The sequence below is a fragment of the Embleya sp. AB8 genome (assembly GCF_049739465.1).
Lineage (GTDB): Bacteria > Actinomycetota > Actinomycetes > Streptomycetales > Streptomycetaceae > Embleya.
Genome location: NZ_JBMHHY010000002.1, coordinates 111356 through 167699 on the forward strand (window position 1 = coordinate 111356; position 56344 = coordinate 167699).

55 protein-coding genes, 1 tRNA gene and 1 pseudogene (1 of these 57 only partly in view) are annotated in these 56344 nt (G+C 68.4%); 23 read left to right on the forward strand and 34 right to left on the reverse strand.

The features are described from left to right. Positions 1-137: 137 nt before the first annotated feature. Entirely contained in the window at positions 138-335 is a 198-nt protein-coding gene (locus ABIA38_RS03450; protein WP_424636876.1) for a DUF397 domain-containing protein, read from the reverse strand. Then, entirely contained in the window at positions 332-1150 is an 819-nt protein-coding gene (locus tag ABIA38_RS03455; RefSeq protein ID WP_424636877.1) for a helix-turn-helix domain-containing protein, read from the reverse strand. The genes ABIA38_RS03450 and ABIA38_RS03455 overlap by 4 nt, the downstream gene beginning before the upstream one ends. 111 nt (positions 1151-1261) lie before the next feature. On the opposite strand from ABIA38_RS03455, the gene ABIA38_RS03460 reads away from it, so the two are divergent. From ABIA38_RS03460 to ABIA38_RS03475, 4 genes are all read left to right on the forward strand, one after another. Next, on the forward strand, positions 1262-1516 hold the full coding sequence (locus ABIA38_RS03460; protein ID WP_424636878.1) for a hypothetical protein: 255 nt from the start codon (positions 1262-1264) through the stop codon (positions 1514-1516). Between the two features lie 455 nt (positions 1517-1971). Beyond that, entirely contained in the window at positions 1972-2292 is a 321-nt protein-coding gene (locus ABIA38_RS03465; RefSeq protein ID WP_424636879.1) for a hypothetical protein, read from the forward strand. A 94-nt stretch (positions 2293-2386) separates the two neighbouring features. After that, positions 2387-3004, forward strand: a complete 618-nt coding sequence (locus ABIA38_RS03470) for a hypothetical protein (protein ID WP_424636880.1) — start codon at positions 2387-2389, stop codon at positions 3002-3004. A 281-nt stretch (positions 3005-3285) separates the two neighbouring features. After that, on the forward strand, positions 3286-3645 hold the full coding sequence (locus ABIA38_RS03475) for a hypothetical protein (protein ID WP_424636881.1): 360 nt from the start codon (positions 3286-3288) through the stop codon (positions 3643-3645). 116 nt (positions 3646-3761) lie between these two features. Here ABIA38_RS03475 and ABIA38_RS03480 read toward each other — a convergent pair whose 3' ends face one another. The 5 genes from ABIA38_RS03480 to fxlM all read right to left on the reverse strand — a co-directional run bounded on the left by ABIA38_RS03480 (position 3762) and on the right by fxlM (position 11655). After that, positions 3762-5783 carry a thiopeptide-type bacteriocin biosynthesis protein gene (locus ABIA38_RS03480; protein ID WP_424636882.1) on the reverse strand — a complete coding sequence of 674 codons (2022 nt, stop codon included), beginning with the start codon at positions 5781-5783 and terminating at the stop codon, positions 3762-3764. Then, a complete protein-coding gene (locus tag ABIA38_RS03485) occupies positions 5765-6997 on the reverse strand; it encodes a lanthionine synthetase C family protein (RefSeq protein ID WP_424636883.1) in 1233 nt (410 codons plus the stop codon). The genes ABIA38_RS03480 and ABIA38_RS03485 overlap by 19 nt, the downstream gene beginning before the upstream one ends. 11 nt (positions 6998-7008) lie before the next feature. Further along, the gene (locus ABIA38_RS03490; protein WP_424636884.1) at positions 7009-9966 is read right to left on the reverse strand and encodes a lantibiotic dehydratase; all 2958 of its coding nucleotides are present in this window, start codon (positions 9964-9966) and stop codon (positions 7009-7011) included. 160 nt (positions 9967-10126) lie between these two features. Continuing rightward, the gene (locus tag ABIA38_RS03495; RefSeq protein WP_424636885.1) at positions 10127-10363 is read right to left on the reverse strand and encodes an FxLD family lanthipeptide; all 237 of its coding nucleotides are present in this window, start codon (positions 10361-10363) and stop codon (positions 10127-10129) included. Further along, complete coding sequence (gene fxlM, locus ABIA38_RS03500) at positions 10363-11655, reverse strand: methyltransferase, FxLD system (RefSeq protein WP_424636886.1); 1293 nt, start codon at positions 11653-11655, stop codon at positions 10363-10365. Before fxlM ends, ABIA38_RS03495 begins: the two co-directional genes overlap by 1 nt. Positions 11656-11999: 344 nt before the next feature. Between fxlM and ABIA38_RS03505 the strand changes: the two genes are divergently transcribed. Further along, a complete protein-coding gene (locus ABIA38_RS03505) occupies positions 12000-12803 on the forward strand; it encodes a DUF6879 family protein (protein ID WP_424636887.1) in 804 nt (267 codons plus the stop codon). Here the strand turns inward: ABIA38_RS03505 and ABIA38_RS03510 are convergent. Together ABIA38_RS03510 and ABIA38_RS03515 are read right to left on the reverse strand one after the other, a co-directional pair. Next, the gene (locus ABIA38_RS03510; protein WP_424636888.1) at positions 12788-13678 is read right to left on the reverse strand and encodes a Scr1 family TA system antitoxin-like transcriptional regulator; all 891 of its coding nucleotides are present in this window, start codon (positions 13676-13678) and stop codon (positions 12788-12790) included. The genes ABIA38_RS03505 and ABIA38_RS03510 overlap by 16 nt on opposite strands. A gap of 439 nt (positions 13679-14117) precedes the next feature. Beyond that, the gene (locus tag ABIA38_RS03515; RefSeq protein ID WP_424636889.1) at positions 14118-14468 is read right to left on the reverse strand and encodes a hypothetical protein; all 351 of its coding nucleotides are present in this window, start codon (positions 14466-14468) and stop codon (positions 14118-14120) included. Positions 14469-14616: 148 nt separating this feature from the next. Between ABIA38_RS03515 and ABIA38_RS03520 the strand changes: the two genes are divergently transcribed. Beyond that, the gene (locus ABIA38_RS03520; RefSeq protein ID WP_424636890.1) at positions 14617-14979 is read left to right on the forward strand and encodes a cupin domain-containing protein; all 363 of its coding nucleotides are present in this window, start codon (positions 14617-14619) and stop codon (positions 14977-14979) included. A gap of 92 nt (positions 14980-15071) precedes the next feature. Here the strand turns inward: ABIA38_RS03520 and ABIA38_RS03525 are convergent, their stop codons facing one another. From ABIA38_RS03525 to ABIA38_RS03540, 4 genes are all read right to left on the reverse strand, one after another. Further along, the gene (locus tag ABIA38_RS03525) at positions 15072-16010 is read right to left on the reverse strand and encodes a hypothetical protein (RefSeq protein ID WP_424636891.1); all 939 of its coding nucleotides are present in this window, start codon (positions 16008-16010) and stop codon (positions 15072-15074) included. A gap of 1 nt (position 16011) precedes the next feature. After that, on the reverse strand, positions 16012-16860 hold the full coding sequence (locus ABIA38_RS03530) for a hypothetical protein (protein WP_424636892.1): 849 nt from the start codon (positions 16858-16860) through the stop codon (positions 16012-16014). Between the two features lie 67 nt (positions 16861-16927). Next, positions 16928-17914: a hypothetical protein gene (locus tag ABIA38_RS03535; protein ID WP_424636893.1), complete on the reverse strand. Its 987-nt coding sequence runs from the start codon at positions 17912-17914 to the stop codon at positions 16928-16930. Continuing rightward, a complete protein-coding gene (locus ABIA38_RS03540; protein ID WP_424636894.1) occupies positions 17911-19077 on the reverse strand; it encodes a hypothetical protein in 1167 nt (388 codons plus the stop codon). The genes ABIA38_RS03535 and ABIA38_RS03540 overlap by 4 nt, the downstream gene beginning before the upstream one ends. Positions 19078-19433: 356 nt before the next feature. On the opposite strand from ABIA38_RS03540, the gene dnaK reads away from it, so the two are divergent. The 5 genes from dnaK to ABIA38_RS03565 all read left to right on the forward strand — a co-directional run bounded on the left by dnaK (position 19434) and on the right by ABIA38_RS03565 (position 25624). Beyond that, positions 19434-21287 (forward strand): molecular chaperone DnaK, encoded by a 1854-nt coding sequence (gene dnaK / locus ABIA38_RS03545; protein ID WP_424636895.1) that lies wholly within the window; start codon positions 19434-19436, stop codon positions 21285-21287. Next, positions 21284-21877 (forward strand): nucleotide exchange factor GrpE, encoded by a 594-nt coding sequence (gene grpE / locus ABIA38_RS03550; protein WP_424636896.1) that lies wholly within the window; start codon positions 21284-21286, stop codon positions 21875-21877. The genes dnaK and grpE overlap by 4 nt, the downstream gene beginning before the upstream one ends. A gap of 121 nt (positions 21878-21998) precedes the next feature. Then, on the forward strand, positions 21999-23174 hold the full coding sequence (dnaJ, locus tag ABIA38_RS03555; RefSeq protein WP_424636897.1) for a molecular chaperone DnaJ: 1176 nt from the start codon (positions 21999-22001) through the stop codon (positions 23172-23174). Between the two features lies 1 nt (position 23175). Then, positions 23176-23664, forward strand: coding sequence for a heat shock protein transcriptional repressor HspR (locus ABIA38_RS03560; RefSeq protein WP_424636898.1), 489 nt, complete (start codon positions 23176-23178; stop codon positions 23662-23664). Between the two features lie 121 nt (positions 23665-23785). Beyond that, positions 23786-25624 carry a TIGR03767 family metallophosphoesterase gene (locus tag ABIA38_RS03565; RefSeq protein ID WP_424636899.1) on the forward strand — a complete coding sequence of 613 codons (1839 nt, stop codon included), beginning with the start codon at positions 23786-23788 and terminating at the stop codon, positions 25622-25624. 100 nt (positions 25625-25724) lie between these two features. Here ABIA38_RS03565 and ABIA38_RS03570 read toward each other — a convergent pair whose 3' ends face one another. Further along, on the reverse strand, positions 25725-26390 hold the full coding sequence (locus tag ABIA38_RS03570; RefSeq protein ID WP_424636900.1) for a nucleoside/nucleotide kinase family protein: 666 nt from the start codon (positions 26388-26390) through the stop codon (positions 25725-25727). Positions 26391-26555: 165 nt separating this feature from the next. On the opposite strand from ABIA38_RS03570, the gene clpB reads away from it, so the two are divergent. From clpB to ABIA38_RS03590, 4 genes are all read left to right on the forward strand, one after another. After that, positions 26556-29174: an ATP-dependent chaperone ClpB gene (gene clpB / locus ABIA38_RS03575; RefSeq protein ID WP_424636901.1), complete on the forward strand. Its 2619-nt coding sequence runs from the start codon at positions 26556-26558 to the stop codon at positions 29172-29174. A 356-nt stretch (positions 29175-29530) separates the two neighbouring features. Further along, positions 29531-31759: a (Fe-S)-binding protein gene (locus ABIA38_RS03580; protein ID WP_424636902.1), complete on the forward strand. Its 2229-nt coding sequence runs from the start codon at positions 29531-29533 to the stop codon at positions 31757-31759. Between the two features lie 193 nt (positions 31760-31952). Next, entirely contained in the window at positions 31953-32933 is a 981-nt protein-coding gene (locus ABIA38_RS03585; protein WP_424636903.1) for a Yip1 family protein, read from the forward strand. A 306-nt stretch (positions 32934-33239) separates the two neighbouring features. Continuing rightward, positions 33240-33842, forward strand: coding sequence for a bifunctional DNA primase/polymerase (locus ABIA38_RS03590; protein WP_424636904.1), 603 nt, complete (start codon positions 33240-33242; stop codon positions 33840-33842). A 69-nt stretch (positions 33843-33911) separates the two neighbouring features. Here ABIA38_RS03590 and ABIA38_RS03595 read toward each other — a convergent pair whose 3' ends face one another. Both ABIA38_RS03595 and dcd read right to left on the reverse strand, forming a co-directional pair. Next, on the reverse strand, positions 33912-34409 hold the full coding sequence (locus tag ABIA38_RS03595; protein ID WP_424636905.1) for a phosphoribosyltransferase: 498 nt from the start codon (positions 34407-34409) through the stop codon (positions 33912-33914). A 92-nt stretch (positions 34410-34501) separates the two neighbouring features. Next, on the reverse strand, positions 34502-35083 hold the full coding sequence (dcd, locus tag ABIA38_RS03600) for a dCTP deaminase (protein WP_424636906.1): 582 nt from the start codon (positions 35081-35083) through the stop codon (positions 34502-34504). A 128-nt stretch (positions 35084-35211) separates the two neighbouring features. Between dcd and ABIA38_RS03605 the strand changes: the two genes are divergently transcribed. After that, a tRNA-Gly gene (locus ABIA38_RS03605) sits at positions 35212-35282 on the forward strand. 895 nt (positions 35283-36177) lie between these two features. Here ABIA38_RS03605 and ABIA38_RS03610 read toward each other — a convergent pair. The 4 genes and pseudogenes from ABIA38_RS03610 to ABIA38_RS03625 form a co-directional block, all read right to left on the reverse strand. Further along, positions 36178-36375: pseudogene (locus tag ABIA38_RS03610) on the reverse strand (helix-turn-helix domain-containing protein); the annotation flags it as partial. Between the two features lie 213 nt (positions 36376-36588). Further along, positions 36589-36894, reverse strand: a complete 306-nt coding sequence (locus ABIA38_RS03615; RefSeq protein ID WP_424636907.1) for a hypothetical protein — start codon at positions 36892-36894, stop codon at positions 36589-36591. Positions 36895-36909: 15 nt separating this feature from the next. After that, complete coding sequence (locus ABIA38_RS03620; protein WP_424636908.1) at positions 36910-37152, reverse strand: hypothetical protein; 243 nt, start codon at positions 37150-37152, stop codon at positions 36910-36912. Then, positions 37145-37681, reverse strand: a complete 537-nt coding sequence (locus ABIA38_RS03625; protein WP_424636909.1) for a hypothetical protein — start codon at positions 37679-37681, stop codon at positions 37145-37147. Before ABIA38_RS03625 ends, ABIA38_RS03620 begins: the two co-directional genes overlap by 8 nt. A 168-nt stretch (positions 37682-37849) precedes the next feature. On the opposite strand from ABIA38_RS03625, the gene ABIA38_RS03630 reads away from it, so the two are divergent. Continuing rightward, the gene (locus ABIA38_RS03630; RefSeq protein WP_424636910.1) at positions 37850-39229 is read left to right on the forward strand and encodes a hypothetical protein; all 1380 of its coding nucleotides are present in this window, start codon (positions 37850-37852) and stop codon (positions 39227-39229) included. A 7-nt stretch (positions 39230-39236) separates the two neighbouring features. On the opposite strand, the gene ABIA38_RS03635 is transcribed toward ABIA38_RS03630, so the two are convergent. The 6 genes from ABIA38_RS03635 to ABIA38_RS03660 form a co-directional block, all read right to left on the reverse strand. After that, positions 39237-40154, reverse strand: a complete 918-nt coding sequence (locus ABIA38_RS03635; protein ID WP_424636911.1) for a phosphotransferase — start codon at positions 40152-40154, stop codon at positions 39237-39239. A gap of 216 nt (positions 40155-40370) precedes the next feature. Then, positions 40371-41090, reverse strand: a complete 720-nt coding sequence (locus ABIA38_RS03640; RefSeq protein WP_424636912.1) for an MAE_28990/MAE_18760 family HEPN-like nuclease — start codon at positions 41088-41090, stop codon at positions 40371-40373. Further along, entirely contained in the window at positions 41087-42226 is a 1140-nt protein-coding gene (locus tag ABIA38_RS03645) for a DUF262 domain-containing protein (protein ID WP_424636913.1), read from the reverse strand. The genes ABIA38_RS03640 and ABIA38_RS03645 overlap by 4 nt, the downstream gene beginning before the upstream one ends. Beyond that, complete coding sequence (locus tag ABIA38_RS03650) at positions 42219-43460, reverse strand: DNA methyltransferase (protein WP_424636914.1); 1242 nt, start codon at positions 43458-43460, stop codon at positions 42219-42221. Before ABIA38_RS03650 ends, ABIA38_RS03645 begins: the two co-directional genes overlap by 8 nt. Before the next feature lie 1155 nt (positions 43461-44615). Then, positions 44616-45134 (reverse strand): helix-turn-helix domain-containing protein, encoded by a 519-nt coding sequence (locus ABIA38_RS03655; protein ID WP_424636915.1) that lies wholly within the window; start codon positions 45132-45134, stop codon positions 44616-44618. Between the two features lie 69 nt (positions 45135-45203). Next, positions 45204-45581, reverse strand: a complete 378-nt coding sequence (locus ABIA38_RS03660; protein WP_424636916.1) for a type II toxin-antitoxin system RelE/ParE family toxin — start codon at positions 45579-45581, stop codon at positions 45204-45206. Between the two features lie 292 nt (positions 45582-45873). On the opposite strand from ABIA38_RS03660, the gene ABIA38_RS03665 reads away from it, so the two are divergent. Further along, positions 45874-46860 (forward strand): zinc-binding dehydrogenase, encoded by a 987-nt coding sequence (locus ABIA38_RS03665; RefSeq protein ID WP_424636917.1) that lies wholly within the window; start codon positions 45874-45876, stop codon positions 46858-46860. A gap of 150 nt (positions 46861-47010) precedes the next feature. Here ABIA38_RS03665 and ABIA38_RS03670 read toward each other — a convergent pair whose 3' ends face one another. Then, positions 47011-48015, reverse strand: a complete 1005-nt coding sequence (locus ABIA38_RS03670; RefSeq protein ID WP_424636918.1) for a nitrilase family protein — start codon at positions 48013-48015, stop codon at positions 47011-47013. A 180-nt stretch (positions 48016-48195) separates the two neighbouring features. Between ABIA38_RS03670 and ABIA38_RS03675 the strand changes: the two genes are divergently transcribed. Continuing rightward, on the forward strand, positions 48196-48792 hold the full coding sequence (locus tag ABIA38_RS03675; RefSeq protein ID WP_424636919.1) for a LysR substrate-binding domain-containing protein: 597 nt from the start codon (positions 48196-48198) through the stop codon (positions 48790-48792). On the opposite strand, the gene ABIA38_RS03680 is transcribed toward ABIA38_RS03675, so the two are convergent. The 4 genes from ABIA38_RS03680 to ABIA38_RS03695 all read right to left on the reverse strand — a co-directional run bounded on the left by ABIA38_RS03680 (position 48722) and on the right by ABIA38_RS03695 (position 52400). After that, complete coding sequence (locus ABIA38_RS03680) at positions 48722-49201, reverse strand: RrF2 family transcriptional regulator (RefSeq protein WP_424636920.1); 480 nt, start codon at positions 49199-49201, stop codon at positions 48722-48724. The two genes, ABIA38_RS03675 and ABIA38_RS03680, sit on opposite strands and share 71 nt — an antisense overlap. A gap of 38 nt (positions 49202-49239) precedes the next feature. Further along, positions 49240-50070, reverse strand: a complete 831-nt coding sequence (locus ABIA38_RS03685; protein ID WP_424636921.1) for a hypothetical protein — start codon at positions 50068-50070, stop codon at positions 49240-49242. A 392-nt stretch (positions 50071-50462) separates the two neighbouring features. Continuing rightward, on the reverse strand, positions 50463-51806 hold the full coding sequence (locus ABIA38_RS03690) for a hypothetical protein (RefSeq protein WP_424636922.1): 1344 nt from the start codon (positions 51804-51806) through the stop codon (positions 50463-50465). 78 nt (positions 51807-51884) lie between these two features. After that, positions 51885-52400: a SigE family RNA polymerase sigma factor gene (locus tag ABIA38_RS03695; RefSeq protein ID WP_424636923.1), complete on the reverse strand. Its 516-nt coding sequence runs from the start codon at positions 52398-52400 to the stop codon at positions 51885-51887. 164 nt (positions 52401-52564) lie between these two features. Between ABIA38_RS03695 and cspE the strand changes: the two genes are divergently transcribed. Continuing rightward, positions 52565-52774, forward strand: a complete 210-nt coding sequence (gene cspE / locus ABIA38_RS03700; RefSeq protein WP_424636924.1) for a transcription antiterminator/RNA stability regulator CspE — start codon at positions 52565-52567, stop codon at positions 52772-52774. 98 nt (positions 52775-52872) lie between these two features. On the opposite strand, the gene ABIA38_RS03705 is transcribed toward cspE, so the two are convergent. Then, positions 52873-53163, reverse strand: a complete 291-nt coding sequence (locus ABIA38_RS03705; protein WP_078976209.1) for an MTH1187 family thiamine-binding protein — start codon at positions 53161-53163, stop codon at positions 52873-52875. A gap of 105 nt (positions 53164-53268) precedes the next feature. Continuing rightward, positions 53269-54198: an alpha/beta hydrolase gene (locus ABIA38_RS03710; RefSeq protein WP_424636925.1), complete on the reverse strand. Its 930-nt coding sequence runs from the start codon at positions 54196-54198 to the stop codon at positions 53269-53271. 171 nt (positions 54199-54369) lie between these two features. Here ABIA38_RS03710 and ABIA38_RS03715 point away from each other — a divergent pair, with 171 nt between their 5' ends. After that, positions 54370-54720: a hypothetical protein gene (locus tag ABIA38_RS03715; RefSeq protein WP_424636926.1), complete on the forward strand. Its 351-nt coding sequence runs from the start codon at positions 54370-54372 to the stop codon at positions 54718-54720. An 88-nt stretch (positions 54721-54808) separates the two neighbouring features. Here the strand turns inward: ABIA38_RS03715 and ABIA38_RS03720 are convergent, their stop codons facing one another. Beyond that, entirely contained in the window at positions 54809-55330 is a 522-nt protein-coding gene (locus tag ABIA38_RS03720) for a PadR family transcriptional regulator (protein WP_424636927.1), read from the reverse strand. Between the two features lie 97 nt (positions 55331-55427). Between ABIA38_RS03720 and ABIA38_RS03725 the strand changes: the two genes are divergently transcribed. Both ABIA38_RS03725 and ABIA38_RS03730 read left to right on the forward strand, forming a co-directional pair. Next, positions 55428-55973 (forward strand): hypothetical protein, encoded by a 546-nt coding sequence (locus ABIA38_RS03725; protein ID WP_424636928.1) that lies wholly within the window; start codon positions 55428-55430, stop codon positions 55971-55973. 47 nt (positions 55974-56020) lie between these two features. Continuing rightward, positions 56021-56344: the 5' end (the start) of a carotenoid oxygenase family protein gene (locus tag ABIA38_RS03730; RefSeq protein ID WP_424636929.1), read on the forward strand. The gene runs 963 nt beyond the window's last position; only the first 324 of its 1287 coding nucleotides appear in the window; the start codon lies at positions 56021-56023; the stop codon falls past the right edge of the window.

A 56344-nucleotide genomic window follows, 5' to 3' on the forward strand; every position in this document is an offset into this window, starting at 1 on the left:
GATTCACCAGCGGCCGGGGACAGGATGGGACACATCAGGACACAGGCGGTTCGCCGCGCACGCCCAGGACGGACAACCTCGACAGCACTACGCCCCGCAGCCCTCCGGACAGGGCACACGGGGCGTTTGGTGGCGCGTCAGGCGTTCAGGGACGCCGTGAGGGCGGCCCAGGAAGCCGCCGGCACGAGGAGGTGACCAACACGCAAGTCCTTGCTGTCTCGGACAGGGACAACACCCGGGACGCCGTTGGCTACCTCCACGCAGTTCGCATCACCCCCGTTGCTGTAGCTGCTCTTGCGCCAGGTCGCGGCGCTCAGGGTGGGGCGTTGGTTCATGATGTGCTTTCCTCCATGACCTGCTCGATGAAGCTCACAGACTCGTTCGGAGAGAGCGCCGAGTCTCGTACTCGATCGTAGGACAATCGGTGTTGCGCGACCTCGGTCGGATCTTCAATAACGGCACCTGACTTGCTGCCTTCGAGGTAGGCAACAGCGGTTCCGTCCGGCATCCACAACAGCGACAGAGAGCCGCCCATCAAGTCGTGTGACCCGGCTGCGAAGGGGAGCAACTGAACAACGATGTTCGGGCTTTGCGCGGCCTCGACGATGTGCCCCAGTTGTGCCCGCCACACCTTCACGTCCGCGACCGGTCGCCTGATTGCCGCCTCGTCCAAGATGACCCGCACACTCGGCGGGGGATCGCGATGCAGCAGGTCTTGCCTGGCCAGGCGCTCCGCGACCTGCGTCTCCAACTCGTCCACAGTCGCCATCGGTTGGGATGACAGGACGGTCCTGGCGTACGCCTCCGTCTGTATCAGGCCGGGAATCGCCACCATGTACTTGTGCATGATCGCGGCTTGGGCTTCCCACGCCATGAACTCCTTGTAGCGCTCCCTGGATGCCTCCTTCCGGGCGCGCTTCCACAGCCACACCAGCAGCCCGCCCGTCTTGTACACGTCGTCCAGCGCCTTCATGACCGGTCGCTCGGACAGGCGTTCCCCGGTTTCGAGACGGTGTAGGTACGAGCGGTCGTATCTGGTGTCCTCCGCCAACTGGGCAAGTGACTTGCCGCTCGCGTCACGCAGTCGGCTTAGCTGACTTGCCAGCACATCACGGGCGGAATCGTCGTCTGCAACGTCGCGCTCGACCATGCCAAGTCCCCTTGTTGTCTGGCGCTGGGGCCACAGCGCCCGTCTGTTGATCGTAGTCCGGCGGCGTCACGCTTAGAACACGGAAAGCAACAACCTGTGAGAGGTACGGCCATGCCCCCCAACGCCACACCGAAGACGTATCCCACCGACCCGATCGACTGGACCAAGGCCGACGTGACCCGCTTCTGGGCCGACCACGCCAACAAACAGGTTCGTGATCGATTGTCCGGCCGCGTAGGCAAGTTCGTGGACGTAATCGGCTCTCAGGGCTATGTCAAGCTAACGAACGGCCTTGAGTTCCAGACCCGTTGCGGCTTCCTCGAAGTGTTGGACGACGAGGCTGACTTCGCCACCCACACGAAGTGACCACCTACCACGAGGGTGACTGGGTAGAGCCGGTGGACGAGGCGCATCGCGCGGTGCGGCACCCCGGCCGAGTCCTCATGGCCCAGCCCATGCCGACCGGTCAGCGGCTCACGGTCCAGCCGTTCGATGGTGGCGAGATGTGGGTCATGCCGTCGGACAGGGTGCGCCCGGCCGTGCCCTCGGCGGACCGGCCTGCCTGCTGTCCTTCCGTACTGCCGTGGGTCGTTGGCCGCTGTCAGCGGTGCGCGGCGCCAACGTCCCTGGCATGCCCGGTCGGGTGCAGATCACGAATCAGGCGGGCAGCCCGGCGAAGCACCGGCACCGGCGTCGTGCCGGTCGAACCGCTCGCCAACTGAGCCCTGTTCGAACCGCCGGGACGCGTGGAGCGGCTCCCTCGCGCGTCCCGGCCGCCTACGCCAATTGATATCGATGCCCGGGAAGGCATGTACATGGACATGGATACGAATGACGACGACCTCTTCGTCGTAGGGCAATGGGTCGCCCGCGCCCGAATGGTGAACCCCTGCTACGGACACGTCGCGGCGATCGACCACACGCCCGACGTCGACGGCCGACCGCACCGCGAGGGGCCGCTGATCACGGTGTCGACCAGGTCCGAGCCGTACACCGTGCGCGCGATCCGCCTGCGGCACCTGGACGGCGAGGAGCAGCGCAGGGTGGAGCGGTCGATCGCCCATCACGAGGAAGCGGCCCGTCTTCGGGCGGCGGCGGTGGAGGCCGAGGCGGGGTCGCAGCGTGCTGACGTACAGCAATGACCGATGGCCCAGGATCGGGTTCCGGAACCGGTCCCGGTTCGCGGGCGGGGCCATCTCCTGGCGGTCCACCGGATCGGCTCCCGTCGCGGTCACCATGGTGACGCTCCCCCTCCCCGACAGGCACACGGTGATCGACCCGGCGTACGCCCGCTCCCTCGCCTACACCACCTTCGTGGCGGAAACGGACACCGACGTCCTCCCCCTGATCCGGGGAGCGGACTGGCTGCTGAGCTCCGCCCGATGGCACCTGGCCGGGCTCGGCTGGCATGCGTACCTGGAGGATCACGCCCGGCTCCTCCCGGTCGCATCGCGCGGACCCGCCGAGTGGCCGGCGTCGGAGAGCCTGACGGGCGCGGAGTCCGTGGCGAGAGCATGGCCCGACCGGCACACCACCTCCCCGCTCGACTGGCGCGGGGTGGACGTGGCAGTCGACCCGCAGCAGGTAGGGGGAACATGGGGCGGGACGGCGGAGGCGAATGGCCTCGTCCTGCCTCCGCTACGAACGGCCACCCGGCACGGCCGCCGGGCCACCACCCCACTCACGCGCGCGGCCACAGCCTCGATCTCGCAAGCACTCGGAGCCGCATTGATCGGCGCCGCCGCACTCGGCCAAATCACCTGGGAGCCACCGCTACACCTGGCGGAACTGCTGCGGGTGATGGTCGGCGGTGCGACCACCTTTCCCCTGATCGCATTCGAGGGCACCGGGTAGCCGGTCCGCCACAAGCCGCAGGCCGCAGGCTGGCACCACCTCACCTCGGCGTCGGGGCCTGCCCGGCAACGACCATACCGCCGTGGGTCGTTGGTCGAGACCGGCGGTACGTCGTCGCAGTCCCCTCTCCGTCCTCCTATGGTCCGGTCGGCAGAGAGGCGATTCGGCACATCGGCGTGCCGAACAGGGCGGCTACCCTCCGGCACCGGTAGCCGCCCACCCCCATCGCACTGGCCGGCCCCGGCCACCCACCGACCGACCGGACGAAAGGACGGAAAGGCATGGCCGACTACGCCGAGTGGAAGACGTTCCACCCCCGAAACGCCGCGACACCACCCCCCAGAGCAGCGGCAGTAGCCGTACGCGACTTCGAGCCGTCGGCCGACGAGGAGCCCGAAGTCCGGTTCAGACGCGGGCAATACGTGACCGGGCGCCACCGGTCGGTGCGCACTGTCACGGCGGAGGACGGGCCGATCCACCAACACGTACCCCGCTGCCTCGTCGTGCAAGTGATCGAGCACCCATCCGGCGTCTACTACCGAGTGCGCGGTTGGTGGGTAGTCCCGTTCGACTACCTCGTGCCCGGCGATCAGCTCAGGTTGCACACGAATCAGGCGAAGAGGGTTGAGGCGTGTTGGTGAGCATCGGCGGGGTTGGGCGTCGGTCAGGCACGCGAAAAAGGACATGCGGCGCGGGTGTCCGCCCGAGGCATTCGTGAGCGTGGACTCGCCGGCCGGCCGGGCCCGAGCTCGGTCGGTCAGGGTGGGGAGGTCCTCGAACAACCGCAGCCCGTCAAGACAGTAGCGGCGGTCTTCAGCGCGCCGGTCAGGGTGGCGAGGGCGTCCAGGATCCGGAGGGGTGGGCCACCGATCCCGGCCTGGTTGACCAGGTTGTCGAGTGCGGTGACGTGCTCTGGGTTGAGGGTCGCGCGGCAGGTGGGCACGGCGAGGGCTGCCTGTGCGGCATAGGCATCGGAGGTTTCGAGGATCTGGCGGGCGAGGTGCATCCACAGGTGGGCCATTCGGTTCGGCCCGGCTCCGAGGTCGTCCGCGATGTGGGCGAGGCGGACGCGGAGCAGCGTAGTTTCACCCTGCTCTTCGGCCGTACCGGCCGTGACGGCCGAGAGCCGGGCGACGAGATCGGTGAGTTCGGCGTGGTGCGGGCGCTCCGCTGCTGCGTTGACGATGGCGCGTAGCGCAGCGGCGACCGGTTCGTCGTGCTCGACGCGGTCGGTGTTGTCGAGAACCGAGAGGGCGCCGGTGTGGTCGCCTGCGGTGACGAGAGCAATGATCCGTGTCTGCCTTGCCGCGTGCAGGCGTTCGGGCGTGGGGTCATGGATGGCAGCGTGTGCGGCGGTGCGGGTCCAGTCCCCGGTGCCGGCCAGGGCTCGGGTGCCGTCTCGGAGCAGGACGGCCCGGTACCAGGAGCGGACCGGTTCGATGTCGTGCGGGGCGGTGAGTCCTCCCAGGGTGATCGTGGTGTCGTGGATCGCCCGGGCACCGTCGTGCTCCAGGGCGTGCTCGATGTCGGTGAGTACGCGATACATGACCTCGGGACGGTTGCCGCGTCCGTGGAGGCGCGCGAGGTTGATCAGTGGTTGAAGGGCTGCGATGGCGGCTCGCGCGGGCAACGGCCAGGCGGTCCACAGCAGTTCGAACTGTTGGCGGGACAGGTCTGCGGCCAGGCCGGGGAGGCCGCCGTCCGCGGCGATGAGGGCGGTGAGGTTCCAGGCGCTGCAGGCCCAGTCGATGCGTTCATCCGGGTCGTCGGATGTGGTGGCGGCGTGTGCGTAGTCGCGGACGGTTTGCATGCGCTCCGGCAGCGGTGGGCAGCTCGGGCGGGCGGGTGGCAGCAGGGGGAAGTGGCTTGTGGCGTGGTCGACGTCGATGTTCGAGGCCGGCCGTCGTGGTGGGCTCTTGCGCCGGGTGGGTGAGGATTCGGCCAGCGCCGGTGGGCCGAGGATGGTGTGCCGGGCGGCGTAGGCGAGGAGGATTTGTTGGCGGGTGGAGAGTCCGGCCCGGTTCCAGTGGAAGATCACGTGGTAAGCGAGGATCGATCTCAGTCCGCGTTGCAGACGGCCACTGCGGGCGAGGCGGGCCAAGGCTTCCCCACAGGCGTGGAATGCCTGGGCTTGGCTGCGAGCGGCGGCCAGGGGGCGCCGGTTGCCAAAGGCGTTGCCGTCGGGGGCGGGGTCGGTGCGCAGGATCGTTCGTACCGCCGCGATGACGGTATCGAGGCGTGCGGGCGCGGTGTCGGGGGGCAGTGGCCGGTCGTGGGTGACCTTGGCCCAGACGTCGCCAATCTCGTACGGCTCCAATCGGGCTCCGTGGAGGAGAGCGCCGCAGCACAGCATCGATAGCTCGCGTGGACCGAGCGGCAGGTCGGGGACGGGGCGCAGGATGGCCTGGCTGTCTGCGGCGAAGAGGGTGTGTGCGGCGGCCATGGCTTCGGGGCCGCCGAACGCCGTGGTCTCGGGTTCGTAGTGGCCGGTGGACCAACCGCGAAGGTTTCCCTCGTGGGTGAGGCCGTCGAGGGCTTGCGCCAGCCGGGTGTGCTGCCGGGCCTGGTCGTACCGTGCACCGAGTTGCAGCCGGACTCGCCAGTGGGGGTGTTTGCGAATGAACCACCATGTGCCGCCGGGAGTGGTCGCGGTCTCCAGCACGGGAAGCAGGCACGTCGCGGCGGTCGTCCTGGCCGATTCCCAGTCGGCGAAGTGGAGTTGGACCTGGAGCCAGTCGGGTGTGTCGGTGGGGTCGGCGTTCAGGTCAGGAGCAGGCATGCGTCCCATCCGGAGGCGGGTGGCCGGTCGGTGAGGTCCAGGGTCGTGGTGTGGAGGGCGAGGAGGGTTCCGGCGTCGCCCTCCAGGAAGCCTGGTCCGTGGTCGTGGGGTCGACTCGCGAGCCTGCGGAGTCGGTGGGCCGCCGCAGGGAGGAGGGCGGCGAGGTCGGGGTTGCGGGCGTCGCGGGCCGCGTGCCAGGCGGTTTGGTGGAGTCCGGCGGCGCCGTGGCACAGGCCGGCGTCGGTGACAAGGGCTTGTTGGGTGGGGTCGGCGAGGCAGGCGGCGAGGGCGTTCTCGTAGGTGCTTCGGGCGTGTGTGTCGGCGATGGCGATGGCGGCGAGTTGTCCGGCGCGGGCGATGCCGGGGGTGCCGTAGCACCAACTGGGCCGACCGGGCGCGGTCTGGGAAGGTCGCCCGGCGGTGAGTTCGGAACGGCCGATCCACTGTGGCCACCAGGCGCCGTTCGGTCCGTCCTGTCGCCAGGTGTCGAGGAATTCGAGGATGGTGGCGATGGCTTCGGCTTGGCCGTCGACCGCGATTCCGTTGCGGGCGGCGAGTGCGAGCAGGGCGAGCGGGCCGGTGATGCCGTGGGCCATGCCGAAGTTCGCGTGCCCGCCGGGGAATTGCGGCGACTGTAGGCGGTGCGGGTCGTGCCCCGTCCACCAGCCGGGCAGCGAGGGTTCGTCGATTCGGCTGGGGCGGGTGAGAGCGACGACCACGGTGAGGACATGTTCCATGGCGCCGCCGTGGGGATCCAGACGTAGCAGCAGCGCGCCGATCCCGGTGAGGCCGAAGAAGACGTCGTACTCGCGGAAGGCGGTCGGTCGGCCGGCGGCGATCCGGGCCTGGGCGGCCTGGGCACGCCCGTGGGCGAGGTGGCCGAGTGCGGCGTGGGCGTCGGCAAGTGCGCGTGGTTGGCGGCCGGTGGCATGGAGGACGAACGCGATCGCCGGCAGCCCCTGGAACAGGCCGGTGTCCGGACCACAGCCGACCGGTGCCGCGCATGCCTGCTCGATCCATCGGTGGGCGTGGCGCCACGGGTCAGCGCCGTTGAGCGCGCGTTCGACGTGAGCGAGCGCAATCCCGATGTCGCCGCCGGCGAGGGAGTGTGCCCGCCACGGCGGCTCTGCGGAGGACGTGCCGGGTCGGGGAAGACGCGCCAGGCAGGCGTCTACGGCCGGCCGTAGCGGTGGTGTGGTCGGCGCTTTGGTCATCGGCGCTTCGGTCATTGGGGCTTCGCGTGGAGGTCACGGAGCGCGCAAGTCCGGGCCAGTCGCAGGGTGGTTTGTTCGTTCTCGGAGCCGCAGGTGCGGCGGTGATGGTTGTGCAGGAGCACAGTCAGCACCGACATCGGGTCCCGCTCGACCTCAAGGGTCCTCCGGTAGGCATCGAGGTCTCGGGCTCGTTGTCGCCAAGCCTCGATCACCGCGCCGCCGTCCGGGAGTTCGGTGACGGCGCCACGAATGCGGGTGGGGTCCGTCAGCCGCAGGGTGTGGTCCCGCAGGGTGGTGTCGAGTCCGCCTCGGGTGCGGGGCAGTTCGTCCACGAGGATGCGTGCCGCTCGGTCGGGTGCGCCGGCGAACGCGATGCCCAGGTCGACCATGCTCGCGGCGGTCAGTGCGAGCAGCGGGATGCCGGTGCGCGTGGTGAGGTCGATCTGGGCGAGTGCTGCCCGGGAGTCGGACGCGAAGACCGTGTGTGCGGCGTGCAGCGCGGGCCCGTACCCGTACTGACCGGGGCGGGGGCGAAACGTGTCCATGCTCAAGGCGTTCGCCAGGTCGTGTTCGACGAGGTCGGACGTCCACGCGGCCAGCCACGTGCTCACGGTGCCGTGGTCGTCGCCGGAGGGCAGGTTGAAGTGGAGGCGGAGGTGGCAGGTGCGGTCGGGGTAGCGCAGGTCGTCGTGCCGCTGGAACCACCACAGCGGTGCCGTGGGAAAGGCGTTCAGCAGTCGGGGCACGTGCTCGATCAGGATTTCGTCCCAGCGGTCCGGATGGGCCGACAGCCGCGCGGACAAGACCGTTGACCTCTCGGGCGATCGGGTGCCCGCTTGCGGGAAGGTCGGACGTGGAGAAGCCGTGGTGTGCGGCGTGGACAGCGTCAGGGGCAGGAGGATCTGATGCGCGCGGCCGAACCAGCGGTCGTCGGTGGTGTTCTCGCGTAGTTCGAGCCGGCGGGCACGATTGAGCCGAGTCCGCAGGATGTGCCGGTGCAGGGGCAAGTCCAGGTCCAGCGGCAGGCTTCGATCGTGCTCGACGAGGGCGACCCGTACGGGCACCGCCCAACGCCGCTGCCATTCCGCCAGGGCCTTCTCCCACACGTCCGCGGAGGCCGACGGAGCAGGCAACGCGCCGGCGGGCAGGAGCCAACGGGCGGCGGCCAGGATCGTGCGGCGGTATCGCACGCGAGGCAGACGCGGCAGGCGGGAAGCCGCCCCGAAGTCGAAGGCGGTGTACAACGTTCCGCGCGCCGTGGAAATCTCCGAGAGAAATCGGGCCAGAGGTGGAATGTGGGTGGTGGCTTCGAGCGCGTGTGCGACGCGGATTTCGACGCGCCGCCCGGATGGTGTGTGCAGGAGATGAAACCGGTCCGCATCGGCCGACACGGCGATTTCGCGTACCGAGATCGGCCGGGGCGCCTCGCCATCGTGGGCCGGTGGGTGCTCGGCGAGCGAGATGAGATGTCCCAACAGCGGAGTGCCCGCAGCGAGGGATGCGTTGCGGCGAAGACGGGGTGGGAAGGACAGTTGGGCGGCGATCGTGTCCGGGTCGACCGCCCGGTAGGTCGCGGCAAGTTGGGCTCGGGAGGTTTCCGGCAGCAGGTGCGCGTGCCGGCCGATCATGCTGCTGCCGGTGCGGGGTGTTCCGGCGATGGAAAGCGTGAACCGCCCTCGGTCGATGTCCTCGGTCGATGCGGCGTGGATGTGCAGACCGATCTCGGCGCGGTCGGGCCAGGACGGCAATGCATCTCGATCGTCGGTCAGTTCGTCGACCAGGGCGTCGGTCAGTACGAGTTCGTCGCCTGCGACGAGTGCGCCTTGGACCAGCGCGAGCAGTCTCTCGTCACGCGCGGTCCACACCCGCAGCGGCCTGCGTCGCCCCGAGCCGAGATACCCGGCCGGGTAGCCGGGCCCGGCGTCCGAGACGACATCCAGGACGGGTATGGCCGACCCGGTGCCGTACTGGGCGACGAACCGCGCGTGGTGGTCGCGCCAGGACGCGGTCCCCAGGGGGTAGGGGGACAGGCGGCACAGAACTGCGGCGGCCTTTGCAGCCTCCTCCGCCACCTGGACCGGAAGACCGAGGTGAGCGTCCAGGACCGTGTCGCGCGTCAGTGGGATCGGCTCGGTGCTGTGCGGGGCGACGACCGAGGTAGTGCGTGGGAACGCTCGCGGGGTGCGGAGTTCGCCATGCAGGGATGTCAGTGCGTGGGTGAGCTCGGCTGCGGCTGGGATGTCGTGGGCGGCGACGTCGCGGAGAACCGCACAGACATGGCCCAGCGCGTCGGCCGTGGCCATCGGGGGGTGCAGGGCGCTCATCAGGAAGTGCTGCGCGACGAGGCCGGTCAGCATGGCGCGGATCCGCTCGGCAGGCGCCGTCGGGAAGGCGCCGGTGAGGGCCTTCACGAGATCCGCGAACGTCACGGGGGCCTGCGCAGCCTCCATCGCGACGCGTGCGGGTCGTCCGGCGCGCACGGACACCTCGACGGCGGCCGTCCCCGCATCGGTGCCGGCTCCGGCCGGCGGAGCGGGGACGACGAGGCGAGTGCCGCGATGCACGACAGCCGGATTCGCCGCCACGGTCAGGCGTTCCATCAATTCCGAACAGGTGTGGAGCCGGTCGACCAGGTCGCCCAGCCACTCGGGGTCCGGGCGGTGGACAATGCGATGGTCATCTCCCCAGCGGATCTCCGTGGTGGGTGCACGGTGCACGGGACCGACGCCGGCGAACAGGGCGAACGGGGTCGCCCGGTGCTGCCAGCGCAGTAGATAGCGGCTGGTGCCGGCGACCAGGCGGAGAATCCGGCGCCCATCGGCATCGCCCGGGTCGAGGGCGTCCAGGGCATCGAGGAGACCCGGGCTTGCGGCGGCGAACGCGGCCCGAAACCCGAGGGTCTTGCCGCAAGTCCGTGAGCCAGAGCAAAGCCCGCCGGGGCATGTCCGGATCGGCCGGGTCCAGGTCACCCGGCGCGACGAGGGACTCTGGGGCAGTGGTGGCGCGCAGAAGCCCGATCCCGGGCCAATGGTAGGTCGGACGCGAAGCGGACATCGGTGGCCTCCGAATCCGGCCGGGACCCGGGCGCCCCGCACCGGTGATCGGTGGAGAGCGCCCGGTGTGCGGCGGTCAGGAAAGGGCGTTCATCGACGATGTGCACGAACTGGCGTTTCCGGCACAGGTGTTGCCGCAGCCGTCGTCGGTCGGGCAATCCGTCCCGGCGAGCGGCGCGAGGGTCACCAGGACCCGGACGTCGAGCAGGAACTCGTCTGCGTCGTGCCCGTCGGGCCCCACATCCCGGTGATCGGTGGGCAGCGGCGGGTCGGCGAGGGCCAGGCCACCGAGCGGGTGGTCGTCGTACGTCATCAGGGATTCTCCTTCGCTGTCGTGGGTGAGACGTTCCGGCCTCGGCCGGCGTCCGTCGGCCGAGGCCAGGAGATCGAGACCAGGACGTGTCGCTTGCGGATGACCCGTCCGTCCGGGTCCGCCGGGGCGGGGGTCGAGGCCGGGAGCACCCGGTAGTGCGCGCCGGGCCCGCCCCGGTGGCTATGGCTCCACACGCGCAACTGCCCGGCGATCCGCTCGGCGAGTTCGCGCGCGCGGGGTCCGTGGGCTCGAACGCCGAACTCCACGCACTGGGCGACGTCGGGAGCGGTGCGGGTGACGATGTAGGCGAGGTTGCCGCCGTCGACGACGGCCATCGCGGAGGTGCGCATGCCCGGCAGGGTCACCTTGCCGGGCCGCTCGGGATCGATGGACAGCCAACAGAACCCGGGTTGGGTCGTGGCCAGCCACATCTGGACGGTGTCGAGGAGCTCCTGGGTGCCGATCACGGCGCCGCTCCACACCTCGACCGGGTCCGTGTCCACAGCGGTCTGCAACGCTTCGGGTCGCAGCGGGTCGTACTCGTCGTCGAACCGCAGACGCACACCGCCGCCGTCCAGGACCACGAGTCGGGCCTGGTGCCCGCCCTCACCCCGCATCGGCACGAAGCCGAACAGCTTCGACGCGACGCTCGTCAGACCACCGGAGACCTCGGGATCCTTGGTGAACACGATCGTGCGGGAGAGGCCGAGCATCCGCAGCGGCACGACCAACAGTCCGTCGTCGGCGAGTTGTCCGACCCATGCGGGCGGGATGTCCCAACTGCCCACCGTCACCAGGATCCGGTCGTACGGCGCCCCGTCGGGCACCCCGGTCGCTGCGTCCGCGAGCACGACCCGCACCCGTGCGGCGTAACCGTTGTCCGCCAACAGACGCTCGGCCCGATCGGTGACCCAGGGGTCGATGTCGACCGTCGTCACCCGACCATTGGAACCCACCAGTTCCGCGAGCAGGGCCGCGTTGTAGCCGCCCGAGCCGATCTCCAACACGTTCATGCCCGATTCGATGCGGGCCCGGGCGAGCATGAAGGACTGGACGTGCATGTCGGACACGGAACTGACCGCGTTGTCGTCCTCGTCGCGCTTGGTCACCACGGCCGTGTAGGGGTCCCAGGCGGCCTGGGGGTCCGCCTCGGGAATGAACCGATGCCGTGGCACCGCGCGAAACGCCGCCTCCACCTGCGGCGAGGTGATGGTCCCGGCGGAGCGCAACTCCGCGATGGCGGCATCGCGCAAGGCGTCGACATCCATGTGCTCGGCGGTCGTACCGGTCACTGAGAGTCCTTGTCGTCGGCGTATCGGGGAGGGATGTGCGCGCGTCGCCATCGCCCGTCCCATGGCGAACCCTCCGACGGGCCAGGCTTATTGGCCGCCTCGGGGATCCCCGGACTCGGGGGCACGACGTCAGTGGTGTGACTCCGAAAACGGCCCGTCGCCGATGCCGCGGTCGGTACCGTTGTCGGACGTCACGGAGACAGGACTACGCCCCCCGCCGCCAAGCGGTCCAGAAAGTTCACACGGATTCACACTCGTGCGAGCAGCCCCAGCCCGGAACGAGAGCGCGCGGCTCCGTGTCCACCTCCGTACAGCGAGACCTGCCTTCGGTTGAGGAGCGTGCGATGAGCCACGAACCCGGACCCGAACACCCGTCCGACACCGATCAACCCCCGCCGGCCGCACCGATCTTCGTCGGCAGCGACGACAAATCACCCGCCAACAAGTGCCCCGCCGTCCTGGTGATCCCCGGCACCGGCGACCTGCTCCAGGTCGGCCGCAGGGTCACCGATCCCGGCGCGCTCGCCGCGATCGCCGAGCACACCGCGATCGCGGACGACGAGGTCGCGATCTGGACCCCGGCGAACCTGCGCCCCGCGCTCCTCGAAGCCCTCACCGGCCCCGAGGACACCGACCGACATGGCCCCGGCGAACCACCCTTCGAAGACCTCTTGGCCGCCACCACCCGATCCGTCGTGCACTTGGAGGCCCGAGACACCTACGACACCGACGACCCCGCGTTCCACAAATGGCAACAGGACGGCGACACCTCCTACGAGTGGGACGCCTGGATCGACCTGGTCGGGGCCGCCGTCGAGCGCGGGGTACGGTTCCGGCGGCTGCGGATCGTCTCGGAACCGGTCAGCGACTACATCCGGTGGGAACACGCCATCAGCCACGGCAACATCAAGGCCGGCGAGGAACTGCGGTGGCTGCCCCGCCACTTGGCATTCGAGCTGCCCCACCCCGTCGCGGACTTCTTCATGTGGGACCAGCGACTCGTCGCCTACAACTTCACCGACGGGCGCGGCATCGACACCGGCCGCATGGAGTACGTCGCCGATCCCCGGCGCGTCCTGCCCGTGGTCGGCATGTTCGAGATGTTGTGGGAACGCGGCATCCCCCACGCGGACTACACCCCGACCTGACCCCCTGCCAGACGATCCAGCGCGCCACGAACCAGCGCGACCGCGGCCGTGCCGGTCACCGCCAACGACCACAACCGGTCCCACAAATCCGTGTACAGGGCAACCTCCTCCGGCCGGGTCACCGACAGATATCCCGACACCAACTCGACCGTCACCAGGTGCTCGTCGGTGATGTCGAACGCCTCCTCCGGGTGCACACCACGCCGATCGGCCCCGGCCGGAATGATCCCCAGGAATACGTTCGGCCGCCGCCGCAGCTCCAACAGGTGCAACAGCTGCCGCCGATGCAACTCCCGTGCGTACGGCCGATATGACAGGACCGGTTCCTCCAGCAGGAAGTACCAGCACGCGTCCGCCCGCGCCAACAGCCGCTGACGGTCCATCCGCTCCGCCACGGCCGCCTCGACCTCGAACTCCGGCGCGGTACTCACGATCCGCTGTTCGACAAGCACCCCGGTCAACGCCGCCCTGGTGTACTCCCGCGTCTGCAGCATCCCCGGCATCACCTTGGGCTGATACGAACGCGCCAGACGAAGCTCCTCGTACAAGCGACGGATCGACTTCTGCGCCGCCGCCAGCCCTCCCTCGTTCAACTGCCCGTACGAAACCCACATCCCCGCCACCGCGGCCTGCTCGGCAAGCAACTCCCGGCGCAATGTGTCGTCGGCCCCACACGCCGAACACCACAACTCCACATGGCGCGCCGTGATCGTCCGCCGCCCCTTCTCGATCATCGACACCGGCGAGGCCGTCCGCCACCCGACCCGCTCCGCAAACGCCCGACCGGAAAGACCACTTCCCTCCCGCAGCACCCGCAGCCGACCACCCAACAGCTCACGAGCCGCCCGGGCCGACGACGACGGAGAAGACGCCATGATCCGCCATCATGCCGCCAACGCCCGGCTCAGGTCGGCGCGCCCCTTGGCGCTACTTCACGTCCCTGCCCTACGTCACCCACGGCCAACGATTCACCGGCGGCCGGGGACACGATGGAACGCACGAAGACGCGGGCGGTTCGTCGCGCACCTTCGGGACGAGGCCGGCCCCGGCGGCAAGAACCAGATCGCGCCCCCGAAGTGACCACCTACCGCAAGGGTGACTGCGTAGAGCCGTCCGCGTGCTCAGACGGCGTGAACGCGTACGACCGTGATCAGGACAACGTCGGTCGACACGAAGTACTCGGCGAACACGCTGCCGCAGGTAACGACGCGCCTGTCCTTTTGGTACGTCTGCGACGAGCCGCACCCGTAGGGGTTTTGGCATACCCGGGCCATGCCGCTGTCCAGGTCGCGGCGCTGTGAACGTGTGAGTTGGCTACGTGCCTTCTCGCATTCGGGCGAGTAGTTCAGCCTGTACGACACTCGGATCCTCCCCCATGACGACGCGGTCGCCCGCCTCTCGGGTCAGTGCCTCTACGCGGTTGTGCTCGCGCCGGGTTGCCTCGTCGATTTCGGGTCGGGTGCTCGTTGCCCACCGGAGCATGAGCAGGGCCACATCCCGCGCCGGCGTATCTTCGATCGTCTTGGTGAACTCGTCGCGCCGATCCTCCGGCAGCGCGTCGCGAATACCCGCGATCGTGGCCGGGGTCTCGATCCACTCGCCATCGACGAAGCTGCGGAACATCCGCCCGTCCGGTTCCGGTCCGTCCTCGTATTGCTCGTCCATGGACTTCCCATCGTTTGCGTCACGGCTCGACTACAGTCAGTGTGCAGTCGAAGGGGCGGGGATGTGACGTGGCGCATTCCTTGGCGCTACTTCACGGGCGGGCGGGGGCACCGACGATTTGCCGGCGGCCTGGGACAGGATGGGGTGCATGCCGAACTTCATTCAGAAGCCCACGGTCGTCGAGGCCGCAGGCAACATCCCCAAGACCATTCGTGAGTACGTGGGCCGGGTCAACACCGGTGACCAGGCGCTCAGCATCGCGCACATGAGCAGCCCCGGTGGCTGGGAAGAGCCGGGCCAGCGGCCCGAGTTCGACGAGTACACGGTGGTCCTGCGCGGCGTGCTCACCGTGGAGTTCGAGGGTGGCGTCCAGGAGGTCGCGGCCGGCCAGGGCATCCACACGGCTGCCGGTGAATGGGTGCGCTACAGCACGAGGGGCACCGAGGGCGCCGACTACATCGCGGTCTGCCTCCCGGGCTTCGCCCCGGACACGGTCCACCGGGACGAGTAGGGCCGACCCCGGGCCCGGCGGGTGGCGGTCACCGCGACCCGCCGGGCACACCGGGCACCCTCGGGCACCCCGGGCACACCAGGCACCCCGGGTCAGATCTTCGCGGCGATGCCCGGTACGACCTTCGGCAGCGCGGTCGGGATCCAGTCGCTCGCCTTGACGAACTTGCCTGAGGCATCGACTCCGCTGCCGCCGCCACCGGACTTGGAGAACTGCAGGTAGTACCCGCCCTTGCGCATGTACATGGCGTTGCCCTTGTAGAGCGCGGCGTCCATGCCGAGCGTCGTCGTGTAGTCCTTGAACTGCATGAACTCCGGGGCCTTCTGGCCGCCGGACAGCTCACTCGCGTAGTGGCTCTGCGCCTCCGCCGGGTCGCCGGCGAACCAGATCTGCATTTGGAACTTGAGCGGGCTCAACTGGTCCTTGAGCGCTCCGTCCTCCACCGTGTACTCGCACTGTGTGCTGCGGATCGGCGGGTTCTCCCGGAGCCACTTGCCCGAGTTCGCGATCGTGCCGTACTTCTCGATCTTCCCGGCCTTGGGCACCGCGAGCCTGATCTGTTCGTCCGTGACCAGGTCGCAGGCGTCCGGCCAGGTCTTCGGGTCGGTCGTGGCCGCGAACCGGCCGCCGCTCTTGGGCGCGGGCGGTGCCGCCGGGCGCGACTCGGCGACCGATGCCGCCGCGCTCGGGGCCGGCGCGACCGCGTTCGGGTCGAAGCTCTCCAGCTTGCGGACGCTCTCGGTGGGCAGCGGCTTTTCCGACTCGTTCTTGCGGCCGTCCGTGCCGTTGATCATCAGCGCCGCGATCACCGTCGTCGCCGTGCCGCCCGCCACCACGGCAATCCAACTGATCACCTGCTTGCGGCGGTTGCGACGCGGCGGCGTGGGTGGCGGGTACGGCTGCGGGTAGCCGGGCGGGCCGTAGCCCGGTGGCGGACCGTACTGCCCGGGCGGGGGTTGCTGACCGTAGCCGCCGGGCGGCGGGTAGCCGGGATACTGGCCGGGCGGCGGGCTGTTGTACTGGCCGCTCATCTCAGTCGTCCGTCATCTTGATGTTGAGGACGCGCACCAGGGCCGGTCCGACCTTCTTGGTCCAGGCTTCGGGCGCCTCGGGGCCGCCCGCCGAGTCCTTGGTCGACGCGGTGACGTCCAAGACCACGTAGTAGCCCGTCGAGTCCGGCTTGGCGCCGCCCTGCTTGAACAGGTTCAGCTTGCCCTGCTGGCGGAACGCGCTCGGTACGAAGAGCTTGTTGGAGAGGTCCTCGAACCCTGCGTACGGGGCCGCGTCCGCCTTGGCCTTCTCGTACGCGTCCTTGACCGGTCCGGCGTCGCCGATCGCCTTGATGGTCATGGTGAGCTTGGCCGGCACGGCGGGGTCCGCGAGGTTGGGCAGCTTGAGCTTGACCGTGCACTCGAAGTTCCGGGGGGTCTTCGCGCCCTTCTTGCCTTCGCGCGAGCCGATGATGCTCGAGTCCGGAATCGCGTTCTGGATCTCCTGGTCGGAGAGCATCGTGCACGCGTCCGGCCACGTCCCGGTGTCGCCCGTGGCGCGGAACTTGGCGCCGTCGGTGAAGGCCACGCCCGGCGGCGGGGTGTAGCCGTCGGGGAACGCGACCCCGTTCTCCGCCACCGGCTGGTCGCCCTTGTCGTTCTGCTTGTTGATCGCGTCGACGATGTACGAACCGCCGACCGTGGCCACCACGCCGCCGATCACCACGCCGATCCAACCGAGGATGGGCTTGAGCCGGTTCCGGCGCGGCGGTTCGTACGGCGGCATCGGACCGCCGGGGTACTGCTGCTGGTACATCCCGGGGTGACCGTACGGCTGTTGCCCGGGCGGGCCGCCGTACTGGTTTCCCCTTGGGTTCCCGATTCGTACCATCCCCGTGCTCCTTCTGCTGCCTGTTCCGACGCTCTGTTCCAGTGCGGGTCCGGTGCCGGACCGCGGGTTACATCCGTGCCACGAGGTAGCCGATCAGCGTCGGCCCGTACTGCTTGACCGCGTCGTCGGACGGCAGCCGTGCCCCGCCGGGACCGGTCAGTCCGGCGGACATGTACAGCTCTACGTAGTAGGGACCCTTGTAGAAGTAGAGGTACGCGTCGTCGCGGAACGCCTCGTCGGTGCCCAGCTTCGTACCCAGCTCCTCGAACGTGCCGAACGGCTTGCGGGACCGGCTCTTCCTGGCGTCGCCGTAGTGGCCCTTCGCGATCGGCGGGGTGCTCACCTCGTGGAGCGTGAGCTCGATCCTGGCGTACGTCGGATACTTCGGATTGTTCGGGTCCGGCACATCGAGGGTGAACTCGCACTGGTTGTCGGCCGCGCCCGGGAAGTCGTAGGTGGCCGACACCGTCGTGTCCGACTTCCTGGACTTGACCGTGGCGCCCTTGAGCACCTTGCCGATTTGCGCGTCCGACACCATGTCGCACGCCTTCGGCCAGGTCTTCCCGTCGTTGGTCGCGTTGAATTTTGACCCGGCGTCGGCGGGCGGCGCTGCGGGGAAAACCATCGGGCGATCAAGCGGCGCCGCGCTCTGCCCCGCCGAGCCGCCCGGACCGCTCCCGCCACCGCCGGAGGCACCCGGCACGCCGGGGCCGGCGCCGGTCGGACCCGGCTTGGCGGTGTCCGAGCCGTCGTGCTTCTTGTTCAGCAGCAGGTAACCGCCGACGCCGCCCGCGATCAGGACCGCGACGACCACGACCCACAACACGAGCCGGTTGCCCCGGCGCGGCGGGGGCGGCGGGCCGTACGGGTGGCCGGGCGGGCCGTAGTAGGGGCCGGGCGGCGGGTAGCCGGGCTGCTGCGGCGGATACCCCTGTTGTTGCGGATACCCCTGCTGCGGCGCGAACCCCGGCTGCTGCTGCGGATGTTGCCCGGGTTGGCCGTAGCCGCCGCCGTACTGCCCGGGCCCGCCTTGCTGCGGCCAACCCCCGCTCACAACTTCTGCCCTACGATCGCGGCCAGGGTCGGGCCGTACTGGCGCGCCGCGGTGCCGCTCTTGAGCGGGTTGCCCTGCGAGTCCTCGAGCTGGGCATTCAGGCTGATCCACACCCGGAAGCCGTTCTTGGACATCTCCACCATGGTGCTGCTCCGGAACGCCCCGTCCACGCCGATCTTGTCGGCCGGGATGTCGTCGTACTGGTCCGGATACGGCTTCGAGGAGGTCTCGCTGCTGGTCTTCTCCTTGGCGAAGGAGACCTTCTCGTCGGCGAGCGGCTTGTAGCCGTACGAGGTGATGGTGAGCAGGACCGGGTAGTTCGAGGACTGCAGGTTCGGCAGGTCGAGCGTGATGTGGCACTCATTGTCTTTGACGTTGTTGCCGAACATGTTCGAGATCCGGCCCATGACGCTCTTGCGCTCGCGGATCGTCGCCTCGGGGATGGCCGTCTTGACCTCTTCGTCGGTGATCAGGTCACACGCCGTGGGCCAGGACTTCGGATCGACCGAGATGCCGCTGAACTTCTGCCCGGTGATCGGCGGCAGCGCGGCCGGCAGCTTCAGCTGATTGCTGATGTCGACCTTCTTCGGCCCGGCCGCCGCGGTGTTGCTCGGCGCGGCGCTCTTGCCGGTGACGACCGCCGCAGGTTTGCTCGCGTCCGCGACCGGGTCCTTCTTGTCCGTCGGGTCGCTGAAGCCGAGTACCACGACCAGCGCGGAGGCGACGACGGCGCCGGTGCCGGCGGCGATCCAGCTGCCGATCACCTTGCGGCTGCGGGCGCCGCGCGGCGGCCGGCCGTTCGGGCCCAGCGGGACCGGGTTCTGCGCGTACTGGTGGTAGTGGCCGTAGTCGCTGTACTGCGGGTACGGGTAGCCGCCGGTCTCCTGGAAGCCGCCCTGCTGCGGATAGCCACCCTGTTGTGGATAGCCGCCCTGCTGCGGATAGCCACCGGGTTGGGGGTAGCCACCAGGCTGGGGATAGCCGCCGGGCTGCGGGTAACCGTCCGGCTGTGGGTAACCACCCGACGGCGGACCCGGCTGTCCCGGCGGGCCCGGCTCTCCCTGCGGACCCGGCTGTCCCTGCGGGCCCGGTTGTCCCGGCGGCCCCGGCGGCGGGCCGGGCGGCATCGGCGGCATCGGCGGACGGCCCTGGTCGTCGCTCATCGGGAGGTCCCCCTCGGATCTCGGATTTCGCCCGGCGGTCGCCTGGCAGACATCGGCGTTCGCGTGGCAGGAATGGCATGCGTCAGGCGCGCAGACATGCTGCCATGCGCCTGGAGGGGCCGCAGAGGTCGAGGGAGTCTTTTGTGGCGACATTCACCTGAATAAGTCCCCGGCGGAGCACAACGTTTCGGTCAAGCCAAGCGTCCCTCGCGCGGATCGACGTCCCCGAACCCGCCCCTCACAGCCGATCAGGCACTAAAGTTGAGTCGGGAATACTCAAGCGATTTGACCGGTTGCACCCGACGGCTCATCCTTGAGCGACAACCACTCAACTCTTTCCGTGGAGGAAGCGAATCATGGCACGTGCGGTCGGTATCGACCTCGGTACGACGAACTCCGTCGTCAGCGTTCTGGAAGGCGGCGAGTCGACCGTCATCACCAACGCGGAGGGGTCGCGGACCACACCGTCCGTGGTTGCCTTCGCGAAGAACGGTGAGGTTCTGGTCGGCGAGGTGGCCAAGCGTCAGGCCGTCACCAACGTCGACCGGACCATCCGGTCCGTCAAGCGCCACATGGGGACCACGTGGTCCGTGGCGATCGACGACAAGAAGTACACCGCGCAGGAGATCAGCTCCCGCATCCTGATGAAGCTCAAGCGCGACGCCGAGGCCTACCTGGGCGAGAAGGTCACCGACGCGGTCATCACCGTGCCGGCCTACTTCAACGACGCCGAGCGCCAGGCCACCAAGGAGGCCGGCGAGATCGCCGGTCTGAACGTGCTGCGCATCGTCAACGAGCCCACCGCGGCCGCGCTGGCGTACGGCCTGGACAAGGCCGACGAGCAGACCATCCTCGTCTTCGACCTCGGCGGCGGCACCTTCGACGTGTCGCTCCTGGAGATCGGCGACGGCGTCGTGGAGGTCAAGGCCACCAACGGCGACAACCACCTCGGTGGCGACGACTGGGACCAGCGGGTCATGGACCACCTGGTCAAGCAGTTCCAGAACGCGCACGGCGTGGACCTGTCCAAGGACAAGATGGCCCTCCAGCGCCTGCGCGAGGCGGCGGAGAAGGCCAAGATCGAGCTGTCCTCCTCGATGGAGACCTCGATCAACCTGCCCTACATCACGGCGTCGGCCGAGGGCCCGCTGCACCTGGACGAGAAGCTCACCCGCGCCCAGTTCCAGCAGCTCACCCAGGACCTGCTCGACCGCACCAAGGTGCCCTTCCAGAAGGTCATCGAGGACGCGGGCATCCCGCTCTCGGCGATCGACCACATCGTCCTGGTCGGCGGCTCGACCCGGATGCCGGCCGTGGCCGACGTGGTCCGCGAGCTGACCGGTGGCAAGGAGCCCAACAAGGGCGTCAACCCGGACGAGGTCGTCGCCGTCGGCGCCGCTCTTCAGGCCGGTGTGCTCAAGGGTGAGGTCAAGGACGTCCTGCTCCTGGACGTGACGCCGCTGTCTCTCGGTATCGAGACCAAGGGCGGCATCATGACCAAGCTGATCGAGCGCAACACCACGATCCCGACCAAGCGTTCGGAGATCTTCACCACGGCCGAGGACAACCAGCCGTCGGTGCAGATCCAGGTGTTCCAGGGTGAGCGCGAGATCGCCGCGTACAACAAGAAGCTCGGCATGTTCGAGCTGACCGGTCTGCCGCCGGCCCCGCGCGGGCTGCCGCAGATCGAGGTCACCTTCGACATCGACGCGAACGGCATCGTGCACGTGTCCGCGAAGGACCTGGGCACGGGCAAGGAGCAGTCGATGACCATCACCGGCGGCTCGGGCCTGCCGAAGGACGACATCGACCGGATGATGCGCGAGGCGGAGGCGCACGCGGAGGAGGACCACCAGCGTCGCGAGGCCGCGGAGACCCGCAACCAGGCCGAGCAACTGGTGTACACCACCGAGAAGTTCATCAAGGACAACAGCGACAAGGTGCCGGCCGACGTCAAGACCGAGGTCGAGACGTCGCTGACCGAACTCAAGGACGCGCTCAAGGGCGAGGACCTGGCCGCGATCCGCGACGCCGCGGAGAAGGTCAGCACCACCAGCCAGAAGCTGGGCGCCGCGATGTACGCGAACACCCAGCCGGGCGCCGAGGGCGCGGCCGGTGCCGCCGGCGGCGCGGCCGGGCACACCGCCGAGGACGACGTCGTGGACGCCGAGATCGTCGACGAGGACCACCGTAAGGGTGGTGCTGCGTGACCGAAGCGAACGGCTCGAACCACGGCGCCGTCCCGGGCGACGCCCAGGACCCGGAGTCGAAGCCGGAAACCGGGGCGGCCGCTGCGGCGGCGGCCCCGGCCCCCGGGGCGGCCGAGGCGGCCGAGCTGCGCAACCAGCTCGGCGAGCGCACCGCCGACCTCCAGCGGCTCCAGGCCGAATACGCGAACTACCGCAAGCGGGTCGAGCGCGACCGCAACGTGGCGGGCGAACTGGCCGCCATCAAGGTGCTGAACGAACTGCTCCCGGTGCTCGACGACATCGGTCGGGCCCGGGACCACGGCGAACTGTCGGGTGGCTTCAAGTCGGTCGCCGAGTCGCTCGAGTCGATCGTGGCCAAGATGGGGCTGCAGAGCTTCGGCGCCAAGGGCGACCCGTTCGACCCGACGGTGCACGAGGCGCTGCTGCACTCGTACGCGACCGATGTCACCGAACCCACGTGTGTGGAGATCCTCCAGCCCGGCTATCAGGTCGGCGAGCGGATCATCCGTCCCGCGCGGGTGGCGGTCGCCGAGCCCACAGCGGACGCCGAGGGCGGTCCGGAGGAGCCGGGCGAAGCGGCCGGCAGCTGAACCGTCACCGGGAACCAGACGACGAGAAGCGGAGAGGAGGGACGCCGATGCGCGGGTGGAGTGAATCCGGAAACGGGCGCTCGGACGACGAGGGCACCCCGACCCGATCGGCGAGGGGCGCATGAGTACGAAGGACTACCTGGAGAAGGACTACTACAAGGTGCTCGGCGTCCCCAAGGACGCCGGCACCGCCGAGATCAAGAAGGCGTACCGCAAGCTCGCCGTCGAGTTCCACCCGGACAAGAACAAGGGTGACACGAAGGCCGAGGAGCGCTTCAAGGAGATCTCGGAAGCCTACGACGTGCTCGCCGACGACAAACGGCGCAAGGAGTACGACGAGGCCCGGACCCTGTTCGGCAGCGGGGGCGGCTTCCGCGGCCCCGGCGGCGGCGGGCAGGGCGGCGCCGGCGGCTTCCCGTTCGACCTCGGCGACATCTTCGGCGGCCAGCAGGGCGGCGCGGGCAACACCGGCGGCCTGGGCGACATCTTCGGCGGCCTGTTCGGCGGCGGCCGACAGACCGGCCGGCAGCAGCCCAGGCGCGGCTCGGACGTGGAGTCCGAGGTCACCCTCGGCTTCGCGGACGCGGTCGACGGCGCCACCGTGCCGATCCGGCTGACCAGTTCCGAGCCGTGTCGGCACTGCAACGGCACCGGCGCGGCGGCGGGCACCACGCCGCGGATGTGTCCCACCTGCGCGGGTTCGGGCAATGTCAGCCGCCCGCAGGGCGGCTTCGGCTTCTCCGAGCCGTGCCGCGACTGCAAGGGTCGCGGGCTGCTCGTGGACGATCCGTGCATCGTGTGCAACGGCAGCGGTCGGGCCAAGAGTTCGCGCACGATGCAGGTCCGGATCCCGGCCGGGGTCCAGGACGGGCAGCGGATCCGGCTCAAGGGCAAGGGCGCGCCCGGCGAGCGCGGCGGACCGGCCGGCGACCTCTATGTCGTCGTGCACGTCAAGGCGCACTCGGTCTTCGGACGCAAGGGCGACAACCTCACCGTCACCGTCCCGGTCACCTTCCCGGAGGCCGCGCTCGGGGCGGACGTCACCGTACCCACGCTCGGCGGCATACCGGTCACGCTCAAGCTGCCGGCGGGCACGGGCAACGGCCGTACGCTGCGCGTTCGTGGGCGGGGTGCGGCGCGCAAGGACGGCACTCGGGGCGACCTCCTGGTCACCGTCGAGGTAACGGTCCCTCAACACCTGAACGACAAGGCGCGCGAGGCGCTGGAGGCGTTCCGCGAGGCGACCGGCACACACGACCCCCGAGCCGATCTGTTGGACGCGGCGAAGGGAGCATGACATGCGACCGGGCGGCTTGACCGGCGACGGCGGCATGGGCGGGCGCGGGCGCGGCTTCGAGATCGACGAGACCTCCCCGGTCTACGTGATCTCGGTGGCCGCGCAACTGTCCGGCCTGCATCCGCAGACGCTGCGACAGTACGACCGGCTCGGTCTGGTCTCGCCGGACCGCACGGCCGGTCGCGGGCGGCGCTACTCCGCCCGGGACATCGTGCAACTGCGCGAGGTGCAGCGGCTCTCCCAGGAGGCCGGGATCAATCTGGCCGGGATCAAGCGGATCCTGGAGCTGGAGAACCAGGTGCTCGCGCTGCGCATGCGGGTGGCCGAGCTGGAGCAGGCGCTGCACGAGGCGACGGACGCGGGCGCGCGCCGCGAGGCGGCCGTACACGCCTCCTACCGGCGCGACCTGGTCCCGGTCCGGCCGCAGGTGGGCACCGCGCTGGTGGTCTGGAAGCCGCGGCGCGGGCGTTCGGACCGATCGACCGACTGACGGTTCGTCAGGACGGGTGCGGGGGCGTGGCTTCGGCCGCGCCCCCGCTTCGTGTGCGCCTACCGCAACCGGTGCGTACCGTTCCTTGATGCCGCTCAATACGCGTCAGTAGGGTCGCCGCATGAAGCCGAATCGTCGGGACGTCCTGAAGTACTCGGCCGCGAGCGCGGCACTGCTCGGAGCGGCGGCGTGCTCCGACGACGGCAAGGACAAGGGCAAGGCGGACAAGACGCCGAGCGACGCGCCCAAGTCGGGCGCGCCGACCGGCGGCGCCCCGGCGGGCGCGGCCGGCACCACCCTCGAACGCACGCTCGTGCTCGGCCCACCCGGCGCGGGCGGCTATCGCAAGATCGTCGCCGGTCCCGGTGAGCCGCACGTGCTGCGCACCGAGCTGGCCCCCGAGGCCGCGGCCGGCGACAAGGCCAAGCGGCAGGCCCTGGTCGCCTTCACCCAGCTGACCGACATCCACATCCAGGACTCCCAGTCCACCGCGCGGGTGGACTTCCTGGACCGGCACAGCGACCCGGACCAGCCGTTCGCCAAGGTGCTGCCCTTCCAGTCGGCGTATCGCCCGCAGGAGGTGCTGACCGCGCAGATAGCCGAGGCGATGGTGCAGTCGTTGAACCGGATCGGCAAGGGTCCGGCCCTCGGCGCGCCGCTCGCCTTCACCGTCTGCACCGGCGACAACACGGACAACATCCAGTTCAACGAGCTGCGTTGGTACATCGACGTGCTCGACGGCGGCAAGAAGGTCACCCCGGACTCGGGCGACCGGAACCGGTACGAGGGCCCGATGGATGCGGTCGCCTACCACGAGCGCTACTGGCATCCGGACGGCACTCCGCCCGGGAAGCCGGACGACCTGCCACGCTCGAAGTTCGGCTATCCCACGGTCCCCGGCCTGCTGGACGCATGCCGCCGGCCGTTCGACGCGACCGGCCTGAAGACCCCCTGGTACACCGCGTACGGCAACCACGACGGTCTGGTCCAGGGCAATCTGCCGGTGAGCGAGCTGCTGAGCAAGGTCGCGGTCGGCGACGAGAAGGTGCTCGACATAGCGCCGGGGCAGACCGTCGTCGCGCTCGCGCTGAGCCTGCAGAGCGGCAAGCCGGACGCGCTGGCCGCGCTGCTCGCGGGCCCCAAGCGCAAGGTCACCGCCGACCCGGATCGCCGGCTGGTCGACCGCGCGGAGACGATCCGGGAACACTTCAACACCACGGGCCTGCCCAGGGGGCACGGCTTCACCCAGCAGAACCTGGACACGGCGACCGCGTACTACACGTTCGACCAGGGGCCGGTGCGCTGTCTGGTGCTGGACACGGTCAACTCCTATGGCCTGGACTCGGGTTGCCTGGACCCGACCCAGTTCGGGTGGCTTCAGGACCAGTTGGTCAAGGGCAGTTCCAGCTATCTCGACGAGCAGGGCAAGGTGGTCGAGGGCACCGGCCAGGACAAGCTGTTCGTGGTGTTCAGCCACCACACCATCGAGACGATGACGAACAAGACCGTGCCGGCGGGTCAGCCGGCACGGATCCTGGGCCCGCAGGTGCAGGCGCTGCTGCTGCGCTTCCCGAACGTCGTGTTGTGGGTGAACGGACACACCCACGACAACAACGTGAAGCCCTACCCGCGCCCGGCGGGCAGCGCGGTCCGGGGCGGGTTCTGGGAGGTCAACACCGCGTCGCACATCGACTGGCCATCGCAGGCGCGGATCGTGGAGATCGCCGACAACAAAAACGGCACGCTCTCCATCTTCGGCACCATCGTCGACTCGGCCGGCCCGGAGTCCAACGGCGGCAAACTCGACTCGCCGCAGGCGCTGGCCGCGTTGGCCCGCGAATTGGCGGGCAACGACTGGCAGGAACGCAACCGCCCGGACCCGAAGGTGGACGGCCGCCGGGGGCGGGTCGAGGACCGCAACGTGGAACTGCTGGTGCCGGCGCCGGGGTGGCTCACGTGAGCGGGTGGTCGGCGCCGGCAATCACCGGGTGGGTCGATTTCAGCCCGTCCGGCGTTTGAGGACAGCGGGCCGCAGGCCGATCCGCGCCGGCGGCACGTGCTCACCAGACCACCGTGACCACGCGAGCGCAGCGCGACTTGGAACGTTTGACCAGTTCGCCGTTGGGCCGGTCGCTGCCCGCGACCCAGGCCATCGCCTCGCCGGCGCTGCGTCCGCCGCGCCGCTGGCGTCTGGTCAGCCGCTCGTCGCGGACCCGGTCGGTGGCGTGCACGTACCAGACCTCGGTCATCAGGCAGTAGGCGTCGGTCCAGCCGGGGGCGTCGAGGGCGAGGTAGTTGCCCTCGGTCACCACGATCCGGGTGCCGGGCCGGACCACGTGCCGCGCGGCCACCGGCTCGTGCAGCGTGCGGTCGTAGTCGGGCACATATACGTCCCGGTCCACCTCGTGCACCACCCGCGCCAGGGTGGTCGCGTAGCCCCACACGTCGAAGGTGTCCACCGCGCCCTTGCGATGCAGCCGGCCGATCCGCTTGAGCTGCACGTTCGAGAGGTGGAACCCGTCGAGCGGCACGTAGGCGGCGGTGCCCGAGCCGACCCGCTGTTCGATCGCGCGCACCAGGCGACCGGCGAGGGTGGACTTCCCGGCTCCCGGCGGACCGGCGAGACCGAGCACCACACGATCGGCCTCGGGCGCCGCCGGAATGAGCCGTACCGCCGCATCCGCGAGCGCGTCGAGTGTTTCGAGGACACCGGACACATCTGGCATGTCCGCAGTCTAGGCATCCCGGGCAGGACACGGTTGAGTGGAATAGACTCAACTTAGTTGTGGTTGTCACAGTCAAAGAGCCGTTCGGGTGCGCTATACGCGCGACACGGACGCGATGATGGCCGTGACACCGCGTGCCCGAAGCGAAGGAGTCGCACACCTCCCATGGATGCACAGAAGCTCACCACCAAGGCCCAAGAGGCCCTTTCGGTCGCCATCCGCAAGGCCGCCGCGGCGGGACACCCCCAGGTGGAGCCCGCGCATCTGCTGCTCGCCCTGCTCGAACAGCCCGAGGGAATCGCGGTACCGCTGCTCGGCGCCGCGGGCGTGGACGTACCACTCCTGAAGGTCGCGGCGGCGCAGATTTCCGACCGCCTCCCGAGCGCGTCCGGCTCAACGGTGGCCGCACCGCAGCTGGGCCGGGAAACGATGCTGGCGCTGGACGAGGCGGAGAAGCAGGCCGACAAGCTCGGCGACGCGTTCGTGTCCACGGAACACCTGCTGGTCGGGCTCGCGTCGGGGCGCTCCGGTCCGGTCGCCGAGGCGTTGCGCGAGGCGGGGGCCACCCCGCAGGCGCTGCTCGACTCCTTCAAGTCGGTGCGCGGCAGCGCGCGGGTGACCTCGCAGGACCCGGAGAGCACCTACCAGGCGCTGGAGAAGTACGGCCGGGACCTGACCCAGGAGGCCCGCGACGGCAAGCTCGACCCGGTGATCGGCCGCGACTCGGAGATCCGCCGGGTAGTGCAGGTGTTGTCCCGGCGGACCAAGAACAACCCGGTACTGATCGGTGAACCCGGCGTCGGCAAGACCGCCGTCGTGGAGGGCCTGGCCCGCCGGATCGTGGCCGGCGACGTGCCCGAGTCGCTGCGCGACAAGCGGCTGATCGCGCTCGACCTGGGCGCGATGGTCGCCGGCGCCAAGTATCGCGGCGAGTTCGAGGAGCGCCTGAAGGCGGTCCTGAACGAGATCAAGTCCAGCAACGGCCAGGTCGTCACCTTCATCGACGAGCTGCACACCGTAGTCGGCGCGGGCGCCACCGGGGACAGTTCGATGGACGCGGGCAACATGCTCAAGCCGATGCTGGCGCGCGGCGAGTTGCGCCTGGTCGGCGCGACCACGCTGGACGAGTACCGCAAGCACATCGAGAAGGACCCGGCCCTGGAGCGCCGCTTCCAGCAGGTGTTCGTCGGCGAGCCCAGCGTCGAGGACACGATCGCGATCCTGCGCGGGCTCAAGAGCCGCTACGAGGCGCACCACAAGGTACAGATCGCCGACTCGGCGCTGGTCGCCGCGGCCACCCTGTCCGACCGCTACATCACCGCACGTTTCCTCCCCGACAAGGCGATCGACCTGGTCGACGAGGCGGCGTCGCGGCTGCGGATGGAGATCGACTCCTCCCCCGTCGAGATCGACGAGCTGCAACGTTCGGTCGACCGGCTGCGGATGGAGGAGATGGCGCTGGCCAAGGAGACCGACGCGGCCAGCCGGGAGCGCCTTGAGCGGCTGCGCAAGGACCTCGCGGACAAGCAGGAGCAGCTCAGCGGGCTGACCGCGCGCTGGCAGCAGGAGAAGGCCGGGCTGAACCGGGTCGGCGAGCTCAAGGAGAACCTGGACGCGGCGCGCGGCGAGGCCGAGCGGGCCCAGCGGGACGGCGACTTCGAGACCGCCTCCAAGCTGATGTACGGCCGGATCCCGACCCTGGAGCGGGAGTTGGCCGAGGCCGCGGCGACCGAGGGCGAGCGGGGCACGGACGGCACCGCGATGGTCAAGGAGGAGGTCGGCCCGGACGACGTGGCCGACGTGGTCTCCTCCTGGACCGGCATCCCCGCAGGGCGCCTGCTCGAGGGCGAGCGCGGCAAGCTGCTGCGGATGGAGGACGAGCTGGGTCGCCGGCTGATCGGCCAGAGGGCGGCGGTGGCGACGGTCTCCGACGCGGTCCGCCGGGCCCGGTCCGGGATCGCCGACCCGGACCGCCCCACCGGCTCGTTCCTGTTCCTCGGCCCGACCGGTGTGGGCAAGACCGAACTGGCCAAGTCGCTGGCCGACTTCCTCTTCGACGACGAGCGCGCGATGGTGCGGATCGACATGTCGGAGTACGCGGAGAAGCACTCGGTGGCGCGCCTGGTCGGTGCCCCGCCCGGCTACGTCGGCTACGAGGAGGGCGGCCAGCTGACCGAGGCGGTCCGCCGCCGGCCGTACTCGGTGGTGTTGCTCGACGAGGTGGAGAAGGCCCACCCCGAGGTGTTCGACGTACTGCTCCAGGTGCTCGACGACGGGCGGCTGACCGACGGTCAGGGCCGCACGGTGGACTTCCGCAACGTGGTGTTGATCCTGACCTCGAACCTGGGCTCGCAGTATCTGGTCGACCCGACGTTGTCCCGGGAGCAGCAGCAGGACATGGTGATGGACGTGGTCCGCACCTCGTTCAAGCCGGAGTTCCTCAACCGGCTGGACGACATCGTGCTCTTCGACGCGCTCGGCACGGACGAGTTGGCGCACATCGTCGGGCTCCAGGTCGATCGGCTCGGGGCAAGGCTCAGGGACCGGCGGATCACCCTGACGGTGACCGACGCGGCCCGCGAGTGGCTCGCGCTGACCGGCTACGACCCGGCGTACGGCGCACGACCGCTGCGCCGGCTGATCCAGACCTCGATCGGCGACAAGCTGGCCCGGGCGCTGCTCGCGGGCGAGATCGCGGACGGCGACACGGTGCTTGTCGACCTGGACGAGGCGGGCGACACGCTCGTGGTGCAGCCGACGAAGCAGGCGGCCAAGACGCTGTGATCGACTAGCGGGCAGCGTTTCGAAGCGCTTCGAAGCACGGCGAAGCGCTTCGAAGCACCGCGAAACCCACGGCGCCGGGACCTCTTTCAGGTCCCGGCGCCGTGGCATGGCAGCATGCGGCTGTACAGATCTGACGGTGCGTCATATAACTGGCGAGCCGATCGGATCACCGGACACGACAAGATCGCCGGACATGGGACGAAGCGGGCAAAACCCGCGATGCCGATAGCCTCCGGCGTGATGGATATCATCGAAGCAGTGGTTAAGTTACCAGTGGGTAAGATGCCCGCACGGCCGTACGCTGTCGGCCGATACACGCCCCGGAAGGGACGTCCCACCGGAGGAGCCGAACGCCCATGCAGCTCGCAGCGATCGTGATCTCGCTGGTCACCCTGGTGGTCGGCGCCGCGCTCGCGGCGCGCGCCGTCGCGTACATCTACCGCTTCGTCCGAATCGGCCAGCCGGACGGCAGCCGGACCGGACAGCCCGCGCAGCGCACCGTGACCGTCGGCCGGGAGTTCCTCGGCCATACCCGAATGCTCAAGTGGGGCGTCGTCGGCGTGGCCCACTGGTTCGTGGCCGTCGGCTTCCTGACCCTCGGCCTGACCATCGTCACCGCGATCGTCCAGCTCTTCGACGCGCACTGGGTGTTCCCGCTGATCGGGGACTGGCTGCCGTACGAGCTGTTCATCGAGTTCATCACCGTGACCACCAGCCTCGGCATCGTCGTGCTGATGATCATCCGCCGGTTCAGCCTGCCCTCGCGGATGGGCCGCAAGTCGCGCTTCGCCGGTTCGGTGTCCTGGCAGGCGTACTACGTCGAGTGGACGATCCTGGTGATCGGCCTCGCGATCCTGACGCTGCGCGCGCTCGAGGCCGCCCTGATCGGGGTGGACCACTACGAGGCGGCCTTCTTCGCGTCGTACCCGCTCAGCCTGGCGTTCCGGGATCTGAGCGAGTCCACGCTGGAGAACCTGATCTATCTGACCGCGATGATCAAGCTCACCACCACCGGCGCATGGGCCGTGACGATCGGGCTCAACCCGAGCATGGGTGTCGCCTGGCACCGGTTCCTGGCGTTCTTCAACATCTACTTCAAGCGCAACGCGGACGGCGCGGTGGCCTTGGGCGCACTGCAGCCGATGACCTCCGGCGGCACACCGATCGACTTCGAGGACCCGGCCGACGACGCGGTGTTCGGCGTCAGTCAGGTCGAGCACTTCTCCTGGAAGGGCCTGCTCGACTTCTCCACCTGCACCGAGTGCGGCCGCTGCCAGTCGCAGTGCCCCGCGTGGAACACCGGCAAGCCGCTGTCCCCGAAGCTGCTGATCATGTCGCTGCGCGAGCACGCCTACGCCAAGGCGCCCTACCTGCTCGCGGGCGGCGGCAAGGACGACGAGGGCAACGAGAAGGCCACCCCCGAGCAGCTGGCCAAGGTCCCGGCCGCGGCGCTCGCCGAGGCGGAGCGTCCGCTGATCGGCACCGCGGAAGAAAACGGCGTGATCGACCCGGACGTGTTGTGGTCGTGCACCACGTGCGGCGCGTGTGTCGAGCAGTGCCCGGTGGACATCGAGCACGTGGACCACATCGTCGACATGCGCCGCTACCAGGTGCTGATCGAGAGCGCGTTCCCGTCCGAGGCGGCGACGATGCTCAAGGGCCTGGAGAACAAGGGCAACCCGTGGGGCGTGGCCACCAAGGCCCGGCTCGACTGGGTCAAGGAGCTCAAGAAGTCCACCGGCATCGAGGTCCCGATCGTCGGCCAGGACATCGAGCCGGCCGAGCTGGAGTACCTGTACTGGGTGGGCTGCGCGGGCGCGTTGGCCGACGGCCCGAAGAAGACCACCAAGGCGTTCGCCGAACTGCTGGACATCGCGGGCGTCAAGTACGGGATCCTCGGCAAGGAGGAGTCCTGCACCGGCGACTCCGCCCGCCGGCTCGGCTCCGAAGTGGTCTTCCAGATGCTCGCGGCGCAGAACGTCGAGACGCTGAACGCGGCCCTCGAGGACGCGCCGAAGAAGCGCATCGTCACCACGTGCCCGCACTGCTTCAACACGCTGGCCAACGAATACCCGCAGCTGGAGGGCCACTTCGAGGTCATCCACCACACCCAGCTGCTGCAGCACCTCCTGGACGAGGGCCGGCTGCTCCCGGTCGGTCCGGTGGACGGCCTGGTCACCTACCACGACCCGTGCTACCTCGGCCGGCACAACAAGGTCTACACGCCGCCGCGCGAGATCATCGCGCGCGTGCCGGGCCTGCGGAACGAGGAGATGCACCGGCACAAGGAGCGCGGCTTCTGCTGCGGCGCCGGCGGTGCGCGGATGTGGATGGAGGAGCGGATCGGCAAGCGGATCAACAACGAGCGGATGGACGAGGCGCTGTCCCTGAAGCCGGACATCGTCTCCACCGCGTGCCCGTTCTGCCTGGTGATGTTCACCGACTCGATCAACGCCAAGAAGCAGGCGGGCGAGGCGAAGGAGGAACTCCAGGTGGTCGACGTGGCGCAGCTGCTGCTCCAGTCGGTCAAGCTGCCGGAGCCGCCGGCGGCGGAGGACGTGCTGGAGGACGCGGGGGCCAAGTAGGCCTGCCCCTCGGCATCGCCCCTCGGTTGTCGCGCTCTGTGGTGCTCTGTGGTGCTCTGTGGCGCTCTGTGGCGCTCGCCGTCGGCTCCTTCGGGAGTCGGCGGCGATTGCCGTTTCCGGGTCGGGTTTTGTGCCCGAATTACGACTGTCCCGGGGCGACGCGGGGGGTCCGAGTGCCGGTACCGTCATTGTTGTGACTGGCAATGGACCCTACGACCCGTACCGGCAACAGCCCCCGCCTGCCGGCCAGGGTTACCCACCTCAGCACGGCGGGGCTTACGGCGATCAGTACGGTGATCAGTACGGCGGCCAACCGGGCCAGTACGGCGGGCAACCGGGGTACGGGCAGCCGGGCCACGGGCAGCCCGGGTATGGGCAGTCGGTCCCGCCGCCTCCTCCGCCGCCGTCGCCGCAGGGTGGGCAGGGGGGTTACGGCGGTCAGGGCGGGCCGCCGCCGTCCGGTCCCGGCGGGCCGGCCGGTTCGGGTGAGCCGAACTACGGGCCGCTGTCGTTGCCGGACGAGACGAGTCTGTACATCTACGGCGCACCGCCCGAGGAGTACACCTCGGTCACCCCGGCGGTGCAGCCTCAGGAGCCGCGCTACCAACCGCCGCAGTACTCCGCCCCGCCGCGGTTCCTGCGCTGGCAGGAGGTGCTGAGCGGGCTCACGCTGCGCCCGCTGCGCACCATGGACGAGGTCCGCGACCAGGCGGTGTGGTGGCCGGCGCTGCTCATCTCCGCGCTCGGCGGCGCGCTCGCGGTGCTGGCCAACGACGCGTCGCGCAAGGAGATCGTCAACTCGACGCTGAGCACGAGCGTGCCCGCGCTGGGCATGGTGATCGTGATGGTGCCCGCGTTCTGCGCGTTGCTCGGCCTGGTGTCGCACGCGCTCGCGACGCAGTTCGGCGGCAACGGCTCGCCGACGCCGTTCATCACGTTGTCGATGATCGTGGTCTGGATCGCGGACGCGCCACGGCTGCTGGTGTCATTGTTCGCGCCGGACAAGAACCCGATCGTGACCGGCATCGGCCTCGCGTCGTTCGCACTTACCGCGTGGTTGTTGACGATGTTGATGATGCGGGTGCACGAACTGGCGTGGCCGAAGGCGTTGGGCTGCGTGGCGGTCGAGTTGATCGCGTTGTTGCTGGTGCTGAAGTTGCCGCTGGCCTCGTAGTTCGGGTCGTGCGTGGCGCGGGTCCTGCGTGGCGCGGGGCGCGGGTGGCTCGTGGCGAGGGGTCGGCGGGTGTCGCCGGCCCCGGGCGCGGTCGTGGTCGGGCGCGTCGTGGTTCGGCGGATTGTGCTGACGCCGGGTCAGGCCATCGGCAAAGCGTGCCGGCAGTGGACCGAGTGGACCATAAGCGGCACGGCCGGGCCGCGTTGCGGATCTGTTCGGCAACCGTTTCGGGCGGTCTACTCGTAGGAGTACACCTGTCCGCGCACGACATTCGCCGTGATCGCGGCGGTGAGGAACGGAACGGACATGCTTGTGCGGCAACGCACCCGGGCTGCGCTCCAGGCTGCCGCCCTCTTCTACGTCGTGGATCGGGGTTGGCCCGTCCTGCCCGGTGCCTACGTCGAAGACGGCCGATGTTCGTGCGGCGACGCCGAATGCCCCGACCCCGGCGCCCACCCCGCCGCGGAACCCGGGCTGACCCGGGCCACCCGATCCACCGACGACGTGTGGGAGTGGTGGAGCGGGAAGCCGTATACGGTCCTGCTCGCGAGCGGCCTGGAGTTCGACGTCCTGGACGCGCCGGCGCAGGTCGGCTACGCGGCGATCCGCCAGTTGGAGGTGCTCGGGCTGCCGCTGGGCCCGGTGTTGCATCTGCCCGGCGAGCGGCTGTTGTTCCTGGTCGATCCGGGCGCGCGGAACCTGTACTGGTACACGGTCGACCACAACGACACGGCCCGGTTCGACGTCCGGCACCACGCGGTGGGCCACTTCGTACCGGCCCCGCCCTCGTCCACCGCGTGCGGCGGGCGGACCCGGTGGGCGGTGCCGCCGGATCCGATCGAGCGGGGCCTGCCGGGGGCGGTGGACGTATTGGGCGCGTTGATGCGGTTCAGCACACAGGCACGGTGAGCGTGCCGGCGCGGCGAGGTTCCGGTGCAGCGAGGTTCCGGTGCAGCGAGGTTCCGGTGCGGGCTTCGGTCAGGCGTCGAGGATCTGGCCCTGGCGGGTGACCACGGGCGGCTGTACCGACCACGGGAAGTTGATCCAGTCGTCGGTGTGCTTCCACACGTACTCGCACTTCACCAGCGACTGCGGCTTCTCGTACACGACGGCGCAGCGCACCTCGGCGACATTGCCCTCACAGAAGTCCCGGACCAGGAGCAGCGTCTTGCCGGTGTCGGCGACGTCGTCCGCGATCAGCACCTTCTTGTTCGAGAAGTCCACCACGTCCGGCACCGGCGCGAGCATGACCGGCATGTCCAGCGTGGTGCCGATCCCGGTGTAGAACTCGACGTTGACCAGGTGCAGGTTCTTCACGTCGAGGGCATAGGCGAGCGCGCCGGCGGCGAACACCCCACCGCGGGCGATGGACAGGATGATGTCGGGCTCGTACCCGTCCGCCGCGACCTGCATGGCCAGCTCACGCGTGGCCTGGCCGAAGAGCGGCCAGGTGAGGTTTTCGCGCACGTCACTCATGTCCGGGGGTGCCTATCTTCTTCTGTTCGTCGGGGCCTCGGTCGCGAGGGCCGCCGTAGGGATGTGACCGCTGCCTAGTGCCGGGCGCGGCACTAGTCGCGAACGTTCGTACGGTGGAAGTCCTGGAACGAGCGGGACGGGGTGGGTCCGCGCTGCCCCTGATACCGCGACCCGTACACCGAGGACCCGTACGGGAACTCGGCCGGCGAGGACAGCCGGAACATGCACAGCTGGCCGATCTTCATCCCCGGCCACAACTTGATCGGCAACGTCGCGACGTTCGACAGCTCCAGCGTCACATGCCCGGAGAACCCCGGGTCGATGAACCCGGCGGTGGAGTGCGTGAGCAACCCGAGCCGGCCGAGCGAACTCTTCCCCTCCAGCCGGGACGCCACGTCGTCCGGCAACGACACGACCTCGTAGGTCGAGCCGAGCGCGAACTCCCCGGGGTGCAGGATGAACGGTTCGCCCTCGGGCGGCTCGATCATCCGAGTCAGATCCGGCTGCTCGACGGCGGGGTCGATGTGCGGATACTTGTGGTTCTCGAAGACCCGAAAGAACCGGTCAAGTCGAACGTCCACACTCGACGGCTGAACCATGGCCGGCTCGTAGGGGTCGATCCGAACCCGACCGCAGTCGATCTCCGCGCGAATGTCCTTGTCCGATAGAAGCACGGGCAAAGCGTAATCGCAGCCCCCCGGATCCACCCAAACGCTCCGGCCCCCGCCGACGAATCGATGCTGCGACCACACTCGGCGATCGGGTAGAGTGACGGGGCAGGACACCCCGAGGGGCGTCTGTTGCGGGCGTAGTTTAATGGTAGAACATGAGCTTCCCAAGCTTAGAACGCGAGTTCGATTCTCGTCGCCCGCTCCGGAAGTAAAGGCCCAGGTCACGGACATGATCCGTAACCTGGGCCTTCGCCGTTTCCAGGCTCGGTACGCCTCGCGTCCCAGATCCGTGCCAGATGCGCGTTGATCTTCGGGTTGGAACTTCTTGATCCGCTTCGCGATCGAGTCCGCGATGGCTTGGTTCCGGCCGGCGCGAGCGTGCTGGTAGATCAGGGCCGCGCGAGAGGTGGACTGGCCCATGCGGTCCATCAGCTCGCGGAGGGTGGCGCCGGTCTCGGCGGCGAGGACGTTCCCTGTGTGGGTAGATCGTGGAAGTGGAGGTCGGTCACGCCGAGGTGACGAGTCCCGCGCCGCCACACCCGAGTGAAGTTGCAGCGCCGCAGGGCCGCACCCTTCGGGCCGACGAAAAGCAAGCCGTCCGACTTCTTCTCGGTGAACCGCTCCATGTGCCGACGCAGGTCGAGGACGATCGGCGCGGGGACGGTGACGGTTCGCTTGCCCGCAGCCGACTTCGGCCGACCCGGTGACACACTTGCCGTTGCTCATCTCGAAAGCGGAGACGTCGATGCGGATCGTGCCCGCGTCGAGGTCCACGTGATCGCGTCGGGGAGCGGCAAGTTCGCCCCAACGCAGGGAGCCGAAGGCGGCCAGAAGGACGAGGGCTCGGTGGCGAGGGCCGACACCGTCCGCGAGGGTGAAGACCTGTTCGAGGGTGGGAATCAGACGCTCCGGCGGCTTCTCGTCACCGCCGCCTTTGATGCGGCAGGGGTTGCGGCGGATCAGGCCGTCGTCCACGGCGGTGTTCATGATGGCGCGCATGAGGCGGTACGCCTTGGCGGTGGTCGACGGAAGTTGGCGGACCGCCTCGAAACGACAACGCCGTCCCTAGCTGTTGGCCATCCAGCCGCCTTTCCGCATGTCCGGCTGGGCTCGACGAGTCCAGCGCGAATGAAGGCGTCGACCGCGTCCTGTGGAATTCGAACGTGGCGGCCGATCCGAATGAAGGTGATGCGTCGCTCTGCGATGAGGCGACGGACGAAGCGCTCACCGACGCTGAGGTGGTCGGCGGCTTGAGGGACGGTCAGGAGCCGTCCGAGAGTGCTCTTCTCGCTCACGGGAGCAAGTCCCCTCGCAGGTCTGGACTGGTCAGGTCGCGTCCTGTTGGGGCCCGTCTGCGTGGGGACCTCGGCTGGTTGTCTCGACACCGTTGGGCGTTTGGTCGGTGCGAGCCGGCCTGTAGCGGCCGTTGCCGAATATCGGTCGGGTGGTGCGTTGGTCCGGCCGGATGCGCGGGGAGCCCTCTACACACCCGGCCGGGGTGTGCGGGGTCAGGCCGCTTCGTCGTGCGCGGCGAGGTGATCCAGTTCGGCACAGAGGCCGTTGGCGAGGGGCGTGGCCAGACGGTGGACTGCGTCGGCGGGGACGAGGCCGAGGTTGACCAGGCCGTCACCGTGGACGTTCACTTCCGCCTTGAGTGCTCCGAAACCGACGTCCAGGCCGGCTGTTGTGAGGCGTGCGGCGAGTTCGGTCGTGGCGTTGTTGGCCTTGCTCCAGCCACGGACGTAGGGGATGCCGGCGTGCAGAACCTCGGCATGTGGTGCGCAGGTTCGCGCGTTGTCGGCGGCGGGACGCATGGCGATACCTCCTTGTCAGGTGGGGTTCTTCTCGGCTGCGGCGAGAAGTTCGGCGAGCCTGGTAGCGGCTTCAGGCGTGGTGCGGCCGAGTTCGACGAACCCGTGGCCGAAGGCGTTGACGTCGGCACGGAGATAGGGGAAGTGCTCGGCGAGGCCGGCAGCGATCAGCACGTCTCGGAGCGCTGTGACGGCGGTCCGCGCTTCGTACCAAGCCGTGGTGTCGATAGGCGACCAGGAAGCTGTGTCCGGGTCACTCATCGCCCGTGCCCTCGGCTGCGGCGGACAGGTTGCGCAACGCGATGAGGAGATGAACGGTGAGCACCGCGACCGCATCACGATCGAGCGCGGATTCCTTCGTGGGCTTGCTGAGCCACTGGTAGCGGTCTCCGGCTTCGGCGTCCCGGCCGGGGACCACCAGGTACCCGCCTGTCGAGAGGTAGCGGTACGGCACGTCCCCGCGCAGAACCGTCAACGCGCCCGCGAAGAAGGGCTCCCCGACCGGCGCAATGAGGAAGGCGACCTTTCGCGCCTGGTGGTCGATGACGGACGGCGGGGCCAGGGAACCGAGACGCCGGTACCAGTCGACCGCTTCGATACCAAGCCGGTCCGCCACGATGACCGCGTCCACGACGTGGCCGGTCGTCCACAGCCGAGGCGCCCGGGGGTGTCCGGTCCCGGCCGAGGTACCGAGGGCTGCGAGCAGCCAAGCACCGGCGGATTCACTCGCCTGATGAAGCGTCATGTTCATCTCCCGAAGCCCGCCGGTCGTTCCGCCGGGCATCACCACGATGCGACGGCGGCACCGGTCCGAGGCAGACGGCAAGGGCTGACAAGGGGTGACACGGCTTGTCACCCCTTGCGCGTCAGCAAGATCAACTCACTGCGATTCTTTGACGACGCTTCGTGTGCGCGAGCATGATGGCTGGTTCTGGCTCCGCTTCCGGGGAGGCGATTCGTGGTGTCGACCACCACGCCGTATCAAGCCGATCTCCTACGCGCGGCCCGAAATCACCTCGGCTGGAAGAAGCCCCGTCTCGTCTACGCCCTCCGCCAGGCCGCCGCGCAGGAGGGTCGCTCTCTCCCCACCGACACGTCACTCCTGCGAAGCATCGCCCGCTGGGAGAACGGCCAGACCTACCCCGCCGACTACGTCGAGCTGCTGGTGAAGGTCTATGGCCAGCCGGCCCACCGACTCGGGTTGGCCGGCGCCACGGCCGCTCCAGAGACCCCGGGGGCAATCTACCCCAGCACTCCCACGGACGGCATCGAAGCACTTGCAGCGCTGTGGCGTGCCGATCTCGCGCCTGGTAATGACATGCAAGCGCTGACCCCGGACCCGACCGCCTGGAACGCGGCGCCGCTCGCGTGGCTCGTTTCCGGGCAGCAAGAGCAGTTGCCGAATTCACGAGCCCGAACACAGGTGGGGGCGTCGGACGTCGAAGCCGTCCGTGCAACGGTCGACGTCTACGCCGACTTGGACAACCGCTTCGGGGGACGGCACGGCCGCCGAGCGTTGATCCAATACCTGGACGCCGACGTCGCCGAGTTGCTGACCGCGCGCAGCACGGAGCCCGTGGGCCGCGCCCTGTTCGGCACGGTTGCCGAAGCCACGCTCCTCGCCGGGTGGATGAGCTACGACAGCGGGCACCATGGCTTGGCCCAGCGCTACTTCATCCAGGCCCTCCGCCTGGCCCAGGCCGCCGGGGATCGCCGTCTCGCGGGAAGCGTCCTCTCCGCGATGAGCCATCAGGCCACCTACCTCGGCCGCTTCACCGAGGCGGCCAACCTGGCCCGCGCCGCCCAGCTCGGCACCACAGGTCACGCAACCCCAACGCTGACCGCCCAGTTCTTCGCGATGGAGGCCCGAGCACTCTCCCGCATCGGCGACCACGCCGGATGCAACACAGCCTTGACCCGGGCAACGACGATCTTCGAACGCACCAACCCGGGTGAAGACCCGGAGTGGATCGGCTACTTCGACCAGGCGGAGCTGTCCGCCGAGCTGGGCCACTGCTTCCGCGACATGCGCCAGGCCCGGCAGGCCACCACGTACGCGGAACTGTGTCTCGGCGGCACGGACGGCCGCTACGTCCGCAGCGACTTCTTCGCGACCATGGTCCTGGCGGAAGCCCACCTGACGGCCGGAGAACCCGAACCCGCCTGCCGCAGCGCCCTTGCCGCACTGAGGCTCGGACGCCAGCTCAAGTCCGCCCGCTGCGTGACCTATCTATCCGAATTCCGCACAAAGTTGGCGGTGTTCGCAACCTCAGCTCCAGTTGCCGAATTCCTGGAGGAGGCCGAGAGCCACCGCCTGTGGCAGCAGACCGCGAGTTGATCCGGCCTCAGAACGGCTTCCACCCGTGCCGGTCGGCACCGGTCCGCAGGTCCGACATGCGCCGCTCGGCCTCCGCCGTCACCGCAGCATCGCCGGCCATGTTCTGCGTCAGCCACACGGTCATCATCAACTCACGCATGTCCGCCAGGACCGGGTAGCCGTACCAGTTCATGACGTCGAAGCCGTACGCGTTCACGAACTCCTCGTACTCGGCCCGGCTGTGCCACCCGTACCGCTCGTAGTACATCGCGGTCAGCACCAGGTCCCACTCACGCGGCCCAAGCGCGAACCCATCCAGGTCGATCAGGACCGCCCGCCCGGCATCGTCAAGGAGCGCGTTCCCGACGTTCGCGTCCCCGTGCACGAGCCCGAACGGAAGCACGAACTCCAAAGCGTCGTACCGCTTACGCAGTTCCTCGGCCCGCTGCTGAAGAAAGCCCCGGTCCTCATCACCCAACGCCACCGCGGCATCGATCCGCCCCCAGGTCGCCGCCAATGGCTCCAGATACGGCAGCCCCAGCGACTCCGGCTCCTCCAGCCAGTGCAACCGCCGCAGCAACTCGGCCAAGGCGACCACACCCGCGAACCGCTCCTCGTCGGCCACCAGCTCCCAGAACGTCACCACCCGCCCATCCACCACGAGCGGTTGCCGAATCCTCGAAACGACGCGCACCGCCGGGAACCCCACCTCGGCAAGCCACCGAGCAGCAGCCACGGTCCGCTCATGCTCATCGACCCGGTCCGCCGACCGTGCCACCCGCACCACAACCGGGTCGCCCAACCGGAAAACGGCGTTCTCCCCAAGCCGCAGCAGAGACGCCCCCTCAACGCTCAGCCCGGCCACGGCACACGCCGAGCCCAACACCTCTCGAGCACGCTCCGCAGTGAACGCCCCACCGGCCCCAGACACCCCGCCATCCGCCATACCGCGAAGCTACCCGCATCCCGAGCCCTGTCGACCCGCCAACGGCGGCCAATCGACCATTGCCGAATTTGGCTCTACAGGATCAAGCAACTTGTTGCTTCAGGGGGCGCGGGCTGCGGCGTGACCGCCGGTCCCGCACCCCCTGAAGCAACAAGGATCCATCGATGACCGGTGACGCCGTCCTTGCATCGATCCGCCAGGCAAGCTGTAGCTCGATTAAGAGTCCAGGGCGCTCGAAGGAGTAGGCAACTGTCCTCCCTGCGGATGCAATCGATACCATTCCTCGGTTGCCGCTTGAGTAATCACCCGAGATAGATCATTCATAAATTGTTCGAACTTCTTGAGGTGTGCCCGAAACAAGCCTTCCGATATCCTCTCAGTCCGACTTCCATGCGCAATATCATTGCGCACTCTCTTCACGAACTCGATCGTACTGTATTGATCTTGAGCTACCTTATCAATCGAGATGCCCAGAGCGACCAAAGAGCGCTTGAGAACATCCGAGCCCAGATTCATTTCCATTGAAACCGCAACCTCAGCAGCAATGGAGATGGGGCCAACATTCAGTTGCTGCACCTTCTGCACGAAAGCTACCTGCTGACGTGCGCGTGCAGTCAACCGTCCATCACCTTCCGAGACCGGAAGACTGTTTGTTTTGCGAAGACTATCGAATTCGGCCGCAAGTGCGGCGGCCATCAATTCTGGCTTTAATTCGCAAATTGGCAACTGTTTGGCATTAATGGCTGAAACGTACAGGGAGAGTGCGTTTCTCGTAAATCCTTCCAGATGTGCATACTGCATCACAAGAATTGCCCGGAGAGAATAGACCTCGGTCTCTCCGGGGCCGTGCAACAAAAGATTGACGAGGTGCCGGACTTCGTCGAGGCGCCAAGACATATCTTCTTCGAGTTGCGCTCGCAACTCTGCAACGTTCATCCCAGCGCCTCGGTAAATCGCTCAGAGAAGAAGGTCATCCGCGCTCGCAGCGAAAGGCGATCATTTTTCCCCCCGCCAGTTGCCTCAAGGAATCGGGTATCTGATTTTCCTGACTTCACAACATCAGCAAGACGTCGCATCTGTTCGGCGTCATCGATATTTACTCTATCAAGAACGCGCTGGAGACCCAGGACAATACCTTCGAACTGATAAACGGAAAATTGCCATCTCGGTTCCCCATTTCGTGCCATCGTACCCAGCACACGAGGGCCGAATTGTGTGAGGTCGCCCAATTTATGGATGACTTGAAATGTCTTCTCGAAAACTGATTTCTCGTGGTCGTAATCAAAGCGGTCCGATCCGGTCGGATCGGAAACGGCTTCCATGTAGTCAGTCATGAAATCGGCGATGTCATGACGATACCCAGAGCCAGCATTCTTGAATGCGAAGAATCGCAAGACAAGCTCTTGGTCGAACTTTTCCCTTCTTGCTTTGTCCGTAAGAGTCTCTGTACTGAAACGAAAATCGGCGTTCTTGGATAGCTCGATGATAAACTGATTGAAGCCGTTCGACAGGAGCCGGATCGTCGCGTTCCTGACTTCATGTTTCGATAGCTGTTCACCTCCAGTATTCAAACGCTTGAACATGTAATACCGGAGGCGCGGGTCGCTCTCTTTACGCAAAACTTCCGCGCGAATATAGCTTCGCTTGATCTTAATCTCTAGAGCCCTAGGAAGCGACGAATACGTGTGTCCGTTCAATTCCGGAACGATGTCACAGTCCGAAAGAGTAAGGGGATCCAGGACGTTACCATCGATCCTCAACTCTCCCCTGAAGTGCAAATAGGAGGAGATTCGCTGCAAGCCATCAATTAGCTCGTATACTCTGTCCTCGCGCTCAATCAGAAAGATGGGGGGCACTGGAAGCTCCAACAACAAAGACTCCACGAAGCGGGATTGTGCGCCCTCGGTCCACCTGAACATCCTTTGAAATTCAGGGTCGATGATCAGTTCCGCAGATCCATACATATCGGCAAGCTCATTGAAGGAAAAGTCATTGCTCTTCGTGCGCACTGACGTAATTTTGCGATCAACAGCCTGGATAAGCTCATCCGGGGTAAAGCCGTCTTCAGACACTACTTCTCCTCGCGAAGGTAATCACCGACTCGTCGACGTCACCTTTTTTGTAGGCCTTAGCGGAGGTGTTCAAGCTAGTCAGTGTTCTGCGCACAGGAAACCGCTCGCAGGACTCCAAGGTCCATCCGCGACGAATGGACTCGTCGATGCAGATATCCGCGAGAGGAACATGTACGTCTTTATAGAAGGAATCTTGCACAACCAGATGCAGACGTGCATTTTCCTTGCTAACGCGCCCGATCTCGTCGAGACCCAGCGTGAGATCCGAGAGATACTGGCGGGCCTGCTTCAGATAGTACCCAGATGACGCCTTGCTGGCATGCTTCTCAATCTTCTCAAGAAGCGACGTGCTCGCCTCGCCAATACAGGTCTTCCCTTCCTTATTCTCTTCACGAGTCAACGTTGTCCCCATCAACTCCAGCCGAATTCTGCGATCGACAGAGATGTCAAAGCCCAAAACAGCGAGTTCACGCACGTAGGCAACCGCGTAATCGATACGCGTCAAATATGGTGGCGATGTCAGTACAACATCGGCAATCCCGCTTTGCAAGGGAAGGTTCGCAGAGTCGGCCGTGACCAACAAGGCGGAGCTCCTTCCTTCAGGCTGAGTCGAAAGGCGCTCCGAAACAAACAGAATCTCGGCTTGCAGTAGCGCGTCAACATCGTCGGATGAGACTACAAGTCTTTCTTCAGCGTTCTTTGCACGCTTGACCCAAGTAGGATTACTGCCTTCAAACTGTCGAGTCATAAGCCGAATGGCCCTAAATAGCGCAATCATCCCCAATGCATATCCGTCATTGCCGCTGCCCCTGATTTCCTGCACCCAGTCGCGAATCCGCTCCACCGTCGTCGCCGTGAACCAGGCACAGAGCGGATCATCGTCGCGGGGAGAGTGGAGCGCGACTCCGACCTCAGGAGCACGAATATTGAGCCCTTGGCTAGTGGTTTGGCTTCTCAGTCGCGCGATAAGGTTGGCTACGGGGTTCCTGTCGATTCCGATAGCTCTATGGCCGAGATGTTGGGCTGCAAGAGTTGTAGTACCGCTTCCATTCCAGGGATCTAGCACGGTGATCGGGGAATCACTTGGCGACCCTGAAGCCAACTTGTCACAGGCCCAATCAAACGAAAAACCTGCATAATAGGGAAATACGTCCGCGAGTCCGACTTTTTCTACTGCCGGACGTTTGGGCGAAAGGGACCTCTTGGCTGAGGTCTGGACATCTGACAAGGGCAAGAGCGCTTCCTGCGTCGCGGCTACGAGGGGACTACGAGCAGGGCGGTCCATGTCCTTCTTTCGGGCTCAACGGTTCATGCGTGAGCACAGTCTACGAGGCACGCTAGGGCGGCACCGAGCAGCAATCGCCTATATCACACTCTGGCAGATTTCGGTATGCCGGGAACCTCACGGTAGCCACTGAGTCCCACTTGCGCGGCAGCCTGGCTGCAAGCGTGCGTTGCAGCGCATCCGAGCTTTGGTCAGGTTGCGTGTGACCCGCACATAGGGACGCCAAGCCGTGGACTCCGGGTCCACCCCGAACCCCGGCCCTCTCTCGGAGGGGGGAAGTCAAGCATGGACGCTGCGGTTCGTGGGTGGTCTTGAGCCTGGGGGTTCCCTCCTCGATCGGGGCACCGGAGGCGTACCCGGAACCCCGGAGGGGCGCAACGGCCGAGCGCGAGCGTCACGGTGTGAGCCGTTGCGCCCCTCCGGGAACCCGGGTCCGTGCAGGCATGCCCGATCGAGGAGGGAACCCCCAGACCGACCACCCACTTGGGGAACGAGGACAAGGCCGGCTCGGGTGCACCCTGGCGCGTGTCGTGCCCCTCGTGTGCCCTTCACGTGCCCGTAGGGGCGGGTAGTTACGGGTACTGGCGGTCAGAAGTTGGCGGAGAGTCACCGGGGTGCCAACTCAGGCCGCGCATGGGTTGCCGAGCGTCACCACCCGGGAACTTCCAAGCTAGGAATCCGCTGCTGTCGCTTCGGGCGGGGCGACCTCTACAAGCGGGAGGCCTGCGCTCCTCGCCGTGCCAGATGCGTGCCAGAACAGGCGGAGACGCGCGGTCATCAGCGAGCATTGGCGGGCAATCGAGCCATGAGGCCAGCCGGAACAGAGGGCTGGTCACGGGGCATCTCTGCGGGCCGGTGGAGCGGCGCTTCCCAAGCTTAGAACGCGAGTTCGATTCTCGTCGCCCGCTCTTTTGTCGAAGGCCCAGGTCGCGGACATGATCCGCAGCCTGGGCCTTCTTCGTCATTGGACGACTCCGCGCATCTCGTGGACCGGGCCCCGAGTACATCGCTCGTCGGGGGCCTGGCGGGCGTGCCTGCCGGCCCCCACGTCGATGGATTGTTGTCGGCTCCGACGCAGCCCGAGCATCGTCCGGTCCCGCCCCGTTACACGTCCACCCTGAGCCGATGCACCGTATTCCCGGAAGGGGTCGCGCTGCGCGGCTTGCGGGGAAGCCCGGTCAGCAGAGATTGGGCTCCGCATGTCGTTGCGGCCGCAGGGGTGCGACGAGTGGACCGAGTCGTCGACCGCGTAGCCCGTCGGTCGGCCGACTTGAAGGTCACCTCCGGGTTGTCACTGAGCAAGGCGACGGTGAAGTGCCCTCCCAGGGCCCGTCCCAGACGCAGCAGCGTCGGTGTGGTTACCGGTCGACCGCCGTCTTCGAGGCGGCGGATGACGCGCTCGTTCATCCCCGCGCGGCGGGCAAGTTCCGCCTTCGTCCAGCCGAGTGCAATGCGGCGGTCGTAGACGGCTTGGGCCATCGCGTCGCCGAGCGCGGCCTCCGCATACGCCTGGTCGAACTCCTCGACCTCGCCCACAGTCATCGCGTCCGCGTGGGTCGTTTCGGGAACGGGCTCGGTCGCGTCCTTCGCAGCCCTGCGACGCATCGCCTCACGCGAATTCATCGTCCTGCCTCCGTCCTTCGTCTCGTCCGTTGCCTTCGGTTGCCCCGGTTTGCCACCACCGGCCGCTCGTCACCGACCACCCAGTTCCAGCGGCTCCCCCGCGAAGATGATCGCGACCGGCGCACCGGAGTGCTCGCTCTGGCACGTCTTCATCACCTGTCCGGCCCGCTCGACCTGCACGTGCTCGTTTATCTTCTGCTTGCGAAACACCGTCAAGAACACCGCGGTCGCGTCCGCACGGATCCAGTAGCTGATCCGCACCGCCCGGTTCGCCACATCGAACCGCAGCTCGAACAGCCCTTGGCCGAGCGGCTTGGAGCGGGGCATACCCATACGTTCGCCCTCGTTGGCCAGCCGTTCGACAAAACGTTTGACGGTTCCGCGCTGAGCTGCGGACAGCCCTTCAAGCCATGCCCGTACCTCGGGCTCCATCTCGATCCCGAACACACCACTCACCACACCGGACAATTTTGTCCGCCTGCGGGTTCTTGCTGAAGGCCCGGGTCGTGGTCATGGTCTGCGGCCTGTCGCCCAGGGTGCTGAGGTCTCGGCGTCGGGTGAATTGCACCGCGCTGTCGTAGGGCACGTTCAGTCAGTTGTGCAGGTCCACGCAGATCGAGTCGGCGAGGTCGAGAGCAGGTGTCCCCGGTTTGGCCGGCCGAACCCGGGGCTACTGTTTTCGGGCCGCGCCGGGTTGGTGCGTCGGGAAGGGATCGGAGTGGTCGTCATGGTCGAGACGATGCGGGCTGTGGTTCTGGGTGGGCCCGGACCGGTGGAGAACCTGGTCGTCACCGACCTGCCGATGCCGGTTGCGCGACCGGGGTGGGTGCGGATCGCGGTGAAGGCGTTCGGGCTGAATCGGTCCGAGTTGCATACCCGGCTCGGGTTGGCCGAGGGCGTGACCTTTCCGCGCGTGCCCGGGATCGAGGCGGTCGGTGTCGTGGACGCGGTCGACCCGGCGGATGAGGCTTCCGGGCTGGTTCCCGGGCGGCAAGTGGTCACCATGATGGGCAACATGGGGCGGACGTACGACGGGGGCTATGCGGAGTACACCCTGGTCCCGGTGGGGCAGGTCATCCCGTTCGTGTCGCGGTTGCCCTGGGAGGTGATCGGGGCGGTTCCGGAGACGTTGCAGACCGCGTACGGATCGTTGACCACCGGGCTCGACCTGGCTGCGGGACAGACCCTGCTGATCCGGGGCGGTACCTCCTCGGTCGGTCTAGCTGCCGCCGCGCTGGCCAAGGGCCTTGGGGCAACGGTGCTTTCGACCACGCGCAAGGCCGCACATGTGGAGGTGTTGGCGGCTCAGGGGGTCGACCACGTCCTGGTCGACGACGGCAACGTCGCCGACGCCGTCCGCGCGCTGTACCCCGATGGGGTCGACGCCGCCTTGGAATTGGTCGGCACGCCGACCCTGCCCGACACGCTCGCCGCCACGCGCGTACACGGCACCGTCTGTTTCACCGGGATGTTGTCCAACCAGTGGCTCGTGCACGACTTCTACCCCATCGGCTACCTGCCCAAGGGCGTCCGGCTGACCGCCTACGGCGGCGAGAGCGGTGATCTGCCCGGCAACGTGTTGCAGCGCTACCTCGACGAGATCGCCGCCGGGCGGATCAGTCTGGGCCCGGTGCACACGTACGGCATCGACGACATCCGCCGGGCGCACACCGACCTGGAACTGGGGCGTTCGGTCGGGAAGCTTGTCGTGTCGACCGGCCGTTGATGGCGACCGGCCGTTGATCGTGTTCGGGTGGTTCCCGAATGCACTGGAATGCGCCGGAACGGACCGGCGGCGTTCGGGCGATCGCGGTGATCAGGGCCGTGCGGTGATCAGCGCCCGGCAAGGGGGCTCGCTCCGGGACGCCGTCGACCGCTACTCGTCGTACCGCGCCCGGCCTCGCGATGGCTCGGAGTCGCGCCGACCGGCCGGTGGTTCGAGGGTGGGTGGGGTGGTGGAGAAGCGGGCCGTACGGGGGTCGCGTTCGTCGCCGAAGTGCTCGGTGAGGATCGAGTAGAGGTCGGGGCGGCGGCCCTTGAGCCAGCGGCGGCCGGTGGACATCGGGATTTCGGACAGGTCCACGTCGGCGGTGACCATGGTGTCTTCGGGAGAGCTGGTTTCGGCGAGGATTCGGCCGTAGGGGTCGAGGATCATCGCGTTGCCGGTGCGGACTTCGTCGTCGTCGCGGCCCACGCCGTTGCTGAAGACGAGGGCGAGGCCGTTGTCGTGGGCTCGGGAGGGAAGCCAGCGCAGCAGCCAGGCGCGGCCGCTGTCGCCGCGGAAGGCCGCTTCGAGCGCGGCGGGGTCCTGGTGGCGGGCCTCCCACAGGGACATGGGAATCGGGCGCATGCCGTGTGGGCTGCGGGAGTCGGTGCCGCCGGTTTGGTGGGGGGCGAGCAGGATCGAGGCGCCGAGAAGTGCGGTGGCTCGCACGTTTTCGACGAGGTTGTTGTCCCAGCAGATGAGTACGCCGACCCGGACGCCCCACGGGGTGTCGAAGACGGTGTAGTGGTCGCCGCTGGAGATGGACTCGTGTTCGAAGGCGTGGAGTTTGCGGTGGCAGTGGACTCGGCCGTCGGGGAGGCAGACGGCGTAGGAGTTGAAGAGGTTTCCGTGCTCGTCGGACTCCAGGAAGCCCAGGCCGGTGGCTACACCCAATTGCATGGCGAGTTCGCGCACTTGGGTGACGGAGGGGCCGTTGAGCGGCTCGGCCAGTTCGTGGAGGCGGTCGGGGGTGTGCCGGCGCAGGTGCCAGTAGCCGAGGAGGGACATCTCGGGGAGTACGACGAGGTGCACGCCCTCGGCGGCGGCCTGCCGGGTGAAGTGTTCGACGCGGGCGAGGTTGTAGGGCTTGTCGTCCGGGTGGGGTTCGAACTGCACCGATGCGCAGCGTAGGAAGTCTTCGCGTTCGAGCGGCATTGGCGGCGGCTCCGGCTCATGGGTTCGCGGATCTTGGTCTCCTCATGAGAGTGGTGAAGTGTCGCTGCCGTCCAATGAAGGTTCGGCGGGCTTCGATAACTGGGTGGAATGGGTCGCCGGCCAGACTTTCGGGTTGTCGGGATGGACGTGCGGCTGCTGCGGGCGTTGGTCGCGGTGGCGGCGGATGGGCGGCGGTGGCCGGCACTCGCGGATCGGGATCCGCCGCCGGCCGATCCGGTCGGGGTCGCCGCGTGGGTGCGGGGGCGGCCGGTGGTGCGACTCACCCGGGCCGAGGGGCCGGGACTGGTACGGCAGATCGAGCTGTTTCAGGGCGGGTTCGACGCGCGGCCCGAGTTGGTACAGGAGGCGTCGGACCTGCAGACCGTACTGGCCCTGATCGCGGCCGGAGTGGGTGCCGCGCTGCTACCGGCCGGCGCCGCCGACATCGCCTCGCCCACGGTCGCGGTGACCCGGATCGAGTCCGACGCGGCGTCCTGGCGAATCGGCGCCATCTGGGACTCGGCGCGCGCCACCCGGGTACGGGACGACTTCCTCGCCGTCGCGTACACGATCTCGCGCACGCGACGGCCGCTGCGGCGGGTGGCGAGTACGGGGACCACCCGGCCGCTTCGTGCGACGCGCCGCGACCGTCGGGCCGGGCGGGAAGTCACCTCTTCGCCAGGTGATCCCGGGTCAGTTCCGGGGTTTCCGGGGAACGGGATTCGACCGTTGCCCTGATGTCGGCCAACGTCTGATTGGCCAGTTCGTGGCGCCAGGCCAGGTCGGCCCGGGACATCGCCTGGGCGATGGCGCAGGTGGTCGTGTAGTCGGCGGTGCGGTCGGCGTCGGGGCCGTTGTGCAGGATCTGTTGGCAGCGGAAGGCCGGGTCGGGGCCCTCGATCGCGACTACGACGTCCATCAGGGTGATCTCCTTCAGGGCTCTGGCCAGGCGGAAACCGCCACGAGGGCCGGAGGTCGAGGTGACGATGCCGGCGCGGGCCAGGGCTTGGAGTTGCTTGTTGAGGTATGCGGGGGGCAGGCCGTAGAAGGCGGCCAGCTTCGTGGCCGTGACGGCCGTGCCCGATTCCGCCCACGCCAGGTTGAGGCAGCTGTGCAGCGCCCACTCCACGCCTTCGCTCATGTGCATATGCTGGATGCTACCCATCCAGAATAACCGGAGCGCTGTCATCCCTCATCGGCCGATCGGCGAGTTGTTCGAGTCGGCGAGTTGTTCGAGTCGGCGAGTTGTTCGAGCCGTCTCGCCCGGGCCGCGCCGTCGAGTGGCGCGGGGATGGTGCCGGTGCGGCAATGGCGGCAGAGGTCGCCGGGGGCCAGGTCGGGGCCGGGGCGGCGACAGTCGGCACATTCGACCAGGCGCGGACGGAGTGCCTGGGGCGGGATCACCGGCGGGTTCATGGGCGGTTTCGGGGCCTTCGTGAGGCGGTAGTGCAGCAGGCCGGTCTTGATCGTGCGACCGGGTCGTGGCAGGTCCTCGGTGAGTTCGCGGAAGACCTCGGCCTCGGCGTCACCCGCCGCCAGTCGGTCCACCACGAACGGCACGAGAGTACGCAACTCCCTTTCCTTGAACGCCAATCGGTCATCCGCGTCAGCCAGCGAAACGAGCAACTCGAGGGCCTGTACGGCAGGATCCGCCACGGGAGTGGCAGCAGCCTCGGGCGGCGGCGCCGCCGCTTCCTCGGGAGCGCCCCCGGTCACCCTCGGCCCGGTCCACTCCATCCGGCGGCCGAGCATCCGCCCGGTCACCGCGTCCCGCAGGTATCTGGCCACCGCAAGGCCGGCGGCGGCGAGTTCGTGCAGCACACGGGCGGCGATACACCCGCCTACGTCCAGGAGTTCGCGGAGGGTGGCGAGGTCGAGCGGAGTATCCGGCGGCGCGGCCGAGTACCGCACGGCGGCCTCGAACGCATGACCAGTCAGGCCGCCGAATTGGGCCAACACGGTGATGGCGGGGTTCTCGACACGGGCCGGTACGTCGATACTCTGGGCGGTAGCCATAAGGCGAGGCGCTTTCCTCGTTCGGTGGTCAGGCCCTCGCATCGGTGTTTGCAGCACCGACGGGGGCCAAATTACGTTTCGGACACGGAACAGCACACAGTGCTACGGCGCTTGCCGTCAATCACCCTGGCGAGTGACGCTCCCCCACTAGGGCCGGCCGCCGCCCCGGAGGGGCGGCCGGCCTAGTAGGTCCCTAGAGGGCGCAACATCCGCACAACGGAAAACCGCATCCACGGGCCGACCTCGGCCGATGCGCGAACCTCGGATTACCCTCCCGTACAACGGATTTCCCGTGTTTCGGAGTACCCGTCCGACGGATCGTAAGAACCAAAAAAAATAGGGTGCGGTCGGCGCCACCGCCGACCGCACCCCGCCGCGCTCCCGTCGGGGCCTCAGTGTGTCCAGCGTGGGTCGGCCGCTATTGCCTCCAACTGGTCGAGGGACAGCGCCGGTTCGGCCCGGGTCGGGGTCCTGCGGCCCGTCGCGGAGAACACGCCCCCCTGGACATCCTCGTCGGTCAGTCTCAGGTTGGGGCCGGAGTCGTTGTTCGCGTCCACCCAAACCGTGCGCCCGTCGGGGTATCGCACGCCCGCGCGCCACTGGACGAACTCGGGCGGCGCGTTGCCCACCGGCTGGCGGGCCGCGAAGGTCGTGGTGCCGTCGGGCAGCGTCTTGGTGCGGCAGTCGGCGATTCCGGCGCAGGTCTGGAGCGGCTCGTCGGTGATCCGTATATTCGCCGTGACGCCCGACACGCCGAGCGCGTCGGTGATGACGACCGTGGCCCCGTAGTCCGGCTCTCCCTTCGCGGTGACGTTGAGCCCCCTCGGCAGCAGGCTCTCCAGGATCGACAACACGCGCTTGTCCGGGGCCGGGAGGGCGGTGACCGCTCGGTCCCAGCGCGCGTCCGTCACGATCCGGGTGAGTTCCTCGATGCTCAGCCGCGGGTCCTCGTTGATCCCGATCGTGCCCTTGGCGGAACCGATGTGCTGGTCTCGGACACCTCCGCTGTAGGTGTTGACCGCGACCCGGCCGCCGTCGGGGCGGTCCAGGATCACCCGCCACTGTCGCTGCCGGGGCTCCCCCCACGCGTCGAGCATGGTCTTGGCCACGGTCAGCTTCGCACCGTCCGGCCGCTTCGTGGTCTTGCACTCGTCGTAGGGCCGCCGCCCGTCTACGGCGCCACAGTCGGTGAGCCGCGCATCCGGAGTGTCCGGGGCCGGCCGGGACAGCCTGACCTCCACCCCGGACGAGCCGCGCGAATCGGTGTAGAGGAGGTTTGCGAACGGGGTCCGAGCAATCAGCTGCGGGTCCCCGGGCGTGCGTTGCGAACCCCCGCTCGTCACCTCGCCGACCATGCCCTTGGCCGGCAGCAGGCTCTTCAGCACGGAGACCATCTGCGGCCCGGTCACCGGCCACCCGGTGGGCAGTTCGGTGTCCGGAAGCGTGCGGCGCGAGGCGGCCGAGGCATCGTCGGTCAGGCCCCGATCGAGGGCGACCCCACCACCCACCACAGTCACCGCCACCGCGCAGGCGGCGGCCCCGAACCGGATCCGCCGGCCCCGCCGAATCTGCTTGCCGCGGGTCACCCCGCGCTGGATCACCTGCGGGTCGTGCGGCGGGAAGGTGTCCACCACGGCGCTCAGCGCACCGGGCAGGGCCGATTCGAAGTAGGTGTCGTGGTAGGGGTCTTGCCGATCCGGATCGCGAGAGGTTGAACCAAAGCCGTCGGCGGCCACGGTGCGATCACCGGTCCTTTCGGTATGGGTATGGATGCGGGGGGAGGAGCGAAGACGTCGAAGCACCCCGGCGTGCCCTCACGGCCGATCCACCGCGAGCCCCGGCAATTGATCGCCGAGCAACACCCGGAGCCGATCCAGCGCACGATGCGCGCGGACCCGGACCGCCCCGGCCGACAGGTTCAACATGTCGGCGGTCTGCTCCACCGAGCGGTCCTCCCAGTAGCGCAGCACCAGCACCGCCCGATCCGGCGGCGCGAGCCGGGCCAGCCCGTCGAGGAGGGTGAGCCGCAGCTCGGGATCCCCGGGTGAGCGGGCCACCTGTTCGGGCACCGTGTCGGTGGTGCGCTCGGTGGCGCTGCGGCGGCGCTGCTGCTCCAGGTAGGTGCGGACCAATGTGGTGTGCGCGTAGGCGAACGGCCAATCCATCCGGCGGATCCGGCGCCACTTCGGAAACAGCTTGCCGAGCGTCTCCTGAAGCAGGTCCTCGGCGCCGTGCCAGTCACCGGAGGTGAGCAGGCAGGCGGTACGGAACAGCCTGGGTCCGTGCCCTGCGGCGAACTCCCGAAAGTCCGCGTCGGTCCCGCCGGTCATCTGCGATCCCCCCGTTCATCGACGTCACCCAGGGGAATGGGATGAGCCGGCCGAAGCGTTACAGCCCGCCCCCGCGAGCCACTTGGTTTCCGGGCCCCGCGGGCTTGGGCAGGCTGGAGGCGCGCGTACCCACGCGCCACTCGGAGTTCGGGAGAGGCGACCAGATGGCCAGGATCAAGGGGAGCGTGAAGTGGTTCAACGAGGCCAAGGGGTTCGGCTTCATCAGCCCGGAGGACGGCAGCAAGGACGTCTTCGTGCACTTCAGCGCGATCCAGGGCAACGGCTTCAAGACGCTCGCCGAGGGCCAGTCGGTCGAGTTCGAGATTCAGGACGGCCAGAAGGGCCCGAGCGCCGCCAACGTGGCCGCCGTCTGACGGCGGTCCGCAGCGCCTGAGCGTGGCCACGAGGTCGGTCCGCCGACCCGTGGCCACGACGGCACCCGACAACGATCCGAAAGCCGGCGTCGCACGCCCTAGGCCAGATACCGCTCGATCGTCTCGACCTTGGCCGTCAGCCCGTCGACGACCCCCTCGCGGATGTCCGCCTTGAGCACCAGGCTCACCCGGTTCGAATGTGCCTTGACCGCCTCGACGGCCTCCTTGACCACGGCCATCACCTCGTCCCACTCCCCCTCGATCGAGGTGAACATGGCATCGGTGCGATTCGGCAGCCCACTGGCCCGGACCACCCGCACCGCCGCCGCCACCGCCTCCCCGACGTCTTCACCGACACCGAGCGGGGACACCGAGAACGCGACGATCACGACAACACCTTCCGCAGCACCGATACCGACCCGGCCAGCCTAGGTCGTGCCCTCAAGCCCCCGCCCGGCACCACGACACCCAGCCCCGAACGGGCTCCGCCGGGCCTAGGCCGCACCCCCGAGCGCCCCGCGCAGCGCCCGCCGGATGTCCGCGATCGCCCGGCGCGACACGTCGGCGACCGGGATGGCGTTCGAGCCGTGGAACGTACCCGGCCGGTGGTGCAGCTCCACCGGGACACCGGCGCGGATCAGCCGGCCGGCGTACTCGATCGCCTCGTCCCGCAGCGGGTCGAGTTCGTTGGCGGTGATGTACGCCGGGGGCAGGTTCGTCACGTCCTCGGCCCGAGCCGGTGCGGCGTACGCGGTGGCCTCGGCGCCCGCCAGGTAGTACTGCCAACTCAGCGTCGCCTGCCGCCGATCCCACAGCGGCGCCACCTCGAACTCGCGCATCGACGCGCTGTCGAGCCGGTCGTCCAGGACGGGCGTGTCGAGCACCTGGTAGACCAGCGCCGGCCCACCCTCGTCCCGCGCCCGCAGCGCCAGCGCCGCGGCCAGCCCGGCACCCGCGCTGGTCCCGCCCACCGCGACCCGCGCCGGATCGCCGCCGAACGCAGCCGCCTGCCCGACCACCCAACCCAGCGCCGCCCACGCGTCCTCGAAACCCGCCGGGAAGGGGTGTTCGGGTGCGAGCCGATATCCGACGCTGACCACCACACAACCCGTGTCGAGCGCGGTGGCCACACACGTGCCGTCCGAGCTGTCGATGTCGCCGAACACGAAACCACCACCGTGGAACCACACCAGCACACCGAGCGCCCCGTCCGGACCGGCCGCCGCCCGGGCCTCCCGCGGCGTGTAGATCCGCACCGGCACGCCCCCGGCCACCACCCGGTCCTCGACCAGCAGGCCGGCCGGCCGCTGCACCGGCAACGTCCGGGCCCGCTGCGCGGCGCGGAAGGCCGCCGGGTCGGCGATGTCGACCGTGGGCAGGGACGGGAGGACCGCGAGCAATTCGGGGTCTATGCGGTGTTCCATGGCGCGGAAACTAGCAGCGCGCGCCGCCAACTTCTATGACGGTCCGTCAGATATCGGCAAACCGAGGCGGAAGTCACGCGACCGGCGGCACCCGCGACAGCCGCCCCCGCCCCCGCCACGACCTGCGAAAACCGTTTCCGCCCGGGCCGCTCGCGGACGCACCATGTGACCATGGACGCCATCCCCACCACAACGCTGTGGCGGCCGACCGGACCGGCCGAGTTGGACCTCGTGCGCGAGTCCGGCTGGACCGCGTGGCCGCCCCGGCTGCCCGACCAGCCGATCTTCTATCCGGTCCTGAACGAGGACTACGCGATCAAGATCGCCCGGGATTGGAACGTACCGGCCTCGGGGGTCGGCTACGTGACCCGGTTCCGGATCGAGACCGAGTTCGTGATCCGCTACCCGGTACGCCGAGCCGGCGGCCGCGACATCCTCGAACTCTGGGTGCCCGCCGAGGAGTTGACCGAGTTCAACCGGCACCTCGTGGGCCCGATCGAGGTAGTGCACGAGTTCCGCTGACCCGATGGCGCACGAGTTCCGCCGAACGACGGCACCCGGGCTCCACCAATCCACCAATCCACCGACCCACCGACCCACCGATCGAGACTCAGGCCGGCGGAGCCACCTGCTCCGCCGCCCACTCCGCCCACTCGCGCTGCATCTGCGCCAGGCGCAGCCCGTACTCCAACGCCACCCGCCCGTAGACCGACAGCGGACTGTCGTCCCAGGGCACATCCGCCTCGACCGCCCGCAGTCCCGCGTGCATCCCCGCCGCGGCCTCGGCCTGGGCGGCGAGGTAGGCCCGGGCCTCCGCCGGGTCGAGGGTGTCGAGGAAGAAGACCCGCAGCAACATGCTGCTGCGCCGGACCCGCTCCGGCTCCACCTCGACCAGCCAATGGCGCAGCTCGGTGCGGCCGTTCGTGGTGATCGAGTATTCCTTGCGCCCGCGCGGGCCTTCGGCGGTCACGTCGATCAGGCCCTCGGCGGAGAGCTTGCCCAACTCGCCGTAGACCTGGCTCTGGGTGGCGGGCCAGACGTTGGCCAGCGACGTTTCGAACGCCTTCAACAGGTCGTAGCCGCTGGCGGACCGACTGGTGAGGAGTCCGAGAAGTGCGTGACGGAGGCTCATGACTCGGACTTTACCACTCTGCATTGACATGTCGAAATAGGAAGGTCCATCATTGACATGTCAGCACGGCAGGGTCGAGCAGGGGGATCAAGCAGCCATGAGCTACATCCGCAACTTCGCGCCGTGGATCGTCTTCGCCGCCGTCCCCTCCGCCCACTGGCAGTGGGGCGCCCTCGCCGCACTGTTGGTCACGGTGGCGACGGCCGCCCAGGACCACCGGGCCGGGCGCGGGGTGGACCTGCTCGCCCACAGCACCGCCGCGTTCTTCCTGGTGCTGACCCCGATCGCGTTCGCCGCGCCGGACGCCGGCTTGCACCGCTACGTCGGCGCCGCGTCCTTCGCCTGGCTCGCCTGCACCGCGTGGGCCTCGCTCGCCGTGGGCAACCCGTTCACCCTGGTGATCGCCCGCCGCGGCACCCCGCGCGAGATCTGGGGCCTGCCGATGTTCATGCGGGTCAACGTGGTGATCACCGCGGTATGGGCGACCAGCTTCACGCTCACCGCGGTGGCGATCTACCTGGTCCGGGCCGACGACCTCGGCACGACCGCGGCGATCGCCGCCCAGGTCGCCGGGTTCGCGGTCCCGGCCATCTTCACCGCCCGCTACCCGGCGATCGTGCAGGCCCGCCACGTCGCGTCCTGACCGACCACGGCCGGCCACATCCCGCACCCCGCCGAAGGAGCACCACCGTGACCCCGTCCCACCTCGCCGGCAACCACGCCCCCGTCACCGAGGAGCGCACCGAGACCGCGCTCCGCGTCGACGGCATCCTCCCCGTCGAGTTGACCGGTTCCTACCTGCGCAACGGCCCCAACCCCCGGACGCCGACCGGCCACTGGTTCCTCGGCGACGGCATGGTGCACGGGGTCCACCTGACCGGCGGCCGGGCCGACTGGTACCGCAACCGCTACATACGCACCGCGAGCTTCGCCGACGGCGGCCGGCTCCATCGCGCCGACGGCACCCGCGACCTGACCGTCGGCGTGGCCAACACCCACGTGGTCCGGCACGCG

Bases quoted from the DNA above. Each gene is read 5' to 3' on its own strand.
- ABIA38_RS03460 (WP_424636878.1), top strand. From the start codon at position 1,262: ATGCCCCCCAACGCCACACCGAAGACGTATCCCACCGACCCGATCGAC.
- dnaJ (WP_424636897.1), top strand. From the start codon at position 21,999: ATGAGTACGAAGGACTACCTGGAGAAGGACTACTACAAGGTGCTCGGC.
- ABIA38_RS03525 (WP_424636891.1), bottom strand. From the start codon at position 16,010: ATGAGCGGCCAGTACAACAGCCCGCCGCCCGGCCAGTATCCCGGCTAC.
- cspE (WP_424636924.1), top strand. From the start codon at position 52,565: ATGGCCAGGATCAAGGGGAGCGTGAAGTGGTTCAACGAGGCCAAGGGG.
- ABIA38_RS03515 (WP_424636889.1), bottom strand. From the start codon at position 14,468: ATGGACGAGCAATACGAGGACGGACCGGAACCGGACGGGCGGATGTTC.
- ABIA38_RS03675 (WP_424636919.1), top strand. From the start codon at position 48,196: ATGGACGTGCGGCTGCTGCGGGCGTTGGTCGCGGTGGCGGCGGATGGG.
- ABIA38_RS03560 (WP_424636898.1), top strand. From the start codon at position 23,176: ATGCGACCGGGCGGCTTGACCGGCGACGGCGGCATGGGCGGGCGCGGG.
- ABIA38_RS03530 (WP_424636892.1), bottom strand. From the start codon at position 16,860: ATGGTACGAATCGGGAACCCAAGGGGAAACCAGTACGGCGGCCCGCCC.
- ABIA38_RS03685 (WP_424636921.1), bottom strand. From the start codon at position 50,070: ATGGCTACCGCCCAGAGTATCGACGTACCGGCCCGTGTCGAGAACCCC.
- ABIA38_RS03715 (WP_424636926.1), top strand. From the start codon at position 54,370: ATGGACGCCATCCCCACCACAACGCTGTGGCGGCCGACCGGACCGGCC.
- ABIA38_RS03480 (WP_424636882.1), bottom strand. From the start codon at position 5,783: ATGCCTGCTCCTGACCTGAACGCCGACCCCACCGACACACCCGACTGG.
- ABIA38_RS03485 (WP_424636883.1), bottom strand. From the start codon at position 6,997: ATGACCAAAGCGCCGACCACACCACCGCTACGGCCGGCCGTAGACGCC.
- ABIA38_RS03725 (WP_424636928.1), top strand. From the start codon at position 55,428: ATGAGCTACATCCGCAACTTCGCGCCGTGGATCGTCTTCGCCGCCGTC.
- ABIA38_RS03695 (WP_424636923.1), bottom strand. From the start codon at position 52,400: ATGACCGGCGGGACCGACGCGGACTTTCGGGAGTTCGCCGCAGGGCAC.
- ABIA38_RS03540 (WP_424636894.1), bottom strand. From the start codon at position 19,077: ATGAGCGACGACCAGGGCCGTCCGCCGATGCCGCCGATGCCGCCCGGC.
- clpB (WP_424636901.1), top strand. From the start codon at position 26,556: ATGGATGCACAGAAGCTCACCACCAAGGCCCAAGAGGCCCTTTCGGTC.
- ABIA38_RS03680 (WP_424636920.1), bottom strand. From the start codon at position 49,201: ATGCACATGAGCGAAGGCGTGGAGTGGGCGCTGCACAGCTGCCTCAAC.
- ABIA38_RS03620 (WP_424636908.1), bottom strand. From the start codon at position 37,152: ATGAGTGACCCGGACACAGCTTCCTGGTCGCCTATCGACACCACGGCT.
- ABIA38_RS03615 (WP_424636907.1), bottom strand. From the start codon at position 36,894: ATGCGTCCCGCCGCCGACAACGCGCGAACCTGCGCACCACATGCCGAG.
- ABIA38_RS03505 (WP_424636887.1), top strand. From the start codon at position 12,000: ATGAGCCACGAACCCGGACCCGAACACCCGTCCGACACCGATCAACCC.
- ABIA38_RS03580 (WP_424636902.1), top strand. From the start codon at position 29,531: ATGCAGCTCGCAGCGATCGTGATCTCGCTGGTCACCCTGGTGGTCGGC.
- ABIA38_RS03470 (WP_424636880.1), top strand. From the start codon at position 2,387: ATGGTGACGCTCCCCCTCCCCGACAGGCACACGGTGATCGACCCGGCG.
- ABIA38_RS03510 (WP_424636888.1), bottom strand. From the start codon at position 13,678: ATGGCGTCTTCTCCGTCGTCGTCGGCCCGGGCGGCTCGTGAGCTGTTG.
- ABIA38_RS03455 (WP_424636877.1), bottom strand. From the start codon at position 1,150: ATGGTCGAGCGCGACGTTGCAGACGACGATTCCGCCCGTGATGTGCTG.
- ABIA38_RS03565 (WP_424636899.1), top strand. From the start codon at position 23,786: ATGAAGCCGAATCGTCGGGACGTCCTGAAGTACTCGGCCGCGAGCGCG.
- ABIA38_RS03450 (WP_424636876.1), bottom strand. From the start codon at position 335: ATGAACCAACGCCCCACCCTGAGCGCCGCGACCTGGCGCAAGAGCAGC.
- ABIA38_RS03495 (WP_424636885.1), bottom strand. From the start codon at position 10,363: ATGACGTACGACGACCACCCGCTCGGTGGCCTGGCCCTCGCCGACCCG.
- ABIA38_RS03520 (WP_424636890.1), top strand. From the start codon at position 14,617: ATGCCGAACTTCATTCAGAAGCCCACGGTCGTCGAGGCCGCAGGCAAC.
- ABIA38_RS03665 (WP_424636917.1), top strand. From the start codon at position 45,874: ATGCGGGCTGTGGTTCTGGGTGGGCCCGGACCGGTGGAGAACCTGGTC.
- ABIA38_RS03720 (WP_424636927.1), bottom strand. From the start codon at position 55,330: ATGAGCCTCCGTCACGCACTTCTCGGACTCCTCACCAGTCGGTCCGCC.
- ABIA38_RS03640 (WP_424636912.1), bottom strand. From the start codon at position 41,090: ATGAACGTTGCAGAGTTGCGAGCGCAACTCGAAGAAGATATGTCTTGG.
- dnaK (WP_424636895.1), top strand. From the start codon at position 19,434: ATGGCACGTGCGGTCGGTATCGACCTCGGTACGACGAACTCCGTCGTC.
- ABIA38_RS03710 (WP_424636925.1), bottom strand. From the start codon at position 54,198: ATGGAACACCGCATAGACCCCGAATTGCTCGCGGTCCTCCCGTCCCTG.
- ABIA38_RS03475 (WP_424636881.1), top strand. From the start codon at position 3,286: ATGGCCGACTACGCCGAGTGGAAGACGTTCCACCCCCGAAACGCCGCG.
- ABIA38_RS03465 (WP_424636879.1), top strand. From the start codon at position 1,972: ATGGATACGAATGACGACGACCTCTTCGTCGTAGGGCAATGGGTCGCC.
- ABIA38_RS03570 (WP_424636900.1), bottom strand. From the start codon at position 26,390: ATGCCAGATGTGTCCGGTGTCCTCGAAACACTCGACGCGCTCGCGGAT.
- ABIA38_RS03590 (WP_424636904.1), top strand. From the start codon at position 33,240: ATGCTTGTGCGGCAACGCACCCGGGCTGCGCTCCAGGCTGCCGCCCTC.
- ABIA38_RS03635 (WP_424636911.1), bottom strand. From the start codon at position 40,154: ATGGCGGATGGCGGGGTGTCTGGGGCCGGTGGGGCGTTCACTGCGGAG.
- ABIA38_RS03595 (WP_424636905.1), bottom strand. From the start codon at position 34,409: ATGAGTGACGTGCGCGAAAACCTCACCTGGCCGCTCTTCGGCCAGGCC.
- ABIA38_RS03655 (WP_424636915.1), bottom strand. From the start codon at position 45,134: ATGAATTCGCGTGAGGCGATGCGTCGCAGGGCTGCGAAGGACGCGACC.